Raw genomic sequence first — 54,941 nt, 5'->3', positions numbered from 1 at the left:
GCGGGTTTACCTTTGTGGGGGTGGATGCGTATATCCAGGACATCATCAAGGGCTTGATCATCGTGATTGCGGTGGTGATCGACCAGTACCGCAACAAGCGCAAGCTCAAGCGCTGATACCGAGTTACGGGCAACACCTATCCAATGTGGGAGCTGGCTTGTTGTGGCGAGCAAGCTTGCCCTGCGTTGGGCTGCGCAGCAGCCCCACTGGATCTTCAGTGAACCTGATGGGTGTATTCCCACTTACCACCATCAGTTCTAACCGTTTGTCTTCTATATAGCTCCACAGCACTGAATTTCTTGCTATAAACGCACTCCGATGACCGTTCGCCAAGCCCGTCCTGGTGCCTTTGGGGGTTAATTGGGAAAAATTGCCTGTCTTTTCAGTTGCTGAGCCCTCAAGTCGGCCTTAGACTGCCGCCCCTCGTAAATTGAGTGCCGGGTGGCGCTTGAAATGGACGGCGCCTTTCCGAGGCCTGCGAAGGTCTGCCGGAACGCTCCCTTATTCGCCTTAATGCACGTATTTTTTATAGAGAAATCAATGACAAAGGAAAAGTTGCTGGCCATGCCGGCGGATGACTACATGAATGCCGAACAGCACGCTTTTTTCGAGAAGTTGCTGCAAGACATGAAAGTGGAACACCACGAGCGCATTGAGCAGAACCGCATCGCCATCGAAAGCCTGGACACCCCGGCGGATCCGGCTGACGCTGCCTCTGTGGAAGAAGAGCGCACCTGGCTGGTAAACGCCATCGACCGCGACCAGCGCATGCTGCCGCAGCTTGAGCGTGCCCTGGAACGCATCAAGGAAGATTCTTTTGGCTGGTGCGATGACAGCGGCGAGCCTATCGGCCTCAAGCGCTTGCTGATCAGCCCGACCACCAAGTACTGCATCGAAGCGCAAGAGCGCCACGAGCAGATCGATAAGCACCAGCGCCAGGCCTGATCCGCTGAAGTCGGGCATCGCAGCTGTGATGCCCGAAGAAACACCCGTTACGCCCCTGTCTATTGATCTGCTGCAAGCCCCCCACGAAAGGCCCATGGATAATGGCTCTATAGTGGCGTTTAATGCAGCAACAATAACGACAAACAGTGGGGTGACGACGATGGCTGGAGACGGATCTCTGATGGGCGCAGCAGCGCCACCGCAAACGGTGGTGCGTGTGCTGCCCGGCTGGCTGACGCCGCTTATGCAGAGCACCGCGCTGGTGCTGGTTTTGCTGGGCTTGTCGTTTGCCGGTTTGCCGCTGTACCTGTGCCTGCCACTGGCTTTGCTGGTGATCTGGCTGCCTGCGCTCAAAGCCCGAGTGCCGCGTGTCGCGCCGCCCCTGGCGATTGATACGCTGGGTGAGCTGACTCGCGATCTTTCCTACACCACCAGTCATAACGCGCTTTCCGCTGCCGGCGTGGCCTATTCGGTCAAGCAACTGGCCGCGCGCGTGCAATCGCAATTAGGCGCCGCCAAGCAAATTGTCAGCAGCGCCGAAGTGATGATCGGCACCGAGCAAGTCACCTCTCAACTCAGCCGGCAGGCCTTGGGCGCGGCCAGCCAGGCGCACCAGCGCAGCACTGAAGGGCGCGAAGTGTTGGCCCAATCGATCACCCGCATGCACCAACTGCGCCTGCGCGCCAATGCCAGCCGAGAGTTGATCGAAGCGCTGAGCCAGCGCAGTGAAGAGATCCAGCGTGTGACCCTGGTGATTCAGTCCATTGCCAGCCAGACCAACCTGCTCGCGCTGAACGCCGCCATTGAAGCGGCGCGCGCCGGTGAGCACGGGCGCGGCTTTGCCGTAGTGGCCGATGAAGTGCGTGGCCTGGCCGGGCGTACGGCCACGGCGACGGATGAGGTCGGCGTGATGGTCGCCGATATTCAACAACGCACCACCCAGGTCGTGGAGCAGATTCGTCAACTGTCCGCCGACTTGCACATCGGCGTCGAGCAGGTAGAGCAGGCGGGTGAGCAACTGGAAAATATCGCCAGCCTGGCCGCCGACGTAGAAGGGCAGGTCAACGAGATCGCCCAAGGCACCGACACCAACCGCGCGCAACTCGACAGCCTGTTTCACGCGGTAGAGCAGATGCGCAGCGATCTATCGGTGAGCGACCAGCAGACGCGGCAACTGGCCGAGGTCGCGGTGCAGATGGAAGGGCAGGCAGAAACCATCAGTGAACGCCTGGCTGAAGTCGGGCTGGATGACTATCACCAGCGCATCTACGACCTGGCCCGTGAAGGGGCGAGCCGTATTGGTGCGCAGTTCGAGGCTGACATCCTGCAAAACCGCATCAGCCTGGAAGACCTGTTCGACCGCAGCTACACCCCCATCCCTAATACCCAACCGAGCAAATACCACACACGCTTTGATGGCTACACCGACCAAGTGCTGCCGGCGATCCAGGAAGCATTGCTGCCGCGTCATGAGGGGCTGGTGTTTGCGATCGCCTGCACACCGCAGGGTTATGTGCCCACGCATAATAAGGCGTTCTCCCACGCCCTCACCGGCGATGCACAGGTTGACGCCGTGCAGAACCGTACCAAACGCAAGTTCGACGACCGTACCGGCATTCGTTGCGGCAGCCATCAGCAAGCGGTGCTGTTGCAGACCTATACCCGCGACACGGGCGAACTGATGCACGATTTGTCGGTGCCGATCATGGTCAAGGGGCGGCATTGGGGTGGCTTGCGCCTAGGCTATAAACCGGAAGGGGCCAGGGCTGGGCATTAGGATTGTTACTGTTTATGCAATGGAGCTATTCCGGGGATAGCTTTTTCCAACTGGAATAAAACCGTAGCATGGCCAACATTGTTAGGTAGCTAACTAATGTGGCGGAGAAGCTCCATGCAAAACAAGGTCGATGTCGCCGTAATGATCGGCAGCGGTGTTCCCGAAACCCTGCGTGCGCTGGGCCAGAAAGCCTGTTGGGTCGTGTTGCTCAATGGCGAGCAACGCGGCACGGCATTCGCCAGCCGCAGTGAAGCCGAGGAGTGCAGGGCTGCCTGGCAGGCGCTGATGCACCTGGAACAGTCAGACAGCCTGCATTGAAGCGTTTTATTGGGACTGGTGCAGGCGCTGGTTCAGCTCATCCACCGGTATTGCCCATTCGGCGTCGTCGCGCAGTTCTTCCTTGAGAAATGCCGCTTGTTGCGCAGACCAGAAGGGTGCGTCGATCAGCTTCACGTCATCGGTCAGCGGATGCGCGATGATAAACGCGTCGATGGCTTCGGGTGTTGAATCCAGGCCGAGTTGAGCAAACAGGGTTTCAAGCGTTGGAATTGGCGCGTCCATGGTGGGTTCTCCATGCAAGGTGAGGGATGTTGTGCATGTGAGGCCACGGACGCGGCAGAGTTCAGGATTTGAACAGCTCAGGAATTAAGTGCACCTGAATCCACGGCGGACTTCAGCGCCTTGGCGGCATCTTTGCCGGCAATGGCCGCAGCGTCGACGGTTTTGAACCAACGATCTTTTTCGACCTGATGCGTGGTAACCGTGGTCAGCGGTGGTTTGGCCCGCATAATGATCACCGCTTGAAATTCACCGTCTACTTCCCGCGCATCGCCATGGATGAAAAATTCGCCAATATCAAATTCCGTCACGTATCGCCTTCCCTTCAAGTTAACTGCATCAAGGTCACTGCACTGCTGAATACTGACCCGCAAGGGACACATTTCAATGGGCGGGTCAGTATGGCAGTAGTTGAAGGGCGGCGGCGCAGTAAAGTCACGCGGGGGACGAAACCATCGCGCCGTGAATTGCATTCAGGCTGGCTTCGAGCTGTTTGGCCAATTCACAGGCCTTCGAGTGCGTGCTGCGAAAGCCTTTGATCCTGCCGCTGGTCACTTCCAGGATATGAAAGAAATTGCGCCCGGCCGGTACCACTTGGTAAAGAACGCAATTGGAGTACCCGCTGGGGTTATGTAAGCAGTAGTATTGGCGCTCGTCGGGACATGATGAACGAGTGCGGGACGACATAACGGCGTGTTGACGTGGTTGCATGCTCAGCTCCTGTCGATCGATCTTGTGGACTTACCAGCAGCGTTTCGAGTGGTTTTGAACCGGGTTGCTGTTTTAGTATTGTCGTTACCAGCCGATGCCTGGTTCCATTCCGGGTGTTATGTAATGTGTAGGCTGTCGGAAATCGCGTTTTTAACCGGGTTATTCTCTGAAGTGGGTTCGGTCCGAGTTCTCGGGCGGCTGAACCTGTGATTTGCTGTGCTGGCTGATGACCTTGCATAAGGTCCATCGTGTATCGCTGTACTAGTCTTATGGCGTGGCAGCAGGTTTCTTCAGTTTTTTACGAATGTGTGATCGAGCCGTAACGGCCGTTTTTTTGTGCTGCCCGCTCCGGCGGTCAGCGCCTTTTTTGATGTGGGGGCGTTTCCTTGGCAGTCAGTAATCTGGATATGCACGCGTTATTCGTGCTGGGTGATTTGCGCGCAAAGTTGGTCAAGCAGTTTCAATCCCGTTTCGTTTACATCACTGAACAGACGCCGGAAGGCATTTACATCGCCGAGATCGATACTGAATCGGCGCTGGTGGTGGATGACAAACCGCGCCTGGAACTCAAGGTCGGTGACCATTTTCGTGCCGCCGTATTGCCGAGCCGCGAAGGCGGCAAGTTCGAATTGAAGTTTCGCGACATCAAGTTGACGGTGTATGGCTTGGGCGATTACGCCTTTGTTTCGTCGACCGAAGGCCAGGGCATCGTGTTCAAGGAAGGCCACAGCGTGATGCTGGTGTTCGCCGCCAATGAACAGTTGCAGGAAGGCTTGACCAAAACCCTCAAGGCCGTGACCGGCAAGGCCGCCAAGTGGCGCAAGGGTGAACTGGTGACGTTCAAGGCCAGTGAATAACTGCTAAACGCCACGTGTATTCTTGCGCCTCCGGAACCTCTACTACAGTTGAGTTGACTTAACTATTCAGAGGCTTCGCGCATCCGCAGCAAAGCCGCCCGCTATGGCTGTGAAAATGCGAGGTGCAAAGGCATGAAAGGATTGAGAACCCGGGTGGTCGCGGCTGCAGCTGCGGCGCTGACGACCGTGAGTCTGTCGTTGCCGGTATCGGCTGCGCAAACGCCGGTGCACTTTGCCGACCTGAATTGGGAAAGCGGCAGCCTGATCACCGAAGTGCTGCGCTTTATCGTCGAAAAGGGTTATGACCTGCCCACCGATACGTTGCCCGGTACCACCATCACCCTGGAAACCGCGCTGGCAAAAAATGACATCCAGGTGATCGGCGAAGAATGGGCCGGCCGCAGCCCCGTGTGGATCAAGGCCGAAGCCGAAGGCAAAGTCATCGGCCTGGGTGATACGGTCAAAGGCGCCACCGAAGGTTGGTGGGTGCCGGAATACGTGGTCAAGGGCGACCCTGCCAAGGGCCTCAAGCCGCTGGCGCCGGACCTCAAAACCGTGCAGGACCTGGCGCGTTACAAGGACGTGTTCAAAGACCCGGAGTCACCCGGCAAAGGGCGCTTTCTCAACAGCCCGATCGGCTGGACCTCGGAAGTGGTCAATGCGCAGAAGCTCAAGGCTTATGGCTTGAACGACAGTTATGTGAACTTCCGCAGTGGCTCGGGTGCGGCGCTGGATGCGGAGATTGCGTCGTCGATTCGCCGGGGCAAGCCGGTGCTGTTCTACTACTGGTCGCCAACACCCTTGATGGGCCGCTACAAGTTGATCCAGCTGGAAGAACCGCCATTTGACGCCGATGCCTGGAAGACCCTGACCGATGCAGACAACCCCAACCCACGGCCGACACGTTCGTTGGCGTCCAAGCTGAGCATCGGTGTGTCGACGCCGTTCCAGCAGGCGCAGCCGCAGATTGCCGAGTTCTTTACCAAGGTGCAGTTTCCGATTGAGCCGTTGAATAAAGCCTTGGCGGCGATGAGCGAAAATCACACGGCCCCGCGTGAAGTGGCGCAGGTGTTCCTCAAGGAACATCCTGAAGTGTGGAAGGCGTGGTTGACGCCGGAGGTGGCGCAGAAGGTTGAGGCGAGTCTGAAGTAACCGACGCTCGGCTATTCAATGAATGTCCACTGTGGGAGTTGGCTTGCCTGCGATGGCGGTTTGTCGGTGTACATATCCATTTCTGCGGTAACGGCTGCTATTGGTTCCGCTCTTACAGCGGGTCACTTTTGCAAGGACGCAAAAGTAACCATGGACTTGCTCCCTCAAAACGTACGCCATAAAGCGAGCGTTAAGCAGTTTGCTTCAGTTGCTTTGCGTAGTCATTAGGTGAGCTGTATCCCAGCGCCGAGTGCAGCCGTGTCGGGTTGTAAAAACCATGGATGTAGCTCGCGATAGATGCGTGAGCCTGTGCTTTGCTGGGATACACACCGGTAGCTTCTTCCTTCTTGAGTGTGGCAAAAAAGCTCTCTGCTACAGCGTTATCCCAGCAGTTGCCCTTACGGCTCATGCTTTGCACAAAACCCCTGTCCAAGATCATGCTGCGAAAACCGCTGCCCGTGTATTGCCGACCTCTATCAGAGTGAAAAATTACACCCTGATCAACTGGTGTATTCGTCCAGGCGTTCAAAAAAGCCTGCTGCACTAGACCCTCAGGCATCCGTTCCGACAGGCTGTAACCGAGTACCTGGCGTGTTTGGATGCTCAGCACTACGGCCAAATATAGCCACCCCTGACGCGTCGAAATATAGGTGATATCGCCCACCCACGCGGGAGTTGGGCTTGTCACAGAAAAACGTCGTTTCAACACGTTGTCGGAAATTGGCTGGATATACCGATTATCCATCGAGTGTTTGAACCGAGCCTTGATTTTCCCTCGCAACATTTCTTCTCGCATCAACCGGGCCACTCGCTTATGCCCAACTGAAAAAGACCGGTTATGAAGTGCCTTGACCATCCGCGGGCGCCCATAAGTGCCGCGACTGGCATGATGAATCGCACGAATTTCCAGGCGAATCTCAGCGTCTGGATCAGGACGTTGCCGGCGTTTCAAATAGCCGTGAAAGCCCGACACCGAGACTTCCATCACTCGACATAACAACCTGACTGGAAAGCGAATCCGTTCACGGGCGACAAAGGCGTATCTCAGTTGGACTCTCTGGCAAAGAACGCCGTCGCTTTTTTTAGGATTTCCCGTTCCATTTTAAGCGTGGCATTTTCAGCTCGAAGCCGGGCCAGCTCGCTTTCCAGGTCAGAAACCGGATGCCGGGCGGGAGAACTGAGAGGACGCCCGTTGCGTGCGGCGTCCAGCCAATTACCTAGGGTTTTGACCGAGATATCCAACTGTCGGGCTGCTTCTCCTCGACCAATGCTTTCAGCGAGTGTCACTGCCTGAGCTTTGAAATCATCGGTGTAACTGCGGCGGGGTTGTTGTGACATAGGTGCCTCCAAGGTTGCGATTAAAATATCGCTTCTTGGCGTCCGCTGCGAGGGAACAAGTCCACCAAAAGGTCCTCGCCCCACCACTCGGTGCCTCGCCTAGGCTCGGCATGCCCTCACTCCGGCTTGAATCCGTGGGCCGCCGCGATGGGCCATCCTTGGCCCAGCGCGGCTAACCCGGCGTCCTGCCGGGTTACCCACGGATTCAAGCCTGCGTTCGGCCATCGTGGTTGACGGGGCGCCTCAGATCAAATGCAAGATCAAAAGCAGAGCACGGCGGCCTGAAAGCCGACCTGAGTGGTTGAAGCAAAAGCCAGATCAAGTGCAAAGCAAAAGTTTATCTACCTGATGCAACATAGTCTAAATGTGGGAGCGGGCTTGCTCGCGAAGGCGGTGGGTCAGTCAATTTATCTGTCACTGGCCCACCGCATTCGCGAGCAAGCCCGCTCCCACAATTGAACTCATGCAGTTTTGAATATGAGGTCGGCTGCGGATTTGCATGCACTGAAGAGCTGCTTTTCTGTGGGAGCTGGCTTGTCGAATCGTCGCACCGCTGCGATGCAGGCACCTCGGTACATCAGGCACACAGAGTTGATGCCATCGCGGGCAAGCCCGGCTCCCACATTTTGATCTTTATTCCAGGTTTAGAATCGGGTTTGTACGGCCAACTCAAACGTCCTCGGCGAGCCCAAATAGTAAGCCGGCGACACATGCGCAAACTCGGCATACACCTCATTCGTCAGGTTACGCACCCGCCCAGTCACCGAGGTATGTGCATCGACTTTGTAACGCAGGAACGCGCCGTACAGCGTATAGGCCGGCACTGTCTGGGTATTGGCGTTATCGGCATACACCTGGGCCACATACCGCGCATCCACACCGCCTTGCCAGTCCTCGGCAAAATCATACGTCAGCCACAGGTTGCCCACACGCTTGGGCACGTTGGTGGGCGTATTGCCTTTGCGCGAGACCACCGCGCCGCTGGCGATTTTCTCGTTGAAGTCATCGTACTCGGCGTCCACCCAGGCAACGTTGCCTTCGGCCAGCAGGCGTGGCGTGATGCGTAACGAGCTGGCCAGCTCGATGCCCTTGGAGGTCTGCGCACCCACCGGGATGCTGTTGTTCGGGTCGAGCGGGTCGGTGACGGCAAAGTCTTTGCGCTCGATCTTGTAGGCAGCGACGGTGGCCGAACCGCGACCGTCGAGGTAGTCGAACTTGCTGCCGACTTCCCATTGTTTGCCGGTCGACACGTCGAACACTTGAGTGGTGGTGGAAGGCTGCTCGGCCGCGGTGCTGTATTGCACATACACATTGGCCGATGGAATGAACTGATACGTCAGGCCCACGCGGCCGGTGACCGGTTCCCAGCTGCGCTTGAAGTGCCGTGGGTTGGCGGCGGTGACTACGCGATGGTTAGTCACATCCAGGTCGATGGCGTCGTAACGCAGGCCCGTGAGCAGCGAGAGTTTATCGGTGAGGCCCAGGCGGTTTTCCACAAACAGGGCTTTGGTGGTGACCTCGTTGGTCTTGTCTTTGATAAAACCTGGCTTGGTGCCCGGAATGTCGTAGAAGTGCCCGGGGTCGTAGGCGTTCGGGTCCACCGTGCTGTTGCCCGGCACATTCAACGGGTTATTGGTGGTGCTGTTGACCTTGTACTCGAAACCACCGGACCAGGTGGTCGACAGGCCGAACATGCTGTCGTCATGGCGCAGCTCGAACTGGTTGCCGTGCTGCTCGCCCTGATGGCGCACCTGGTAGGCGGTCGAGCGGTTCACCGCGCTGTTGTCGGCGTTGTACTGGTAGGTTTCCAGGTTGCGGTAGTCGCGCTGGCTGTCCAGGTGATACAGGGTGTTTTTCAGCGTGGTGCTGTCGTTGATCCGGTAGTCGATGATCGAGCGCATCCAGATCGTGCGTTGCTCGTAACGACCGTCGGCGACGTTGTAGTTGTTGAAGCGGTTGTGCTTGTCGATTTTCAACTCACCCGCCTTGGGGTTGAGCACCGGCGTGCCCCAATACGGGCTGTCTTCATGCTCATCCTGGTATTCCAGGGCCAGGGTGTGGGACAGGTTGGGGGTGAGGTCACTGAGCAAGGAAAACGCCAGGCTCCAGGCATCCCGCTGGTCGCGGTCGATGTAACTGTGGTTGGTGTTGCGGCTCACATCCAGGCGGGCGTAGTGCTGCACCTCGGCGCCCGGTTCGGTCAGGGCGTGGTTAAGGCCAAAGGCTATGCCGGCAGTGTCGTAGCTGCCATAGCTGAGCTGGCCTTCGGCGGCTTGTTCCTCACGGGTGGCCAGCTTGGTCACGTAGTTGAGCGAGCCGCCCACGGAGCCGGCGCCGTTGATCAGGGAGGAGGGGCCACCGACCAGCTCCACCCGGTCATAGATCCACGCATCCACCGGCCGCGCCAGGCCGGTGGCGACGTTGATGCCGTTGAACATCTGGGTGATCTGGCTGCTGGTAAAACCGCGATAGGACACAAACCCGCCAAACCCCGGCGGCGCACTGGCGTTGACGCCGGGCAAGGTGTTGGCCGCATCGCGGAAGGTCTTGGCGCCATGGCGCTCAATGTCGTTGCGGTTGGCAATGGCCACCGATGCCGGGGTTTCGCGCACGCTTAACCCCAGGCGTGACGCGGTGCCGCTGGATTGGTCCAGGGCCAGGCCCGGTTCGCTGGTTTGTTCGCCATCAATGGTGGTGGGGGCCAGCTCAAGCGCCCAGGCACAGACAGGCAGGCAGCCGAACAGGCCCGCCAACAAGGGTAAATGTTTCATGGTTGAATCCTGAAAATCTTGGCTTGAAAACAATGCACAGCGCTCCGTAGTCCCAAAGGGAACGGTGGCTGGTGCAGATCGAAAAGCGCAGGGATCAGGCGAAAGCGGGAGGCGCGCGTGGGTTGGCCGTCGGCCAGGTGAAGCGGGCAGGAATATCAGCAGCAAGCACCACCGCCGGCGGTGGCGCGTGGGGTTGCGGCAACACCGCCACATTGAGGCTGGAACTGAGTGCCGGGCCCATGCCGCCGGTCGAACACAGTGGGCAGCCGAACGCTTTGGACAGCGTCGGCAGGTTCTCGTCGGTGGAGTTGTTCTGCGCAGGCGCCTGGGTGCGCGGGTCGACTGTACAAAACTGGCCGCCGATGCCGTTGAGCTGCATGCCCAGCATCTGCCCATGACCAATACTGCACGCGAACACATTGAACAGGACGCAGCAATACAGCATCCAGGCAATGAGTGAGCGGTCGGCACGGGCGATTTTCATGGGGCGGCACTTTACCATCAGCCGCCGACGAAATGCCTACAAAAAATCTCAGGCCGACTATCCTCATTCGCACCTTTGAGGGAGCGCCTGCCATGAGCTTTTTCGTCGCACGCTGGATCGTCGCGATTTTTACCTGCATCAGCATGGTGCATCTGTACTGGGCCGCCGGCGGCAAGCTCGGCAGCCTGGCCGCCATCCCCGAATTGCCCGGCGAGTTCGCCCAGGGGCCACGGCCGGCGTTCAAACCGTCGGCATTGGGCACCTTTCTGGTGGCGATGGGCTTGGTGGCGATTGCGTTGCTGGTGTGCCTGCGGGCCGGGTTGTATTTTTCGCCGGTGTCCCACGGCGCACTGCAATGGGGCATCAGTGCGATCGCCTTGGTGATGTTCGCCAGGGCGATAGGCGATTCGGAACTGGTGGGTTTTTTCAAGAAGGTGAGCGGCTCGCGATTTGCCCGTTTGGACACCTACTTCTACTCACCCCTGTGCCTGCTATTGGGTGCGGGTTTGTTGATCGTGGCGTGGAACTGATAACAAATCACACAAAAACCACATACTCAACAAAACCCACTTGACACGCCCCCAGGCGCGGGCGTTTATTGACGTACCCACCGGACTCATGTGCAGACGGCCCAGGATACTCAATGAACACAGACCTCTTGATGCCCACTGTGATCGACGCTGCCGAGGCCATTCGCGCGGGCACGCTGTCTGCGGTACACCTGGTCGAGCAAAGCCTGCACGCAATCGAAACCCACAATCCCACACTCAATGCGTTTGGCGATGTATACGCTGACTCGGCATTGGCGCAAGCACAGGTGCTGACCGAAGAGGCCAGGGCAGGGCAGTTGCGTGGCCCGCTGCACGGGGTGCCTTTTGGTATCAAAGACCTGTTTTCCACCGCCGGCCTGCGCACCACCCGAGGCTCGTTGACCGGCCTTGAGCATGTGCCCGGCCAGGATGCGCCGATCATTCGCCGCCTCAAGGACGCCGGTGCAATCATCCTCGGCAAAACCGCCACCACCGAATTCGGTTGGACTGGCGCCAGTACCTCGCGTGTGTTCGGCAACGGCCGCAATCCCTGGAACCCACAGCTCACCAGCGGTGGTTCCAGCTCCGGCTCGGCGATTGCTGTGGCGGCACGCATGGTGCCGGGCACGCTGGGCTCCGATGGCGGTGGGTCGGTGCGCATTCCTGCCGCGTTCTGCGGAGCGTTCGCGATGAAGGGCTCCCTGGGCCGCATTCCGACCTGGCCATGGTCGGCCACCGAAATGCTCAGCCATGCCGGGCCGATCACGCGCACGGTGCGCGACAGCGCCTTATTATTCGATATTCTTTCCGGGCCTGACCCGCTGGATCACCAGGCCTTGCCGGCCCTGACCGAATCCTGCCTGGCACGCTGCGACCAGCCACTGGGGCCGCTGCGGGTGGCGTATTGCCCGACATTATTCAACACCCCGGTCGACCCGGTCATTGCCGCTAGCGTCGAGGCCGCCGTGTACAACCTGGCGGAGCGTTTGCCGGTCACCGTGACCACCCTGGAAATGGACTGGCAGGACCCGCTTGCCACGTTCGAAACCTTGTGGGTCGGCGGGCGCGGTATTGCTTACGGCAACGCCCTGGCCGATCGCCTCGACCAACTGGACCCAGGCTTTGCCGCGTTGATTCAGCGCGCGGGCGAGTACGACCTCGGTGACTACCTCAAGGCCGTGCAGCAGCGGGCGCAGTTCGCCAACCAGGTGCACGCGTTATTCAATGATTACGACGTGTTGCTACTGCCGACGCTGCCAACCCTGCCGTTCGCCGCCGACCAGGTGGCGCCCGACGGCTGGCCGGGCGCAGACGGCGCGGTGCCCTGGGCACGTTGGACGCCTTTTACCTACCCGTTCAATATCACCGGCAACCCCGCCGCCAGCCTGCCTTGCGGCTTCAGCCCGAGCGGCTTGCCGATTGGTCTGCAAGTGGTCGGCCCGCGCTTTGCCGACGCCCAGGTATTGCAGTTCTGCGCTGCAGTGGAAGCCATTGCGCCTTGGGATCAGCACCTGCCTCCTTTGTTGTCCTGACCTGATTACCCGTGGAGCCGGCTCGATAGAGGCCTGCCCTGGACAGATCCTTTTGTAGTGTTTCTGCCCTTTCACACCTTGATGAGTGAGAGGTACCCGTGACCCGATCAACCGCCGTCAATCGTCCTTTGCCCCCCGCCGGACCGGTGCATACCGCGTACCGTGGTGGGCGCAAAGCGCGCAATACTGGCGGCTCGAATTCGCCTTGGAATGCACCCTTTATGCTCAATCAGCCACGTCTCGACGAAATCATGCTCATGCTCACCCAACATCAGCGCGTCAAGGCGTCGGACCTGGCGCAAGCGCTGTTTGTCAGCGAAGAAACCATTCGGCGCGACTTCAAATACCTGGAGGAGGCCGGCAAGTTGCGCCGCATCCATGGCGGCGCGATCTTGCCCAGGCTCAACGAAGAACAACCGCTGCAAGTGCGCACCCGCATCAAGGCCCAGGCCAAGACGCGCATGGCTGTCTGTGCTGCCAAACTGGTCAGCGAGGGCATGGTGCTGTTTCTCGATACCGGCACCTCGACCTTGGCCCTGGCCCAGCAATTGATTGGTTTCAGCCAGCTGCGCATCATCACCAACTCGCTGGACATCGCGCAGTTGATCACCCAGCAAAGCAGTAACCAGGTGCTGGTGGTGCCCGGCGATGTGCGCCGTAATGACAACGCGCTGACCGGCGCCCACACCCTGGAATTTGTCCGCCAGTTTCACTACGACATCGCCTTCATGGGCATCGGCGCGGTGGACCTGCAGCTGGGCTTCATGGACTACCAGGAGCCCGAGGCGCTGCTGCGCCGCACCCTGACCCAACACTGCCTGCGCAGCGTCATCCTCGCGGACGACGCCAAGTTCGGTCATCGCACGTTCATCAACACTCTGCCGTTCAGCGCCATCACCACTTTGGTCACCAATCGCCCTCCATCCACGGAGTTTGCGAGCTGCCTGGAGCACGCCCATGTCGACATCCTTTACCCCTGAGTGGTTGTCTCCCAGTGAGGCGGACATCGAGGCGTTCGAGACGCTGTTTCGCGACAGCTCGGCCATCGGCGCGACACCCGCAGGTGGCTTGCACCGCCTGGCCGCGTCGGCCGAAGACGGCGCGGTGCGTGACCTGTTCAGTGCGTGGCTGCGCGAACGCGGTTTCGAAGTGCGAGTAGACGCCATCGGCAATCTGTTCGGGCTGATCACCTTCAACCCGGACGCTCCCTATGTGCTGTGTGGCTCACACTTGGACAGCCAGCCCAGCGCAGGGCGTTTCGATGGTATCTATGGGGTCTTGGCCGGCGCAGTTGCCGTCGCCAGCCTGGCGCGCCAACTGCACGCGCGCGGCGAAACCCCGGCGTGCAACCTGGCGGTGGTCAACTGGACCAACGAAGAAGGTGCGCGCTTTCAACCCAGCCTGATCGGCAGCAGTGTGTTTACCGGCGACCTGGCACTGCACGACGCCTGGGAATGCCGCGACGGCGACGGCATTCGCCTCAAGGATGCGCTGCAAGCGATCGGCTATCTGGGCGACGGCCTGGTTGAATTGAATGTGGCCGGTTACGTGGAAATCCACGTTGAACAGAGCGATGGCCTCGAAAGCCAAGGCCTGGACATCGGGGTAGTGCGTGAAACCTGGGCGGCGCTCAAGCAGCGTATCCGTTTCGACGGCGAACAGAACCACACCGGCCCGACCCCGATGGCCGCCCGCAAAGATGCCTTGCTCGCGGCGGCCCATGCGATTACCACCGTGCGCGCCGAAGCGGACGTGCACGGGCTGCAGTTTCACAGCTCGGTAGGGCGCCTGGAAATTTACCCCAACTCGCCCAACGTAGTGCCGTCGCGCGTCACCTTGCATGTGGAATACCGCTCGCCGGACACGGCGTTGCTGGCGGTTGCCGGTTATCGGCTGGATGCCAGCCTCAAGGCCGTCGCCGCCTCGACCGCAACCACTTACGAAGTCGAAAGCCGCGCCCTGCGTGCGCCGATCACGTTGCACCCTGGGTTTGCCGAATTGGCCTACGGTGTCGGTCAACAGCTGGGGCTGGCAGTCGGCAACAGCGTCACGGTCTCCGGCCACGACGCCATCAGCCTCGGCCGGCATTACCCGGCGTGCCTGTTGTTCATTCCGAGCAGCAACGGCGTATCCCATAACGAGGCGGAGTTCACCCACGACCGCGACATGCGCACCGGCCTGCAGATGCTGACCGCGCTGCTGCATTGCGCCTGTACTTGCCCCAACGCTTACCGGTGAGGGACACCATGTCGAACCGTACTGATGCACTGTCGCGCCTGATGGGCGCCCTGGAGTCCGCCGGCCTGTCCGCCCATGTCGAGGTCACGGACGGCACGGCCGGTATCGCCTCGCCGATACGCCTGGCCACCGAGTGGACCGGCTTTCACCTCACGGCGCCCTGGGGCCGGTGTTACGCCAAAGTGCTGCACGACGACATGCGTGCGCTGATCGACATCGAGCGCACCGGCCGCGCCACCCAACTGGCGGCGGACTGTGACGTAACCCCCGGCGTGCGCCTGGTGGACGTAGCCGCGGGGGTGTTGCTGCTGGATGCCTTACCGGCCCACGAGTGGCGTTGGGCACGGCTCGATGAGTTGCTGCAACCCCAGCGCCTGCAAGCGCTGTGGGCCTTGAAGCGGCAGTTGCACGTCGGCACTTCACCGGGCTTCAACCGCTCGCCGCTGCAGGATATCCAGCACCTGCGTGAGCTGTGCAGCCGCGATGGTGTGGGCTTGCCCGCTGATCATGGGTGGATTGAAACCTGCATCGATCTGGCCTGGACCGCGCTGCAATTGAGCCCTGGCACCTGCGTGCCCTTGCACGGCGATGGGCTGGCGAGCAATGTGATGATCGGCCCCGGCGGCGCGCTGCAATTGATCGACTTCGATTACGCGGGCTGCTTTGACCCGTGGTACGACGTGGCCCTCAGCCTCAACGAGTTGTATGCCTTCGAAAGTCAGTGGCGTGACGGCATCAAGGCGTGGGCCGGTGAGTGTCGCGAGTGCGATTACGCCCGCTGCCGCCTCTATGCGCTGATCAATGATTGGTACTGGACGCTGTGGGGCTTGTGGGTCGGCGCGACTTCGACGCGGCCTTTGGAGTTTTCCAAGGTGGGGCAGTGGACCTTGCTGCGTTGCCGGCAAAGCTTGCAAGACCCGCGATTTGAAAGTTGGTTACGGCAGGTACAGGAGGGGCAGGCATGAAAGCAATGGGTGAGGCCTGTACGCCTCAGGAATGCCAATTGGAGGCCGCAGTGCGCGGCGTGCGCGATTGGGGCGGTTCGGGCATTCGTTACGAACCGGTCAGCGGCGGGATCTCCAACAGCAACTGGCGGGTCGAGGTCAGCGGGCTCGACACCGCCTACTTCTTCAAAGTACCCGGTGCCGGCACCGAGATGTTTATCGACCGGCGCACCGCCCATGACGCCAGCGTCAAGGCCGCGCAAACCGGCTATGGCGCGCCGGTGTTTGCCTTCCTCGAGGAGTTCGGCGTTGAGGTCTTCGAGTTCATGGAAGGCTGGCGAGCCTCATCGAATCAGGACTTTCTCGACCGCGATGTGCGCCATAACGCCTTGCATGCGCTCAAGGCGTTCAACGACCAGTCGCCGCTGTGCCAGACCAAAACCGTGTTCGACATGATTGCCGAGCATCAGCGCCAGGTCGAAGAACTGCACGGCTGCACGCCCAGTGATGACGCCTGGCTGCGCCGCCAGTGCGACCGCGCGCGTGGCGCGTTGCAAGCGTCGGGCATCGACCTGGCACCGTGCATGAACGACACGCTGGCGGGCAATTTCATGCTCAATGACCGCCGCCAGATTCGCCTGGTGGACTTTGAATACGCTTCCAACAACGACCGTCATTACGAACTGGCGCTGTGGTTTGGCGAGATGTTCTTCACCGACGAGATGGAACTGGCGCTGATCGAAGACTATTTCGGCCAGGTTACCCCGCAATGCCTGGCGCGGATCAAATTGCACAAGGCCCTGGCCGACATCAAATGGTCGACCTGGGCGATGGTCCAGCACGCGGTGTCGCAGTTGGATTTCGACTTCTATAAATACGGTGCCTGGAAGCATATGCGCGCCCGAAGCGTGATCAATGATTCGCAATGGGAAGCCTGGCTAAGACAGGCCTGAGCCTGCGCCAGCACAATAACGACGCGTCACCCTGTAGTTCTTTTGGCGCTGGTTTGCGCTGACGTTTCACTGCTTGATTTTTTGATTGATCACACAACAAACCGATCCAGAAATTCAAGGAGCACCCTCCATCATGAAACCTGCAAGCGCGTCACCTGCACGCCTGAGGAACCAGATCTTCGGCGGCTACTTTTTCCTGTTGTTGATGCTGGCGTTATTCCCGCCGTTTTACTTGAGCGTGAGTGGCAGCCGCGCCTTGGTGGTGGGCGTCCCACTGCCGATCTTCTATTGGATCGCCATTGCCGTACTCGCAGCCCTTGGGGTGTGGGCGTTGTATCTGGCCGAACTCAAGGCCGGTGACATTCCTGACGAGGAGGGCGTGTGATGATCAGCACCAGCAGCGATGCCCACTTGTTCATTACCTTCGGTGTGATCGGCCTGTTCCTGGCCGGGATGATCGCCGTGCTCTATGCCACCAACCGCGAAAGCACCAGTTTTTCCGATTACGCCGTTGGCGGGCGCTCCTATGGGCCGTGGTATATCGCCATGTGCTACACCAACTCCTGGTGGCCGGGCTCGACCTTCACCGCGTTTTTTGCCCTGAGCGTCGGCGGCGCCCTGGGTTTCTACGGCATGGTCTATGCGACCCTGGGCGTGACCGCGATGTACCTGATGGCCAGCCGCGCCTGGACCTGGGGCAAACGCTTCAACCTGCGCACCCAGCCGGACCTGCTGGGCATGCGCTTCGGCAGCCCGGCGGTAAAACGGGTGGCTTCGATTATCGGCATCATCTCGGTGTTTCCATGGGTGGTGATGGGCATCCAGGCCCTGGCGATGCTGTTCCAGTTCGCCAGCTTTGGCCGCTGGGGTGTCACCACCTGCCTGTTCGCAGGCGTGGCGGTGGTACTGATCCGCCAATACTGGACCGTGAGCATGGGCATGCGCGGGTTGATCATGACCGACATGTTCCAGGGCCTGATCGCCTACGTGGTGTGCGCCGGCGTCTGCGTGTTCCTGCTGTTCGGCGATCAGGCAGCGTTTTCCAACCTCGCGCAATTGCCGGAAAAAATGCTGCAAATCCCCGGCGCCACCGGCACCGGCTATGGCCCGATGTACATGTTCAGCCTGATCTTCACCGGCGTGATCGGCTCGATGTGCTGGCCGATGAGCTTCCAGCGCATCTACACCGCCAGCGGCGTGCGCGCGGTGAAAAAGGGCACGCTGTACACCATGCTGCTGGTGGGCGGCTTCTACGGCATCCTTATGCTGTTCGCCGCCGCGATCAGCCAGGACCCCAACGTGCTGGCCCACCCGCAACAAGGCTGGTTCCTCTCGCTGTTCGACATTGGCGGGCCCTGGTTGCTGGCGCTGGCCATCGTCATCGTACTGGCCGCCAGCATCGGCCACGTCGACGGCTGCGTACAAGTCTGCGGCACCCAGTTCGCCAACGACCTGGCCACCTGGAACACCCCACGCACCGACCGCCAACTCACCGTACTGGCCAAGGCCGGCATGGTGGTGTTTATCGTCGCCGCCTCGGTGCTCGCCTACCTGACCTTCGATTATTCGCGCCTGCAATTACTCGCGCAGATCTCCTACCAAGGCATCATTCAACTGGCCGTGCCACTGTTCTTCGGCATCTTCAGCCGCAGGGGCAACAAACAAGGCGCGATTGCCGGCATGTTGGCGGGGATCGTGGTGGCGATTGTGCTGACCACCCTGTACCCGGATGACATCCCGGCGCTGGGGTCGTTAACCAGTGGGATTGTGGGGCTGGTGGTGAATGCTGCGATTTTTGTGGTGTGTGCGCTGGTGATCAAGCCAAGCGCGGTGGAGAAAGCGCGGGTGGAGGGGTTGTTTGAGATGGCGGCTGGTGGGCGTGGGGTGCAGGTGGGGGCTGCGCCGGTTATGAGTTGAGAATGGATTGGGGCTGCGGGTTGTGGCCCCCGTTTGTGCGTTTGATTTAGGTGGACTCAAATATGTGTTGGGTAAAGCTGAATTGCGGTAGCGCTGAGCTCAACAAATCCTGATTTCTGAGGTATGGGACCATCCAACTCAATTAGGATTATTGAATCACCGAGTTTTAATGCTGCACATCCATCTTCGTCAGCTTGGACCAGCTCGGCGGTTATTCGGATGAGGCTGTCTTCCATTTTGATTTTCGACGATTTTTCTGAGGTTGGCTTCACGTTTATATTCCATGAGAAAACTTCTTCAAAATCAAACTCAACGTCGATAATTTCACCGATTTTTGGCGCAGTATCGCTCCATAGTGCAGTGCCATCTCCGAAGGGTGAATGGAATTTTACGTGCAATACGTTCAGATAGGAAAATGTATCGATCACTACAATTTTCATATTTTTTCCGAGTGGGAGATTGCCGGTTTTCGTGTGAGTGTTTTGGTAATGAGTCGATTTTCTTGCATTCGGCATCAAGCCTATCTGTTTAGTACTGTAGTCGTTTGCAATTACGATAAAAATGGGTTCGTCACAAAAATAAAGCTGTTACTAGCGCTGTTTGCAGCTTGGCTGTGCTACTGCCTGTGCCAATACATTTGATGGTTTAAAAAAAGAAATACAGCCCGGTGTTGTTGTCAATTGCCAGCTTGTTGAGTTTGATTATTTTTCGTGCCAACTCTTGGTTTTCGGGTATTGAATGATTTTCTAGTATATATAGTGATTTTTTGAGATCTTCATGGGTGTTAATGCTTTCGTCTTCATAGTCGTCGATCATTTTTTCTAGTTCAGCGTTAATCTTATCTATAAGTTCTGATTCCCAAAGCTGCTGGTATTCTCCGTTCGTCAATGAAATGCTTTCCAATAATGAGTTCGGGTAATCACCCGTGTCTAAAAGATTCATCGTTTCCAGAGTCAACGGTGTGCAAATGAGCTTCATTATATTCACTTTATGTTCTGCCCACGTGCTCTACAGAAGAAGGCTTGCTAATTGTCCTAGGCCGAGGCAGTGTCTGAAGCCCAGGAACGAAGGAAGATGTGAATCGCCGCGCACTTCGTAATCAAATTTTAGCTTAGATAGCCAGTTTTTTATTTCTCTTAGTTTGCTGAATGGGGGGCGGTGATCGTGATTGTGATCGTGCCGTGCGGATATTTTACCAAGATTTGTAGTCTTCTTTAGGTTTTTCCTTCGAATCTTATATTTAGCTATTTCTGAAAGGAGAAGCGTGTAGAGCAAAAAACGAACATATTTTTTCTCTACAATTTACCTGTGGATGTATGCGTATATATCTTTTTTTTGGATTTCTTCTAGGATAATTTTATTAATGCTTTCGTTTAGAAATGGCAAGTGTTTCGAGTGGCAAATCAGCTGCGCAACACCATGTGTTTCTGCTTCGTAGAATCTGAAGGAAATAGATTCCTCGTCAGTAAGTAATATTTTGAAATCATCAGCTTTAGAGATTTCACTGAGGTTGTTTAGTTTATACCATAATGGTTCAAGGTCGTTATTGTTGTTGTTTTGCATAAGTATTATAGATGTTCGAAGGGATGACATACTGTTAGGGGTTGCTCGAAGCGAGTCAAGATCTAAGCTGATTATCTGCGAGTAGATTCTGGTGGATTCATTTTTTCTTAAGATATCACCTGGCTTCGAGTTTTTGTGAAAGTTTTTTTGTGAAATATATTCTTGGGTTTTGCTATGGAAAGGTAAAAGTTTCGTGTGCCATTGTACGATTTTTGGCCACTTTAGTGTAAGTAGTGAGGCGAGCTCGCACCAGGTTCGCCAGACATCAGTATACTCTTGGTTAAGCAGTGTAATAGTTATATAGTTTTTATCATGACTAGGCTGCAGTTGGTCCCAAGGATGTATGCCTAATTCTCTTATGTATACTGATTTCATTTTTTACCTTTAAAGTATGAGTGATTGTCTATGTGGTTTTTTAAGGGTGTTGACTTTCCATCGATACTAGCCTCTGTATTGAAGTGCGGGCCAAGGTTGCCTTTTTTATGGCCAAGCGAGTGCTCCCTGATTTCTATTTGGCGTTCCTGTAGTTCAAATATATACACTCTGCCCTCTGTGTGTTGGTATTGGTCTGTAATCTTAACTTTACGTACTAGTGTGGGGTGTTGGGTTTGTGGAACGCCCCCTATTGCCTTCGCCCTTTTAAATGCGCCATTTCTAGATAGTTCACTGTTGGCTCCCTTCGGGAGTTCCGCATCTCCTTCGCGTACCTTGGCATATTTACCGGGATCATCAGCATCGTGTGTCGGTTTACATCCATCCCCACCAGGGCACGTGATTAAGCCCAGCGGATCCACCCAACCTGTAGGATTGGGCACATACCGGTACGCATTAATCCCACCCGCCAGCTTCACCGGATCCGGCGTCAGGTAGCGACCAATATCTGGATTGTAGTAGCGATGGCGGTTGTAGTGCAGCCCGCTTTCCGCATCAAAATATTGGCCCTGAAAACGCAGCGGGTTGTCGATTTTTCTGACGTCTAGGCGGGCGATTTCTCCGTAGGCGCGGTAGTGCGCGGACCAGACGATTTCGCCTTCGGGGTTTGTGAGTTCCTGCGGTGTGCCGAGGTGGTCGAGTTGATAGTGGAAGGGCTTTGTTTCTTGAGGGCCAAAACCTTCCAGCAGTACCAATGGCCGAAAACTGTCTGGCTCGTAGATATAGCTGCGATGCCGATCCGCGTGGTGTTCAGCTACCAGCTTGTCGCCTTGCCAGAAAAACTCCGTGGTTTTCCCATCCACCGTCTTGCTGATTCGCCGCCCAAACGGGTCGTAACGGTAGCTGGCGGTTTGCCCGTTCGGTTGTGTGATCCCTATCAACCGATGCTGGCAGTCGTAGCGGTACTCGGTGACGAGCTGATGCCCCTTGCCACGTCGCTGGCGGATCAGATTGCCGAAGGCGTCGTAGTCGTAATGATGATCGCCCTGAATCATCAACCGATTCCCCGCCACGATGTCCGGGCCGGGGCGGTCTTGCATGAGCAGGTTGCCGGCCGGGTCGTGGCCGAAGCGTTCCTGTACGTCTTGCGAGTGGTCGGCGCGGGTCAGGCGGGCGAGGGGGTCGTAGTGGTAGTGGTGTTCGCCTTTGCGGGTGTCGAGCAGGCGGGTGAGGTTGCCGCTTTTGTCGTAGTCGTATTGGCGTTGGTAGAGCGTGTGTTGCTGTTGGCTGACGGCGTGGGCGTGCAGGCGGTTCTGGTCGTCGTAGTGGTAGTGGCTGAGGAGCTGGCCCTGCTGGCGTTGGTGTTCGCGGCCGGTTTTGAACAGGTGGGAGGTGAGGGTTTCGCCATTCAGTTCGACGGTGGAAAGGTGGCCGCCTTTGTCGTGGTTGAAGGTAACGCGGTTGTTGTCCGGCAGGCGCAGGTGGTGCAGTTGGCCGCAGGCATCGTAGCCATAGCGCAATGTGCCCCAGCCTTGGTGTTCGGCGGTGAGGCGGTTTTGTGGATCGTATTCGTAGGCCAGCGCCCAGTGGCCGTCGTCGACGCTGAGGAGATTGCCTTGGCGGTCGTAGGCATAGTCGACAACATTGCCGTCTGGCAGAGTTTTTCTTACGAGGCGGCCGGCGTGGTCTCGCTTGTAGCGGGTAACGAGCTGACTGCCGTCGTCGCCGTGCTCGGTTTTCTCCGCTAGGTTGCCGTTGAGGTCATACACATAGGTCGTGCGCTGGCCGTCAAAACCGATTTCCTGCTGGATCAGGCCGTTGGGGTGGTAGTCGAGCCGGTAGGTTTCGCCTGCCTCGTTCTCGATCGAGGTCAGCAGCAGGCGCGGATTGTCGTAGCGGTACTTAACGTGGCTGCCATCGGCGTTGATTCGGCGGCTGATCAGGTGCAGGCCGTCGGCGTATTCGTAGCGGGTGACGTGGCCGAGTTCGTCGTGTTCGGCGGTGATTTTTCCGTAGGCGTTGTAGCTGTATTCGCGTGTTGCGCCGCCCGGAAGTACGATGCGAATCAACCGACCCACGCTGTCCCACTGATACTGGGTCAGCGCTCCCTGTTCATCCTCGCGGGCAACCTGCCGACCAAGATCGTCATAACGATAACGCTTGATACCGCCATTGGGCAGCAGCTCCTCAAGCAACTGCCCACGCTCATTCCAGACCAGCCGATGGCAACTGTTATCGGGAAACCAAACCCCCGTCAGTTGCCCATATTTGTTGTAGCTGTAGTCCGTGATAGTGCCGTCAGGATCGGTCTTGCGAATGACGTCGCCCTGGTCGTTATGCTCATACTTCCAGGCGGCGAGCCCACGCCTTACGACCCGCACGAAACCGTTGTCATGCTCGTAGGACGTCGGCTCATCGTCCCCCGGAAACAGCGCCACCAAACGTCCGGCGTCGTCGTATTGATACGCCGTCACCGCTCCAAGCGGGTTCTGCTCGACCGTCAGCCGGCCCTTGTCGTCATAGGATTTGAAGTGTTCAGCGCCGTCCGGATCATTGCGCTGCACCAGCCGTGCGCGGTCATCGTGAACATAGACTTCCCGGCTGCCATCAGCGTTATGCACCGTGACACGGCCGTCATCGCCCCAGGTATACCGCGTATCCATCTGCGAAAAGCTGGCCCAGTGCCGAACACACCGCGCCGCCTTGCCAGCCCGTTCCCACTCCCAAAAGAAACTCGCGCCACCGGCCAACCCACGTTCAAGAATGACGTGCTGCTCGTCGTAGCGATAAACCTCGCTTTCGCCTACAGCATTGGTTGCAGAAACCAGTCGGCCAAGGTCGTCATAGGCGTAGGAAACAACGCTTTGCTCGGTCACCCATTCAAACGGCTCATGCCCTTTGGCGCGATGAACCTGATAGTCCACCGCCATAATGCGGCCCAATTCATATCGCAACAGCAGCGAGCGGCCTACGCCATTGTCCAGCCGTTCAACCCGCCCCAAACGATCACGAAAAACCCGCAGCCGGTTGTCATACGCATCGCTGATGGCGGTCAGCACACCGTCGCGAAAGTGATAAAACCGCGACGCCTGAGCCAGCACCAACTCATCGGGCAAGTCACCCAAATAAATCGCCGCTTCAGCCAAGCTATTGGTAATCGCCGGTCGAGCAGCGGAGGGCAGCACAAACTCAGTGCGGCGATTTTCATGATCGGTCCACACCACCGACTCACCGGAAACACAAAGCCTGTGCGCCAGCGAATGACTCCAGCCAAACCCCAACCCGCCATCCACTTCCACCGCGCTGGTGCGATACAGCCGCGTCCACTCAAACGGCAAAATCCCGTCCAGCGTGCCATCGGTGAGGGTCAGCAATTCCTCGCCGGTGACCATCGAAACGGGGCAACCGTGGGTGACGGTTTTGTCCGCAGGTGCCGCCGCATCGCCATTCAGGTTTTTGCCCGAAGCTGGCACGTCATCAACACGCTCTTTCTGCTTCAGTACCGCGTTCTGCCGCGCCCGCCAGCGCATTTGCAGCGTGCCTTGCTTCAACCCGCCAACCACACCGCGAACCGCCACCGCCTTGTAGCGATCCACCGCCTGCATGAATTTGGTCAGCATCCCGAGCAGGCTGCTGACAAAACCCACAGCGGCCTCCAGCACCCGCGCGCCGTATTTGGCCAGCCGCAAGCCGAGATAAGCCACGCCCGCCGCCGGCAACGCGATGGTCAGTACTGCGCCGATCACCAGATCGATCAGCAGCGACACTACAAACCCTGCCGCTGTTTCCGCGATTTCGCCGGGTGGCAGTGCGTCCAGCCAGAGCATCGCGGTGCGCAGCATCAGGTACAGCGCGGCCTCATCGCTGGCCAGTAACATGGCCTGTTCCATGACCTTGGGCGCATCGGTAGCCAACTGCGCCAACTTGGCGGCCTGGGCGCCGAGTTGCTCAGCGAATTTCAGCGGGTCTTCAAGAATCGCCTGCACCTGCTTGATGCTGTCCCACACGTCGCGGATTGCTGCCCAACTGCCTGCCAGCAAGCCGCTGCCAATCGCGCTGGCGGTCGATTGCTGCCAATAGGGTTTGAACTCTTTCCACTGCTCGCGCAGCCAGTGCTCCAGGTCGGCCGTCAGCCCTGCGTAAGAGGCAAACAGCGCGTCCACTTGCTGCGCAGAAACGCCGCCCTGTACCCGCACCTGATAGCGCCCGCCAGCGGCGCAAAAATGCGAGCCCTTACCGTGCTCATCGAGCATGACAAGCGTGGAGCTGCCGTCATCCAGCCCGATAACCTCAACGGGGATATCGCCGATCGGCACGTCATACACCGATTCGAACAGGCTCTGGATTTTCAGCTCGCCGCCTGCCGGGCACTGGGCCACGGTGGAAAAGCCCATGTCAGTAATACTCACGGACTGCTGCGCATCGCCAACCCGCAGCACGCGGTCCATCCCCAGCAGCGACGGCATGTCCGCCGCATGGCTGAGCGTATCCAGTGCCCGCGCATACCAGGCGCCCATCTGCTGGCGGTACTCCGCCAGGCTCTGATGAAAGCCATTGAGTTCATGTTCGATAAAGGCGATGTGGGCGGCGTTGGTCATCCGTGACGTCTCGGCAAAAAGGGCAAGGCGTCGGAGTCTGCTGCAGGAAAAAGCCGCTGGACGAATGGTTGGAAAAATCAGAATGGGATGACGCGGGACGGGTAAAAACCGCGAAAAACTATCCCGAAGGACTACGCAAAAAAGCGACCCGGCTCATTGCAACAAAGTCATGCAAATAAAAATGACTCTCATCCTTGCCCGATTTGGCGACATGGCCGTCATGGTTAATAGAACCTCCATTACGCAGGATTTCCCATGTCGCGCCTTGCTCGTCCCTTGCACCCACTGGCCCTGTCAGTGGCGATGGCTTTTGCCGCTGTGCCGTTGTTCGTCGTTCAGCCATCCTTTGCCGAAGAAACCGGCAGTGCGTTGCGCCGGTTCTCGATTCCCGCCGGTGACTTGAGCCAATCCCTCAATAGCCTTGCCGAGCAGGCCGGGCTGGTACTGGCGTTTGACGCAGGCTTGACGCGCGGCAAGCACAGCAACGGTGTGAGCGGGCAATACGACACCGACGTGGCACTCGCGCAATTGCTCGCGGGCAGTGGCTTGCAGGCCGTGGAGATCTCCGCCGACCGTTACCGCCTCGAAGCGATCCCGGACGATGGCGGCGCCATGCAATTGCAGGCCACCACCATCAGCGGCGCCTACCAGAGCGAAAGCCCCACCGGGCCGGTGGCGGGTTATGTCGCCACCCGCAGCCTGTCGGGCACCAAGACCGATACCGCGCTGATCGAGACGCCGCAGTCGATTTCGGTGGTCACCAAGGACCAGATGCGCGCGCAAAACGCCGAAAGCCTCAACCAGATCCTGCGCTACAGCGCTGCCGTGGTGCCGGAGACCCGTGGCGCCACGGCGTCGCGTCTTGATCAGTTGACCATTCGTGGTTTCGCCCCGGCTACCTACCTCGATGGCTTGCGCATGCCGTCAAGCCGGGATGCCTTGCCGCAGAAAGACGCCTTCGACCTGGAGCGCGTCGAAGTGTTGCGCGGCCCGGCCTCTGTGTTGTACGGGCAGGGCACGCCAAGCGGGGTGATCAACATGGTCACCAAACGCCCGCTGGACACACCCTTTCATGAAGTCGGCGTGGAATACGGCACCTTCAACAAGAAGCGCACCACCTTCGATCTGAGCGGCCCGATTGACGATCAGGGTGTGTATGCCTACCGCGTCGCGGGGTTGTTCGATGACGCCGATGGCCAGGTCGAACACACCGAAACCCGCCGCCAGTCGCTGTCCAGTGCCTTCACTTGGCGCCCGGACGATGCCACCTCGCTGACCTTGCTCGGGCATTTCCAGAAAGACCCGAAAGGCGCGTCCTATGGGTCGGTGCCGGCCTGGGGCTCGGTGCTGCGCAGCCCTACCGGACGCAAGATCGATGTGGACTTCTATGACGGTGAAAAGAACTTCGAAAAAAGCGACCGCGAGCATTACTCCCTCGGCTATGCCTTCGAACATCACTTCAACGACGTGTGGACGGTGCGTCAGAATGCTCGTTACCTGCGCGCCGAAGGCGTGTATCGCAGCATCTACAACAGCTACCTGATGGGCGACTACCACACCTCCAAGCGCTCGACTATCGCTGCCGATGTGGACATGGACGCTTACACCCTCGATAACCAGGTGCAGGCCAAGTTCGACACCGGGCCGTTGCAGCACACGCTGTTGATGGGGCTCGATTACCAGAACATTCGCACCGACACCAAGACTGGCTATGGCAGTGGCCCGGACCTGGATATCTTCGACCCGGTCTACGGCGCGCCGGTCACCACGCCCGCGTTCACCACCGACGCCACCGCGCGCAGCGAGCAGACGGGTGTTTACCTGCAAGAGCAAATGAAGTGGGACCAATGGGTGCTGTTGCTCGGTGGCCGCTATGACTGGGCCAGCACCGACAGCACCACCAAAACCATTAGCTCCGGCGCCAAGAGCAAGTCGTCGCTGGATAGCAAGGCGTTTACCGGACGGGTCGGCCTGGTCTACCTGTTCGATAACGGCCTGGCGCCGTATGCCAGCTATGCGGAGTCGTTCAACCCGCAATCGGGCACGGGTTACGGCGGTTCGGTGTTCAAGCCCACCGAAGGCAAGCAGTATGAAATCGGCATCAAGTACCAGCCGCCGGGCAGCAACAGCTTTATCACCGCAGCGATTTTCGACCTGCGCCAATCCAACGTGCCGACCATGGACCCGGACCCAACCCACCTGTGCGGCAGTGGCCGCTGCCAGATCCAGGACGGCGAGCAACAGTCCCGTGGCTTTGAACTGGAAGGCAAGGCCAGCCTGAACGACAACCTGGACATTACTGCGGCTTATGCTTACCTGGATAACCGCGCGAGCAAATCCAACAGCACCGTTCGCTACGCGCCGATCAGCGATGTCGGCACCGGGCCGGCGATTGCGGTGGAGGGCACCACCACTTACGGCGTGCCACGCCATACCGCCTCTGCGTGGGCCGACTACACCTTCCACGACGGCCGGCTCAAGGGCTTCGGCGTAGGTGCCGGCGCGCGGTATGTGGGGTCGTCCTGGGGCGATACCGCCAACACCCTGAAAGTGCCGGGCTACACCTTGATGGATGCGGCGGTGCACTATGACATCCCGAATATCGCCAACCCCAAGGACAACCTGCGCCTGGCGCTGAACGCCACCAACCTGGCGAACAAGGAATACGTGGCCTCGTGCTATTCCTATTCGTGGTGCTGGTATGGCTCGCAGCGTACCGTGCAGGCGAGTGCCACCTACCAGTGGTAATCGGCACCCTCTACGGTCATCAGTTTTTTTGTGGCGAACGAGCTTTTGTGGCAAGCGAGCTGTTGTGGCGAGCGAGCTTGCTCGCGCTGGGCTGCGCAGCAGCCCCAAAACCTGACACTTGAGTACACCTGAAGTACACGGTCATCCTGTCGAGGGGCCGCTGCGCGCCCCAGCGCGAGCAAGCTCGCTCGCCACAGTCGCTCGCCACAGGGTTTTTACCAACACCTATTAAGTAAATGTTTACCCAGGAAGGCAATTTAATGGCCCCTTTGTAACAAAATCCCCGCCAAAATAACTTTTATTTTCAGGTGGTTAGGTGGGGATGCAAATGCGCACTGTTGGGATGATGCTGATCGCCTGTTCCCTGGCTGGCGGCGCGGCGAGCGTGCAGGCACGGGAGTTGCGCGAGGGCGACAAGTACATGTGCAGTTGGGGCGCCGGCACCGCCGCCAGGGCGCAGGAACTCAAGCTGTCGGGCGTGTCGCTGTATGCCGCGCGCCAGAAGATCCAGACCATCAAGTTCAGCAAATCGTGGATGCGCATGATGGCCATGGGCATTACCGAGCAGACCTACGACAGCCGCTCACGGCTCAAGCCCGAAGTCATCCGCCATAGTTTTTACCAGGATTGCCTGCGCTACAAAGTGGCGCGTAAATGATCCAAGGTAGTTTTGCACCGGCCAGTGCAAAATCTGCGTAAGCCTGTCCAACTTTGCCCTGGCGCTGCTGGCCATACTGGCGCCAGGTAAACCAAGAGGCACAGGCCATGACTGATTACGTATTCACCCCCGCGCCAACCCCATCCCTGGCCGTACAGGGCAGCGACGCACGTTTCCCGCTGCGTCGCGTGTTCTGCGTGGGCCGCAACTACAGTGAACACGCCCGCGAAATGGGGCATGACCCGGATCGCGAAGCGCCATTTTTCTTTATGAAACCGGCGGATGCGGTGGTGCCGGCCGAAGGCGTGATCGCCTACCCGCCGCTGACTGCCGACCTGCACCATGAGGTGGAACTGGTGGTGGCCATCGGCAAGGGTGGGGTGGATATCAGTCCTGAAGAGGCTTTGTCTCACGTATGGGGGTATGGCGTCGGCATCGACTTGACCCGTCGCGACCTGCAGGCCGAGGCGAAAAAGCTCGCGCGCCCGTGGGAGTGGGGCAAGTCGTTCGATGAATCGGCGCCCAGCACCGCCTTGCAACCGGCGAGCGTTATCGGGCACCCGGCCAGCGGCAAGATCTGGCTCAAGGTCAATGGTGAGCAGCGCCAGGCCGGCGACCTGGCTGACCTGATCTGGTCGGTGAGTGAAATCATCAGCTACGCCTCAACATCCGTGGCGCTCAAGGCCGGTGACCTGATCTTTACCGGCACCCCGGCAGGCGTCGGCGCGTTGCAGCGTGGAGACGTGGTGACCGCCGGCATCGACGGTATCGGCGAGTTGAGTTTCACCCTCAGCCAGGGTTGAGGCTAAAGTGGTGCCCAGGCCATTCGAGAGACCGTTATGCCAGGCACCCGCGTCACCACCTATGGCATGGAGCAGCGCAGCGACCGCCCCGATTTTTATATCCGCGACAAACGCGGGCGGGCGGCGCTGACCAGCCCGCATCGGCACGAATACTTCCAGATCCAGATCAACCTGGGCGGCGACACCGTGCAACATATCGGCGGTGCGGTGCGTCCGTTCCCGCACAAAGCCCTGGCGTTTATCCTGCCCTATCGCCTGCATGTGATTCCCCACCCGCAAGACGGCGAGTTCATGCTGATCAACTTCAGCCAGGCGTTCTTCCTGCCGCAGTTGACCTGCGACCCCCTGGACCTGGAAGACATCCCCATCAGCCAGGCGCCGGAGCTGTCACCGTTTCGTTTTCAGGAGCATCTGGACTTCATCCTTGACGACGCGGACTTTGAGCAAGTGCACACCTGGCTCGGCCATATGCGCACGCTGGACGCCCAGCGCACCTTCGGCGCCCGTGAGCGCTTGAAGGGGTATCTGTTCCAACTGGTCGGGTTGGTTTGCCAGCAGTACGCCGAACCCTTGCAGGCGTTTGCCGCCAATAACGCCACTCGGCGCGGACGCAAAGACGCCCTGGCACGGGTACACGGCTACATTCGCGAGCATCTGCACGAGCCGGGCCTCAATCTTACTGACGCGGCAGCCGCTGCGTTCCTGTCACCCAACTACCTCACCCATTTGCTGCGCAAAGAAACCGGCAAACCCTTCTCCCAGTGGGTGCTCGACCGCCGCATGCAATTGGCGCGCACCTTATTGCTCAACACGGCGCAGATGATCGGTGCAGTTGCCCTGCGTTGCGGGTTTACCGACGAGGCGTACTTCTCCCGCTGTTTTCGCAAGGCCCATGGCCTGGCGCCAGGGCAGTTTCGGCGACAACAACAGGCAAAACCCCTGTAGTCGAGCGCCTTCTCTTACAAATCCACGACAATCTATGTGTTTCTATTTACATACAATTGCGTGCATCCACGGAGGAGGCATCTATGCAAACCCTTATTCGGCTGGCGACGCTGGCAGATATTGATACGTTGTTCGCCATTCGCACCGCGGTGGTGCAGAACCACTTGAGCCGTGAGCAGATGGCGGATCTGGGCATTACCCCACAGGTGCTGGCCGACAGCATCCGTGAAGCGCCGTGCGTGTGGCTGGCAGAAGTGGCGGGCGAGCCGGCTGCTTTTTCGATGGTCAATTTTGACAGCGGCGAGGTATTTGCGATGTTCGTACTGCCCGCCCATGAAGGCCGGGGCCTGGGCCGCCAACTGATGGCGGTGGCTGAAGCCGCGCTGTTTGAGCATCACCCGACGCTGTACCTGATCACCGATGGGCGCGATGAGATCCGCGCCAACGGGTTCTATCAGCGGCTGGGCTGGACGCAGGTGGGCCGGGTCGAGGGCGACGATGTGCGGTATGAAAAGAGCAGGGCACCTTAACTCATGAACCCGGCGCAATCCCCGTCCTCCAACGGCCTTCGCTATGCGGCGATGGGAGTTGTGTGCGCCGCGGTGCTGCTGGGCGTCTTGTTTATGCGTTTCAATGCTCGGGTCGACCTGGAACGGGAAGAGGCGGCCGAACGCTTGGTGCTGTGCCAACATCTTGAAAGTGTGGCCCGAGCCACTTCGACGTCCGGCCTTGAATTGCTTGAAGCCTGTAAGCAACTCAAAAAGCGTTATAGCGAGAGTGACGCGCCGTTATGAGTAATAACCCCATTTGGATAATGGATATATAGCCACGAAGTGATCAGGGTTATACCGGTTTGTTGCACCAAAAAGTGGCACTTGTTTGCTTGGCTACCTTAAAAATCATGTGGTTATTGAATGACTTACGCGGCTTTTAATCCGACGAAAGGAATAAAATAATCTTGTTACAGGTTTTTACAGTCGTTACTATAGCCGGGCGTTCACCTCCCACGGTTTATGCATTTTTAAATCCCAAGTTTCCATCAGCTACTTGGGATTTTTTTTGCCCGCAATTTGACCTCGCGTCACACTTCACTGTCGGCAAACTCTGCGCGCATGCGTCCATTGCGTTTGGCCTGATACAGCAACTTGTCGACCGACTCGACGAACGCCAGCAGGTCGCTGTTGGGTGTCACGGTATGTGTGCCCACCCCCAGGCTCAGGCTCAGCAACTTGGAAACCGGCGAAACGGCATGTTCAATCTGCTGCTGGCCAATCAAGTGCAGGCAGCGTTGCGCCACTTGCCTGGCTGAGGCTGCGTCGGTTTCGGGCAGCAGCCACACAAATTCCTCGCCGCCGATACGCGCAATGAAATCCCGCGGTCGGTTAGCCGCCAACGACAAGGTGCGCGCCACCTGGCGCAAGGCTTCATCGCCCTTGATATGGCCGTAATGGTCGTTGTACTGCTTGAAAAAATCGATATCCAGAATGATCAACGACAGCGGCAATTGGCTGCGCAGGGCGCTGGCCCATTCGCGTTCAAGCACGGTGTCGAACATGCGGCGGTTGGCGATTCCGGTCAGGCCGTCCTGGAAGGAGTATTCCTCCAGTTGTTTTTGCAGGCGAATCAAGTGCTCTTCGGTCTTCTTGCGCTCGCTGATATCGAACATAAAGCCGATCAAGGCTTGGACTTCGTCGTCCTTGCGCACCACGTGCACCACATCGCGGATCCACACATAGTCGCCGTTGACCGTCAGTGCGCGGTAGTCGGCCTCGTGGTCCACGCCGGCGCGTGATTGCGACACGCAAAAGTTCACCACGTATTCACGGTCGTCCGGGTGCATGCGTTCGACCCAGTCATCCACACTCACCCAGCTTTGCGGGCTCCAGCCCAGCAGCGCTTCGATCTGCGGGCCGATGTAGCTGAACGTCATGCTCTGCCAATCGATGCGCCAGGGGATGGCATTGGTCGACTCCAGCAGGGTTTTGTACACGTCGCTGTCGGGCTGGCTCGGAGGAACGATGCTCATGGCGGTCGGCTCGGGATGATGGCGAAAAGCCAAGAGCGTCTTTTGATACAGATCGTGAGTCAAGCCCTTGCCAAAGCAGTAGACGAGAGGTCGTGTGCTGGGTTTCTGGCGCCAGTGCTCCAGCGTTTACAGGGCGAAATGCGGCACAGGTACCACTTAGGCCGGGCGCCGAGGGTTTGCGGCGGTAGGCTAGCTGTTCACGGTGCTGGTTGAGGTGTCGACTGCGCCGTAGTAGCGCCAGCAGCAATGCCGGTGTTCAGGCAGGATCACGCAGCCGCTCAGGCTGACAATCAGCAGGGCGGCAACCAGCATAGAGAGTCGACGGGTCATGATATTTCCTCATTGTGTGTTCTGCGTTACGTCTTGAACGCAACCACCGGCGCAAATCCGTCGCGATACTTTCAAACATTTCATCCAGCGTATTTACCCTCTGAGCAATACTTCCAGCGTCGAGAAAAAACTTGGGTTTCTCGCGACGGATTTCCCTGTGCCCAGCGTTCAAGCCATCAGCAGCGGACATTTACGTCCGCCGTATGAAGGAGTTGCCATGAACCCACTGGCCAAATTTCGCTACGCCTTGCTGGTCCCGCTGGCCTTCGCCGCACTTGTCAGCACCCCGACCTTTGCCCAGACCGAAGTGATCATTCGCCAGGCCCCACCGGCGGAGCGCGTCGAAGTGATCCCGGCTGAACGTCCAGGTTTCGTCTGGGACCGTGGCCACTGGCAATGGGAACGTGGCGCCTATGCCTGGGTGCCGGGCCACTGGCAGGAAGTGGTGCGCAACGCGCGCTGGGAGCCTGGGCACTGGGAATCCCGTGGCCCCAACTGGTATTGGCGCGAAGGACACTGGATCCGCTGAAACCTCTTAGCCCCCGGACCGAGTATTACCTGATTGAAAGACACTGATCCGGACGTTGAGCTACTGGCGCGTATCGGCAACAACGAACCTGCGGCCGTCAACGAAATGGTGACGCGCAAGCTGCCGCGCCTGCTTGCGCTCGCCGGTCGGCTGCTGGGGGATGCCGACGAAGCCAAGGACGTGGCCCAGGAGAGCTTCCTGCGCATCTGGCGCCAGGCGGCCAACTGGCGCCCCGGCGAAGCGCGTTTTGACACCTGGCTGCACCGCGTGGCGCTCAACCTGTGCCATGACCGCTTGCGCCGGCGCAAGGAACGCCCGTTGAATGAGGACGAGGCGCTGGAACTGGCGGACAGCGCACCCTCGCCGGATGAACAGTTGGAAACGGCGGACCGCAGTGCAAGGATGGCCGCCGCCCTGGCGAGCTTGCCCGAGCGCCAGCGCGAAGCCATTGTGCTGCAGTACTACCAGGAGCTGTCGAACATCGACGCCGCGGCCCTGATGAACATCAGCGTCGAGGCACTGGAGAGCCTGCTGTCGCGGGCCCGACGCCAGTTGCGCAGTCAACTTGCCGACACACCCGGGCTCGCCCGCCCAGGAAGGGGAAAACCATGACACCTGAACGCTTTGCGCACTTGGCTGACGCCTACGGCGCCAGCCTGCATCGCTGGCCCAGCGCCGAACAAGCCGCTGCCCAGGCACTGCTCGACAGCGGCAACCCTCAAGCCCGCGAGGCATTGCGCGAGGTCGGTTGGCTCGATGCCCAGTTGGACAGCCACCGGCTTGTGTTCAACGAACCGGCCCTTGCGCGACAGATTTGCGAGTCTGCGCCGCGACGGCCGTCGTTCTGGTCGCGCTATGCCAACTGGCTGTCGCCCGCAGGTTTGGTGGGCGTGGGCATTGCCGGCATCGCCGCCGGAGTACTGGTGGCGTCACTGAGTGTGCCGTTGCCGATGCTGTCATCCGACGTGCTGCCCAGCGTCTTCGATCAGGGCGACGCCGATGTCGTCTTCACCGTCAACGCCGAGGAAACCGAGCAATGACCCCAACATCCCTTAAACCCTGGTTGGTCTTTTCGGTATTGCTCAACGTGTTTTTGATCGGCGGTGTGGGCGGCGGCCTCTATCACTGGATGGTCACGGCCAAGCCCGCCGAAGCGGTGGTTAACCAGCATGGTTTGCGCCAGGCGATGATCAAGTTGCCGATGGAGCGGCGCAAGGAATTGCGTCAGTTGCTGCGCCACAACCGCGCCGACAGCCAGCCGCTGATCATGGCCGGTCGCGAAGCACGCCTGGGGGTGATCAAGCAGCTCGAAGCGCCGACGCTGGATCGTGAGGCACTGGTGACTGAACTGGCCAAGGCCCGCGAGGCGGATGCGGCGCTCAGAGCCTTGGTGGACGCGACGCTGGCACAGTTCGCGAGCAATTTGCCCCAGGATGAGCGGCAGAAACTGGTCGAGGCGCTGTACCAGCGCGGGCAGGCCAAAAACCGCGTTCTTGAGCGGTTGCCCACATCTAGCTGATGCAATGCCATCCAGGTGTGGGAGCTGGCTTGCCTGCGATGCAGACACTTCGGTACATCAGGTACACCGAGTTGATGCTATCGCAGGCAAGCCAGCTCCCACATTTTTAACCGAGTGAGGCTTCAATAGCTTTACCGGTCCGCTCTTCTGTGGGAGCTGGCTTGTCGAATCGTCGCACCGCTGCGATGCAGGCGCCTCGGTCTATCGGGCTTTAAGCGGCAGCAGGGGAGAGCGTGATCCAGTACGCGTTGGGTGGGGCGGGATTTGCAGCCGCTGCCGCGTTCGTCAAATCCTTTGTCGAACGGCAGAGCAGGGAGTCAGAGGCGGCGCACGAAAGACTTCACGATGTGGCGGGTGGCGTCGGTGGTGTCCAACTCGTCGATGGCCCCATAGGCGTGCCAGCGGCAGTCAATGATCTCATTGCAAGGGCGCGCCTCGCTGATGTTCACCACTGAGGCCTCGAACACGTGATGTAGGGTGTCGCGGGCCTTCAGCTCCTGCAAGTACAACAAACCATCCACATTCAACCCGGTTTCTTCTTCCAGCTCGCGTGCGGCGGCGCCGACCGGGCGCTCGTCACGCTCGACCTTGCCACCCGGCAATGCCCATTTGGAGCGGGCCTTGCGCACGAAGAGGATATGCCCCTCGTGTTCACAAATAACGGTTGCACGGATTTTCAATGTTTACACCTGCCTGGCTCAGTGACTGTCATGAAAGTGTAATGCAATTGTCATGCTGATTGAGGCTGGCATGCACCAGCGGTGATGTGGATACTGCCCCCTTGATGAAAACGGACGAGGACAACTGATGAATACCGTACGTTGGGGCATGATTGGCTGTGGCAGCGTCACTGAACTCAAGAGTGGACCCGCTTTCTACAAAGCGCCAGGTTCGGCGCTGGTGGCCGTGATGGGGCGCCGTGAAGAAGCGGTGCGTGATTATGCGGCACGCCACGGCATTGCCCGCTTCTATACCGACGCCCAGGCCTTGATCGACGACCCCGAAGTAGATGCGGTGTACATCGCCACACCGCCCGACAGCCACCTCGAATACAGCTTGATGGTGGCGGCAGCCGGCAAGCATTGCTGCGTCGAAAAGCCCATGTCGCTGAATGCCGAGCAGAGTGCCTTGATGCAGCGCACTTTCGAGCGGGCGGGGCTGCATCTGTTTGTTTCCTATTACCGCCGTTCGTTGCCGCGCTTCCAGCAAATACGCGACTGGCTGCAGGCCGGGCGCATCGGCGAGTTGCGCCAGGTGACCTGGAGCTTGTGCAAGCCGCCGGCCGCCGCCGATGCGAGCGCTGCCAATTGGCGCACCGACCCGACCATTGCCGGTGGCGGCTACTTTGCCGACCTGGCCAGCCATGGGTTTGATTTGTTCCAGTACCTGGCCGGCGATATCGTCGAGGTCACCGGGTTTACCGCACGACAGGCCGGCAATTACGCGGCGGAAGATGCGGTAACGGCCTGCTGGACCTTCGCAAACGGCGCACTGGGCATGGGCTGCTGGAACTTTGTCGCAGACCGGCGCGAAGACCGCGTGGAGCTGATCGGTAGCCGTGGCCGCATCACCTTTGCCGTGTTTGAAGACCAGCCGTTACGCCTGGAGGGTGAAGTGGATGAGGTGCTGGAAATAGCCTGCCATGAACATATCCAGTGGCATCACGTACTGGCCATGAATGCACATATTCGTGGCGAGTCCGAGCACCCTTCGCTGGCGATCGAGGCGCTGAAGACAGATCGGATCCTCGATAAGGTGTTACTCCGTAACCCTAATTTGCCGGGTTAATCGGGATATACCTGTTTTTTTCTCAGGAATAGGCAAATGAAATATTGGATGCTGTTGTGGCTGTTACTGGCCACCAATGTGCTGGCGGCCCCCCGTAGTCAGGGGGTGCCTGGGGCGTTTGATTTTTATGTGCTGTCGTTGTCATGGTCGCCGACGTTCTGCCTGACGCACCCTGGCAACGAGCAATGCACGGGCAAAGGCTATGGGTTTGTGCTGCATGGGCTTTGGCCGCAATACGCCAAGGGCGGCTGGCCGGCGTCGTGCGATACGCAATCGCGGTTGTCGGCGGCCGACCTGGCCAAAGGTGCGCTGATTTTCCCCACGCAGGCTTTGCTCAAGCACGAGTGGGCCAAACACGGCACCTGCAGCGGGCTGGACGCTTCGCGTTACCTGGAGGCCACCGATACGGCCTTGGCCAACGTGCAGATTCCGCAGCAGTTGCAGCCGTTCAATGTGCCCAATTACATGGAGGCACGGGAGATCGAGCATTTGTTCCGAGAGAGCAACCCAGCCATGGGTGACCATGGCATGGCAGTCATTTGCAAAGGCCGGGTGCTGTCCGAAGTGCGCGTGTGTCTGAGCAAAGAGCTGCGTTTTGCTGGCTGCCCCCGCAGTGTTAAAAGCCAATGCAGGGGCGGCGATATCCGCATTCCGACTCAGCGCTGATTGAGTGGTGGCTTGGGTGCAACGCGATGTCGGCTAAAGCTGGTGCACTCCGGCCATCCTTCGCCTGCGATTGAGGCGCCTGGGAGCGATCGGATCCTGGATAAGGTGGTACAACGTTACTCCAATTTGCCAAGTTAATCGGGATATACCTGTTCCTTTCTAAGGAGTGGGCAAATGAAATATTGGATGCTGTTGTGGCTGTTGCTGACCATCAATGTGTTGGCGGCTTCGCGTAGTCAAGGGACGCCTGGAGCGTTTGATTTTTATGTGTTGTCGCTGTCATGGTCGCCTACCTATTGCCTGATAAATCCAGGCAAAACAAAATGCACGGAAGACTACGGTTTTTTGCTGCATGGCCTTTGGCCGCAATACACCAAAGGCGGTTGGCCGGAATCGTGTGATGCGCAATCGCGCCTGTCGCCAACTGAATTGGCCAAAGGTGCGTTGGTCTTCTCCTCACAGGCCTTGCTCAAGCACATGTGGGCCAAACACGGTACGTGCAGTGGGTTGGGTGCCTCGGGTTATCTGGATGCGACCGATACGGCACTGGCGGCCGTGAAGATTCCGCAGCAATTGGAGCCGTTCAATGCGCCCAATTACCTGCATGCACAAGAGATCGAGAGCCTGTTCAGCCAGAGCAACCCGACCATGGGCAACCCTGGTATGGCGGTCATTTGCAAAGGCAGGGTGCTGTCCGAAGTGCGGGTGTGCATGAGCAAGGAGCTACGTTTTACCAACTGCCCCGATAGCGTGAAAACAACGTGCAGGGCTGGCGATATCCGCATTCCGACTCAGCGCTGATTAGCTGATCAACTGTCCGGGTGCAACGCGATGGCGCCAACCGCCGTTGCACTCGACGCGCCGGTGCGATCGGCCAGGTAACGCGCCGGCGGTTTGCCCACCGCCTTACGGAACATGGTGATAAAGCCGCTGGCGTTCTCATACCCCAGGTCCAGCGCCACCCGTTGCACGCTTTCCCCCTTGGCCAGGCGTTGCAGTGACAAGATTACATGCAACTGCCGGCGCCAGCGGCCGAAACTCAAACCCAACTCCTCCAGCAGCAGGCGCGTCATGCTGCGCTCACTCATGCCGATGCGCTGTGCCCATTGTTCGAGCGTGGACTTGTCAGTGGGGTTGGCCAGCAAGCTGTCGGCCAGGCGCCGTAGCCGCAGGTCCTGGGGCATGGGCAGGTGCAGGTCTTCAATGGGCGCCTGGGCCAGTTCATCCAACAGTGTGCTGATCAGGCGCCCCTGTGCGCCGTTTTCTTCGTACAAGTGGGGAAACGTTACCGCCTTGCTGATCAACTCATGCACCAGGCCCGACACTGCCAAGGTACAGCCTTGGGTGGGCAGGGCGCCGGCGGCGTCCGGGTCGATCAGCAGGCAATACACTTCAGCCTCGCCGGCGCCCCGTGCGGCATGGGCCAGGCCACCGGGAATCCACAGCGCGCACTGGGGCGGCACGATCCAGATTCCGGCCTCGATCTGGCAATGAATCACCCCGCGCAGGGTGTACATCAACTGGCCCTTGCGGTGCGAGTGCGGCGTGTGTTCCCAACGCTCGGACGTGCTGGTGGCGCCCACGGCCACCACTGCGCGCGGGATGACGTCGGCGTCCCTGGACCGGGAAAGGTCGTGCTCTTCGAGGCGGTGGCGTTGCATGGCGGGTTCGCTTTTTGGCCGAATTGCGAAACATTCTGGCTATTCTGTGCAATGTCGTCCAGTCGCGAGATCACTATAGTGAGAGCCACTCTCATTCAGGAGCTTTGCCATGCGACTCGACAGTACAACCTTCCCCGTGGTGAAAATCGTGTTTGACGCGCCGAACGAAGGCGGCCCCGAAGATGCTTTTTTGGTGTTCGAAAGCCTGCTGGCTCGCCAGCAAGCCTTTGTGCTGCTGCACGAAAAATCCGTCGACGAAAATAACCACGAGCACTCTCACGAGGAGCGCAAACACGCATCGATCTGGATGAAAAAAAACAAACAGGCGCTGCGTGCCTACGTCAAAGGCATGATCCAGGTGGAGCCCAGCGCCGCGCAACGCCTGGCCCTCAAGCCGTTTGCGGTGATGTTCGGCAAAGCCTGGGGCTATCCGCTGCTGGTGGTGGAATCCAGGGATCGCGCCTGGGCGCTGGCGCGGGATGTGCTCGATGAGCAGGTATCGGATGTGGCGCATTTTTGAGCGGCTATGCGAGACAAAATGTATGCGGGCTGACAGTGGCGAGCAAGCTTGCTTGCGCTGGGGTGCGAAGCGCCCCTAAAAAGCCGGAGACTGCTTCGCAGTCAGCGGGAGCAAGCTCCCTCGCCACAGCAAGCCCCCACATTGGTTGAATGGTGTGCTTGCGGACGCATTAAAGTATCCTGCGCGCCCCGCTTATCACTGATTCAACAAGAATGACCGGACAAGACATGCAGGCACTGCTGGAATCGATCCTGGGTGAAGTTCGCCCCCTGATCGGCCAGGGCAAAGTCGCCGACTACATCCCCGCACTCGCCGATGTACCCGCCAACCAGCTCGGCATTGCCGTGTACGGCAACGACGGCTCGGCCTATTGCGCAGGCGACGCCGACACGCTGTTTTCGGTACAGAGCATTTCCAAAGTGTTCAGCCTGGTGCAGGCCATCGACCATGGCGGCGAAACCATTTGGGAGCGCCTGGGTCACGAGCCTTCGGGGCAACCGTTCAACTCCATGGTGCAGCTGGAGTTCGAACGCGGCCGCCCGCGCAACCCCTTCATCAATGCCGGCGCCCTGGTGATCTGCGATATCAACCAGTCGCGCTTTGCCGTGCCGATTCTGTCGATGCGCGACTTCGTGCGGCGCCTGTCGGGTAACCCGCAAATCCTGGTCAACAGCGTCGTCGCCGAGTCCGAAGCGCAACATGGCGCGCGCAACGCGGCCATGGCCTACCTGATGAAGGCCTTCGGCAACTTCCACAACGACGTCGACGCGGTGCTGCACAGCTACTTCAATTACTGCGCGCTGCAAATGAGCTGTCTGGATCTGGCCAGGGCATTCAGCTTCCTGGCCAACGAGGGCGTAAGTGCCCACAGTGGCGAGCAGATTTTGACCGCGCGCCAGACCAAGCAAGTCAACTCGATCATGGCCACCAGCGGGCTGTATGACGAGGCGGGCAACTTTGCCTACCGCGTGGGTTTGCCGGGTAAAAGCGGGGTTGGCGGCGGAATTGTCGCGGTGGTGCCGGGGCAATTTACGGTATGCGTGTGGTCGCCGGAATTGAATGCGGCGGGGAACTCGCTGGCGGGGATGAAGGCGTTGGAGTTGCTCAGTGAGCGGATTGGGTGGTCGGTGTTTTGAGTGCCTGGGGATTCACGCTGATGCACGAATCCCCTTGCTGATCAGGATTTGTGGGGTTTCACAATCAGATCAAGCATCAAAAATAATGCCCCGGCTGTAATTGCAATATCAGCAATATTGAACACGCCGGTATGTGTGGGCCCCACGTTCAGCACCATGTAATCCACGACATGCCCGTCGCGAAACACACGGTCGATCAAGTTGGCGATACCGCCCAAGGCAATTGCGTAAAGCGGCAAGACTTTACGCAGCGGCTGGCTCCAGTTGGAAAGCGACCACCCCATGGCCCACGCCACCACGACGGCTACGCCAACGATAAAGATCAGCTGTTTGACCTGCGGCGGCAATGCGGCGCCCAGGCTGAGGAAGGCGCCTGGGTTGAGGCTCAGTTCCAGCGCAAGGTTGAGAGGGTTGGAGCCGATTTTGAAACTGCTGGCTTGCAGCGAAACCAGGGCCAGCAGTTTGACTAGCTGGTCCACGGCAATAAAGGCAATGCCGGCGAGGAGGGCGAAGGTGCGGCTTCGCAGAAGGGGCGATTTACTCAAGCGGTAACTTCCTGTTCCGGTCTGTCGATAGAGCGCCCGAAGATAGCTCAGGCGCTCTATCTCGTCCATCTTCAGGCGGCTGGGTGGGCCAGTAGGTCACTTCGTGCAGGGTGCTGGTGTCGTAATCTTGTGGGCCTGGGGGATTTGGGCTGTCTTTGATCATGGTGAGGCTCCTTTATAAATGGAGCTGCCACGATTCGCGGTCAAACGAACCAGGGTTGCAGCAATACGCGGGTTGACCGACCGGCTAAAGAGTTAGTTGCTTGCAATGCTGGGGAAATCAGTAGCTATTCGTGTTTGATAGTGATTGGCGATGCGACTATTCAGCTGTCACCCTTTGCGGTGTGTTGGACTCTAAATTAAAAGACGTTTCAAATTTTTTACCAGCGTTCGGGGTGAATACGGAAAACCAGGTTTTAAAGGAAGGGGAACCCTTCAGGTGATCGGCTTCCCATCGCCATGCACCGGCTTGGGTATTAAACGTAAGGACCGTTTCATCACGGCCATCCCAGAAAAATTCATAATTCCCACTGACGGGTTCCCACTTGTTGGTGCCCGTGTCATGGAATTTGCCGCTAAAGGAACCCTTAGACTCATCGTTTTTTTCTATGACTAAGCGATAAATGTTATTAGGGCCGCCATCGTAGTTGCCAATGAGAGTATATGCCATTTCAAGTACTCCTTCGTGGTAGGGGAGTTATACGGAGTAATGATGGCAACTAAAAAAGGGGCACACACCTGTGAATACTGACAGTTTTTTATAATTTTTCGCGATACTGTGTGGTCTTAATACGTAAAGGGGGTGTGCTAATAGGCCTCGTCATTTGCTTTATAAGAAATAGCTTATTGATAGTTCTCACGCTCTGCGTGGTAACGCTCTTCAGGCGGCTGGGTGGGCTATGTTCAGCGCTTTGTCCACCAGCAACTGCACACCTTCGAGCATGCGGCAGATGCCCAGCACGACATTGTGTTGGGAGCCGTCGATTTCAAATGCCAGGTGGTTGGCGATATCACTGATGGACGCCAGATCCTGGGAGGCGTTGACCAGCAGGGTTTCCGTGCCCAGGTCGGCGCGCACGGTGAAGATGCCTTCACTGGGTTCGGGAATGGGTTTGCCGGGGTTGAGGTAGTGGGCGATCGCACGGTAGGCCACTTCGTGCAGGGTGCTGGTGTCGTAGTCTTGATGGCCTGGGGGATTTGGGCTGTCTTTGATCATGGTGAAGCTCCTTTATAAATGGAGCTGCCACGATTCGCGGTCAAACGAATTAGGGTGGACCGACCGGCTAAAGAAGCAAATCCGGCATACCCGAAGGTATCCCGCGTACAGCTGCCGCGACACGATACATCAGGCGTAAAAAAAACGCCCAGGATCGATGCGGGTGCAGTTGCTCTTCTAAGTCGGACGGTCAAATCCGGCCGCTGAATTGGCAGCGACGGCACAGAGATTAGTCAGCCCACTTCCGACCGACAACCTGAAACCGCTGTGGGAAATATCTGAACGCACGCGATCTCCTGTGGGAGCTGGCTTGCCTGCGATAGCAGTGTGTCAGTCAACCCATGCGGTACTTGAAGATCGCTATCGCAGGCAAGCCAGCTCCCACAGGTTGATCTTCATCGCTCGTTGATGGCGAGGGTCATACCTGCGAGCTGTGAACCAGGCGCAATCCAGCGTATTCAACCCGCCCATAACAGCATGAGCATGCCGACGCACAGCAGCACGGCGTACACCGGCAGTACGCGGCGGACGCGGTCTTGCAGTGCGCCAAGGGTGCAAAGTGCGATGATTAGCGCGAACACCCGGCGGGGCAGGAGGGCGGTGATGCCTAAACGGTTTCGTGCCCGTGGCTTGATCGGCGAAGTGTTGCGATTTGCGGGCTCTGGCCGGTTCATGGACGAGTCCTTTCGCTCATGATGAATGGGTGAGCGCAATCGATGATTACGCTCTCGACTGGCTAAGCTCGCGCAATTTTTGGGGGCGTAACCTGTGGGGTTTGACAGGTTTTTAGTTATTTTTGCTTCAGATTTATGACGGTCGTGGCCCTTCACATTTTTCAGGTGTTGCTCGACAATGCGTGCTCTGTTCCGGAGTAGTTCAGCGGTAGAACACTCGGCTCTTAACCGGGTGGGCGCTGGTTCGAATCCAGCCTCCGGACCCATTACATACACAGCAATCTGGGCACACCTCCAGATCACAAGGAGTGACTAGCATGGACGCAGGTTATGCAGTCTTCCAACTGTCGAAAGCGCTGCTCGCGCACGATTTGGATTGCGGCCCAGTCGCTGGCTTTAACTCCCGCAGGCGTATCTCACGCTGGCAGCAGGTCATTGAGAACCTGCTGCAAGGCAACGTCGAGTATGGCTCGCGTACACCGATTGCTGAGATTCCAGCCTGGGTTACGCTAGAAGTCGTCACGGGCGGCTTTGCTACCGGCAATCTGTTGGCAGGTGGCGAACTGACGGACTATGAGCGTGAACTGGCCGCCTCTATTCCAGGTATTCGTCCAGGTTTTGAACGGCTCGATATCAATGCCTGGCATCTCACGGATGACGGCCTTGAGGCCCTGCACTCACGTTTGGCCTGCTGTGATTATGCGGTTGATGTGCCGGAAGAGGCCGCGTTACTGACAGTAGCTTGGCTAGTCGGGCAGCAGCGAACCGAGCAGGCTCGGGCGCTGATAGGCGTGATTGGACCGTTCTTTGACCGGTTGCGTTTCTTCCCGTCGATCTCTACGCAGCTGCCGTTTTCAGCCGCGCAGGTGCACATTGTGGACACAGGCGAGATCAAGCAGTTGCTTTCAACCTTGCCTTCCCAGGCTCAGATCATTGTGCAGAAACAGACAATCAAAACGCGTTTACCGCTTTATGATTCAGCTGTTTCGCATTTCCTTCTTACCTATGATGCAGGCTGGCCGTGCCGTCATTACCCGAGTGGATGGTGTGAGCGGGCGGCCGAGCTAGCGCTGGATTTTAAACGGCTCGGTATCGACGGGCGCTCTTCGGATCGCGTGGGGGAACTGTTTTCTTTACTTGGGCAATGCGCCCGCGACGCGCAATCGCTCAGCGGGCGTCAAGTCGGTCGCGTAAGGCAAATAGTCGATGATTTTGTGCGCAAGCATGGCGATCCGGGTTCAGTCTCTCACCGTGCGTTGCGTGCGAATCAACTTCGTCAGGTGGCGGGGCCGGGGCATCAGCTCATTGCTCGTGTTGTGGCGAATCGCCTCTCAGCGTATCCCGCGCAGGGTGGTCTCTCGGATTTTGCTGATTTGGCCGCGCCGATCACCGCTGAGGAGGCTTTGACGTTTGGGCAGGGCGAGGGCGTTGACATTCCACCAGCGATCCAGCGCCGCCTTCAGCGATGCAGGAGTGGCACGATCAGCGAATTGATCGAGCATGGGCTGATTACTTCAGGGGATACCGTCGCGCGGGTGTTGCCCGCGATGACCGCGCAACTGAGCAGTTCGGGGTTGCGCGATAAAGCGCTGAGAATGGTATACGCCGCTACCTATCGCGCGTTCCGCCGACGGCGTTCGTTATTACTGCTGAACCTTCAGCGCCAGGTTGGCCTTAGTGAGTTGCCTTGGGTTGCCGTCATTGAAGGCGATCGCCAGTCCGGTGCCGTGGTGGCAGGAGCTGCCCAGCAGGCACTGGTTGAGTCATCGGCGTTGACGCTGTCTGCTTTCCCTTACGCCATCCTGCCTAACAAGCTTCTTCAGGAATTCTCAACACTGGCGGACACTGCGGAACTGGACCTGCCCTTTGTGGAAGAGGTCGCCGCAGATATCTTCATGGGTAAGTTTTCCGATAAATTTACCGATGCTGCCAGTCGAGCAGGCCGGATGCTGGCAGGCTCCCTCTACGCCCGTTATTACGACATTGATACCGATGAGCTGGCGAGCCTTGTTACCCAAGGGCGACGACGTGCGCGAGCGGCAAACAATGCTTTCGCGACGTTGTGCGCAAAGCGTGCAGGGGCTGAGTTGGGTACGTGGCACCCGGCGACCAACGGCACCATTGTTGAGCAACAACAGATTTTAACTACGCAGAACCTCGCGTTACTGTTTGAAGAGCTTGGGTTGAAGGTTTTGCTGCAGCCGAGGTTAGGCAGCATGGTGCAGGCGTGTTTTGAGTGGGTCTGCAAAAGGCATCGGATGCGGATTGAGCATTATCATGCTCGGTTGAGCATGCTCAAAAATACCGCCTATGCCTGGCGTCAGATGGTGTTCTATCTGGCGATGCTTGATGAGGGTGAGCGCAGGGATGCCATGGCGTCAGTCGAGGCTTGTTTCGCCACACAGCCAGTGGCTTTTCGAGAGACATTCCTGCCGGTGATGAGTGGCTTGCGCAAGGTTTGCGCCGGCGAAGTGTTGCCTCAGCACGCTGCAACCGAAGACGGCGCGAGAGTCTTTCTGGGATGGACTGTTACACGGCACTGGTTGCTGGCGCCGCAGGACGTTATTTCAAGCCGGACGGTTGAGAAGTAGTCATGCCAGAGCGCCAAATGTGGCGGCAGGCTTGCTTGCGAATGCAGGGTGTCAGTCAACCTGTTCGTCACTGATACACCGCTTTCGCGAGCAAGCCCGCTCCCACATTTGGTTCTTCATTATTCTGACAAGTCTGTTATGGCCCAACAAAAAATGCGCCCCTGAGGGCGCATTTTTTTGTTCGGTCAGCAATCACCTGATCAGGCCATCGCATCCCAAGCCCGATCACCATTCTCGTCTTTAATCCGAGTCGGCAAGCCCATCACGTCCAGCGCCTTCAGGAACGGCTCAGCCGGCAGTTCCTCAACGTTAGCCATGTGTTTCACGTCCCACTCGCCACGCGCTACCAGCAGCGCAGCGGCCACCGGTGGTACGCCTGCGGTGTAGGAAATGCCTTGGCTGTCGGTCTCGGCAAAGGCTTCTTCATGGCAGGCCACGTTGTAGATGAACATCTCACGTGGCTGGCCGCCTTTGGTGCCTTTGACCAGGTCACCGATGCAGGTTTTGCCGGTGTAGCCCGGGGCGAGCGAAGACGGGTCGGGCAGCACGGCCTTGACCAGTTTAAGCGGCACGACTTCCAGGCCTTCGGCGGTGGTGACCGGCTTTTCGGAGAGCAGGCCGAGGTTTTTCAATACGGTGAACACGTTGATGTAGTGTTCGCCGAAGCTCATCCAGAAACGCACGTTGGGCACGTCGAGGTTTTTCGACAGCGAGTGCACTTCATCGTGGCCGGTAAGGTAGAGGTTCTGCGAACCGACGACCGGCAGGTCGTCGGTGCGTTTGACTTCGAACATGGTGTTGCTGGTCCACTGGCTGTTCTGCCAGCTCCACACCTGCCCGGTGAACTCGCGGAAGTTGATTTCCGGGTCGAAGTTGGTGGCAAAGTATTTGCCATGGCTGCCGGCATTGACATCGAGAATGTCGATCGAATCAATGCGGTCGAAATGCTGTTGCTGCGCCAGCGCGGCATACGCGTTGACGACACCCGGGTCGAAGCCCACGCCAAGAATGGCAGTGATGTTCTTCTGTTTGCACTCTTCCAGGTGGTTCCATTCATAGTTGCCGTACCACGGCGGGGTCTCGCAGACCTTGCCCGGCTCTTCGTGAATGGCGGTGTCCAGGTACGCAACGCCCGTGTCGATGCAGGCACGCAGTACCGACATGTTGAGGAACGAGGAACCTACGTTGATGACGATCTGCGACTCTGTCTCGCGGATCAGGGCCTTGGTCGCTTCCACGTCCATGGCGTTCAGCGCAAAGGCTTTAATATCCGCAGGCACCTTGAGGCTACCCTTGGCCTTGACGCTGTCGATGATGGCCTGGCATTTGGAGATGTTGCGCGACGCGATAGCAATACGACCGAGTTCGTCGTTGTGCTGCGCGCACTTGTGGGCCACCACCTTGGCGACACCTCCTGCACCAATGATAAGAACGTTCTTTTTCAATTGCTTTATCTCTCCTTTATCCGCCAGCTTACGAAAGGCTGGACAGGTAGTCGTCGTAACCAAATTCACGAACCACCTCGACTGTACCGTCGAGTTGTTTCACTACGATGGACGGCATTTTCAGGCCGTTGAACCAGTTTTTCTTGACCATGGTGTAGCCTGCGGTGTCGATGAACGACAGCCGATCGCCGATGGCCAGCGGACGATCAAATTGATACTCGCCGAAGATGTCCCCGGCCAGGCAGGATTTGCCGCACACCATATAGGTGTGTTCACCCTCGCTCGGCGCCAGCTTGGCGTTGAGGCGGTAGATCAGCAGGTCCAGCAGGTGGGCTTCGATGGAGCTGTCCACTACAGCAAGGTTCTTGCCGTTGTAGAGGGTGTCGAGCACGGTGACTTCCAGGGAAGCGCTGTTGGTGATCGCCGCTTCGCCGGGTTCCAGGTACACCTGCACGTCGTACTTCTGCGAGAACGCCTTGAGGCGCTGGCAGAAGGCGTCGATGGCATAGCCTTCACCGGTAAAGTGGATGCCGCCGCCGAGGCTCACCCAGTTGACCTTGTGCAGCAGCGCACCGAAGCGTTCTTCGATGGTGTTCAGCATCTGGTCGAACAGGTTGAAGTCACCGTTCTCGCAGTTGTTGTGGAACATGAAGCCCGAGATCTGCTCGATCACGCCTTCGATCTTCACCGGGTCCCACTCGCCCAGGCGGCTGAATGGGCGCGCCGGGTCGGCGAGCAAATAGTCGGAGCTGCTGACCTGCGGGTTGACGCGCAGGCCGCGGGTCTTGCCTTCGCTGCGTTCGGCAAAACGTTGCAATTGGCTGATGGAGTTGAAGATGATCTTGTCGCAGTTCTCCAGCATCTCTTCGATTTCGTCGTCAGCCCACGCCACGCTGTAGGCGTGCGCTTCACCTTCGAACTTCTGGCGACCGAGCTTCAATTCATACAGCGACGACGAGGTGGTGCCGTCCATGTATTCCTGCATCAGGTCAAACACCGACCAGGTGGCAAAGCACTTGAGCGCCAGCAGCGCCTTGGCGCCGGACTGCTCGCGCACGTAAGCAATCTTCTGCATGTTGACCAGAAGCTTCTGTTTATCGATGAGGTAGTACGGCGTTTTGATCATTTTTGAGAGCCTGCGGCGGTGCCTGCCAAAAAAGGACACGCATTGTGCCCGCACTTGGATCAGATCGAAAGGTTAGCGGGCGGATTTTGCGCGCCAGGTTTCCAAGGGTAGCGTCTGAGTATGACTGTTTATGGCTACAACGCCGGTCTGCGGTAGCTGCAGGTGAGCCAAATCACTTCACGGACTTGGCGTGAGTGGCGGTGTCATCAGTCACCGTGTGAAACCCGCACTGTCGATAAAACGCTGCGCCCTGCGCTGTGTCTGTCGTCAGGCGCACCGTTTGAAAGTGCAGGGCGGCGAATGCCAGCAACTGTTGTACCAGCGCTTTTCCAATATGTTGCCCACGCATTGATGGAGCGACGTAGACGCGGCGTATTCGTCCGTTGTCGGGAGTGGAATACGGATCGCGTGAAACGCCCCCGATTGCGACCAACTGGTCGTGGCGGAACACACCCAAAAGGCACTCGCCGGGTTGATCAAACCGAGTGGTGCGGTTGTCCCATTCGGTGACAAGCCGCGTGAGGATCCTGAACCCTTCGGCGACGGCCTGCGCGTGCAGCGTGTGGATCTGCTCGGGCAGATCTTCCAGGCGTTTTATCGAAAAGTCTTGGCAGAGAACCATCACGCCACCCGATGGCGACCCGCGCCCCTGGCCTGATACAGCTGCCTATCCGCACGCTTGAGCAGCGCCGAGGAATCCCGGTCGGCTGAGGCCTGCTTCATTTGTTCGGTGGCGATATGGCCCACGTAGATCCCGACGCTCAGCAGCGTGAGCAGTGACAAACCGGCAAACCATAAGGTCAGGTGAGTGCGCAGGCTGGCGTTGATCATGGGTACTCATTTGAGTGGGTATTTTAAACATGATAGTCGTTGCGCAGAGGTGATGAACAACCACAAACGTTCAAGAATGCGCACCAACCCCCTCAGTAGACTCGCCTGACTTCTTCTACTGCAGGTTCCCCATGGACATTTTTCTCTACGCGTTCAGCGTCATGTACAGCCCCGGCCCCGTCAACCTGATGGGCCTGAACGCCGGCCTCACGGGCAAGTTCCGTCGCTCCACCGGCTTCTACATCGGCGTGGGGTGCGCGATGCTGTTGATGTTCGTGCTGTTCGGCTACACCGGCGAAGCGATCATCTCCCAGGCGGCGTTGCCGTATATTTCTTTGATTGGCGGCGTATACACGCTGTACCTCGCGTACCAGGTGTTCACCGCGCGTACCGAGGTGGATGATTCTTCAGGTTCGCCGGCCAAGACCCTGACCTTCTGGAATGGCCTGGTGATTCAGCTGCTCAACCCCAAGGGCATCGTCGCGGTGTTGCCGATTACCAGCGTGATGTTGCCGGCGGCGCATATTACCGGCGCCTCGATCTTTGGCGTGTCGGCCTTGCTGGGGCTGGGGGCGGTCGGCGCGCCGTGGGTGTACGCCTTGCTGGGCGCGCTGCTGGGGCGGCGGATCAACGGGGCGGCGGCGTTTATCTGGTTCAACCGCTGCATGGGGCTGGCGCTGACCGGGTGTGCGTATTTCATGTTTCACGCGTTCTACCTGCACGTCTTTACACCTTAAGCCGTGGGCCAGCCTCGGTGGCGCGCAGTGTCAGGCTCCGACGTCAAGGGCGATCAATACCCCATAGGTGCGAACGCGCACGAGCTTGCACGGCGCTTGTGGGAAACTTGATGGATATCGCCGACATCGATGATGAAATCTACCGGGCTTTTTTGCGTTAAAGAGTGGAGAGAACAATGACGAGCATGAACGAACAATCCGCCGAGGCAGTGATCGCGTTCTGGAAGCAGGCCGGGCCCAAGCGCTGGTTCGCCAAGGATGAGGCGTTTGACGCAGCCTTTCGCGAGACCTTTCACGCCACGCATATGCAAGCCGCCCGGCGTGAGTTGGAGGGTTGGCTGGATTCGGCGCCGGGCGCTTTGGCCTTGTTGATTCTGTTGGACCAATACCCACGCAATGCCTTTCGCGGTACAGCACATATGTTTGCTACCGACCCGCTGGCGCGTTTATACGCCTACCGGATGGTGGACGCCGGGTTGGATCAACAGATCGAGCCGCAACTGCGCGCCTTCTGTTACCTGCCGTTTGAACATTCCGAAGACCCGGCGGACCAGCAGCATTCGCTGGCGTTGAACCAGCATTTGGACGCCAGCACCTACCATTGGGCCAAGGAGCACGCCGATATCATTGAACGGTTTGGACGGTTTCCCCATCGCAACGCGGTGTTGGCCAGGGCAACCACCGAACTCGAACACGAGTTTCTCAAGGCCGGCGGCTTCGCCGGCTAGGCCGCGGTCGCGTGATCGTGCGTGGTCCTAGGCCTCGGTGGGCGCCAGGGTTGCCTTGGTAGCCACTGGACGAAAGCGCCGCAGTCCCTTTAGGTCGACCGCCCAGCGCAGTGCTTCGGTGGCCGAGGGGCGCGGGCCATGGGTAATCGCGTTTTCATCCTGGGTGAGCGTGCCGAGGTAGCCCTGTGCACCGCCGCGCTCGCTCCAGTAGCGGGTGTGGCTGAGCCAGGAGCGGGCGAGCCAGCCTTTCCAGGTGCCCACGGTGACGGGTAAATCCAGCACGCCTGCACCCATCACCGGCTTGACCGGGCCGCCGACGATATCGCCAAACAAGCCGTAGGGCGCCGGGAAGTACAGGTTGGTCCAGCGCGTTACGGCAAACGCCGCGGCGTGATGCAGGTACTGCGGGGTGAACGGTTTTTGCCCGAGCATCACCGGCTGGCGGGCGTTGTAGCCGTAGCCCTTGGTGTCTTCGGTAGGCGGGCAGGCCGGCGCTTCGCGGCGCTCGATGCGTTTTTTAAAGTCACTTACGCTGCGGCCCAGCAACAGGCTGGCGTGGGCCATGGGGCTACCCACCGTGACCAAATCCGTGATGCGCCAGGGGTTGCCCAGGCCGCGTTGTTCGATAAACGCTTGGGCCTGTTGTTCACGAAATCTCAGGACACTGCCCAGGCTACCGTCGAGGGCGGCGCCGGCGTTGGGCAGCGTTTCGTTGATCACCGGTTGCAGCGGTTGGTGCTCGGCATAACGGTCGGCCAGCTCGCGGTTGCTGGGGATCACCTTGGTCAGTTGATCGTGATGTTCATGCCACAGGTAGCCGACGATGTCGTAGGCAATCACACTGCCCAAACTGTGGCCGACGACGATGATGCGGTCGTAGTCGCCCTTGTTGTGCAGGGCGCGCAGCAACGCGACGCCATCGGCGCGGATCTGTTCGCGCACCACCACGTTCTGTGGGTTGGGGCTCAGGTAGCGTGCCGCATCGCCCAGGTAGGACAGCGCGGAATAACGCAGCCCCAGGCCGATGGCTCCAAGCAGCAGCGGCACCAGCGCGAAGGGGTTGTTGTTGTGGTCGAACCGGCCCCAGGCCGTGGCGAGGGTGCCGCTGGCAATCAGCAGCAGGAGCACCAGCACCGTCCAGCGCGTGGTTCGCCAGATCGGCACGATGGCCTCGGGAATGTCACGGCGCGGGCGCTTGAAAATATCCCACAACCAGCCCAGCAGGTGGCCAACCTTGGTGCCCTGCATCTTGTGGGCCCAGTAATACTCGTAGAAATCCGTGCTGGTGCGACCCGACGACTTCAATACACGCAGGTCAAAGTTGCGCGAAAGCCGGTCCGGCTTGCTCCAGTAAAACGGCGTGCCATCGGGCGTGTCCGCCGGGATCATCGCTTCGACGAAGCCGCGCAAAGTGTCCATCGGGCGCTGTTCGCCGATGCCATGGATAACCACAACTGCTTGTTTCATAAGCTTATCTTCCTTGAAAGCTATGGGTGAGTGGTGCGAAGGCCGGAAAGGCATCGCGGGGTGGCAAAGAGCTATGATCTTGCCATTAATGCTGCTATTCCCGCCAGGAATGCCTCCATAAAAACTGCGCATTGTCTTTCTGGGCGCCGATCTCGTAGCGTGGGCCTTCATCCAAGGAGAACCTCTATGCCAGCACCGTCGTTGCGCCTTTATGTCGATGCTCAATTCACCAGCCCCTACGCCCTGTCGGTGTTCGTCACCCTGTTGGAAAAGGGCCTGGCCTTCGAAACCGTCACCCTTGACCTGGACACGGCGCAAAACCGCACGGCGGAATTTGCCCAACTGTCGCTGACCCAGCGCGTGCCCACGTTGGTGCAAGGCGACTTTGCATTGTCGGAATCCTCGGCGATCAGCGAATACCTGGATGAGGCCTACCCCGAGACCACGGTTTACCCGACGGACGCAAAACAGCGGGCGAGGGCGCGTCAGGTCCAGGCGTGGCTGCGCAGCGACTTGCAGGCGATTCGTCAGGAACGCTCGACGCTGGTGGTGTTTTACGGGCAGAAGAGGCCGCCGCTGTCGCCTGCAGGTGAGGCGGCCGCGCGCAAGTTGATCAGCGCGGCGCAGGCGTTATTGGCAGGCCACTCGGAATACCTGTTCGGCGCGTGGTCGATTGCCGATGTTGACCTGGCCGTGATGCTCAACCGTCTGATCCTCAACGGTGACAACGTGCCGTCCGAGCTGGTGGCCTATGCACAACGCCAATGGCAGCGGCCCTCGGTGCAGGCCTGGGTCAACCTGCAACGCCCGGCGCTCTAGGGGTTACAGCCATTCCTGGGCCACACGCCGGTCCAGGTCTTCCCAATCGGCCATGCCCAGCACCCGTGTGGTGTTCAAACCGCGCAGGTAGCCGCGCAGTTGCTGGACAGTGGCGTAACGCAGGTCGGCTTCTGCGGTTTCGTCCTGCAGCACGTTTTCATAATCGACCAGGTAATCGGCGACCCGCTCGCGAAACTCCGGCAATACGGCTTCGCGGATGCGGTCGAAGGTTTTCTGGTGGGGCTTCATGGCGTGGTCCTTATAGGTTTTATGAGAAGAGGCTGCCTGACACTATCGGTTCAAATGATAGTCACCATCAAGGATCACACGTTCTGTTTTTGCGCCAAAAGCGGACAATCGCCCCATCGACACGCAGCTCAAGGAAATGCGCGATGAGGACGATAATTCAGCTGGGCCTGATGATACTGATGCTTGGCACCACGGTGCTGGCCAACCCGGCGATTGCCGATGATCTGCGTACCGGCCATTTGCTGCCCCTCGTCGGTAGCGTAGACTCCCTGCGGCACGCGCAATCGGTGGGGGTGCTGTACAGCGAAAACACCCGCGACAACCTCAGCTACCTTGAACGCTACCACGCCATGGCCATGAACGGCGCCAAGGATGCCCTCGACGGGCGCATCCGTGAGGCATTCGTCAACAGCTCCGACCCGGAACTGGCGATCGATTGGTTAATGAGTTCGTTGCAGGGCACTTTTCTTGCCGTAACGGTCTATAGCAGCCTGGATGAACTGGTGCAGGCGCACCCGGATGTGGTGGTGGTGCTCGATACCCACAACCAACTGTTGACCCAGCGTAACGATCAGGTTGAGGCGCGCTTTGTTGCACGCTTCTATGACGCAAACCTGCAATACATCGCCAAGGCCGAAGGCTCGGTGCACAAGCAAGTGCCGTCGGTGTGGGTGCATGACAAGGCGGCGCCGGAAATTGCCGCACAGATTGAACAGCAGCGTGATGTACAGCTTGATGCGTTGAAGCAGTTCGATGTGTCGCTCAAGGCGTTGGTACGCGCCAGTTGATATGAACTTTTCTTTTTATACTCAGGATTTTATATGCGCGCTTTTTTCATTCCGGCCCTGGCCGCGGCACCTTTGTTGCTGACCGGTTGTATCACCGCTCCCAATGCTCCGAGCTTGACCCTGCAAACCGACAAGACGCCTGAGGGCTATGTGCAGTGCGTATTGCCCAAGCTTGAAAAGCACGGCATCACCTCGACCGTGACCCAGAACTCGCGTCACGCCAAAGTGGTGTTGACCAGCAAGATTGCTGCCGATGATGTGCTGGAAGCCTACAAGTCCCAGGACGGCACCAAGGTGTTCCTGTATGAGCGCAAGCCACTGGCGTCGGCGATCAAGCCTTCGCGGCTGGAGTTGGCGGCGCAGGATTGCAAATAATCCTAGTAGGCGTGCAGATTTAAATGTGGGAGCGGGCTTGCTCGCGAAAGCGGTAGATCAGTCAGTAAAGATGTCGACTGATACTCCGCTTTCGCGAGCAAGCCCGCTCCCACATTGTGCTGTGTGTTCGGCTAAGGTTTGGCTTCGTTGCTGAAGGCGTTCACGGTGTTGACCAACCCCTTGGCCGCCAACGCTACCAATTCACCGCCTTTTTCCACCGTCGCCAACGCCGGGTCCGAACCCATGCGCCCATCCGGGAAACGCGCGCGAAAATCCAGCGCTTCGCGGATCGGCCCGGTGTTGGCGATTTGCGGCGAATACTCGGCCGACTTGATCGATTCCGGGTACGCCCACTGCGTCACCGCAATCTCCGACGGCGTGGCATGGCTGCCGTGGCCCACCGGGAATTGGCGGTGAGCCAACTCATTGACGCCTTCCAGGTCCCACCAGTTCACCAGCTTGAGCGCAAACCCGGCGGGGCGGCGAGCGTAGCTGGCTTCGGCGTACAGCTCGGAAAAAGCCGCTTCGATAGTGGCGATATTGCCGCCGTGACCATTCAAGAACAGGATTTTGTCGAAACCATGCCCGGCCAATGAACGCACCCAGTCGCCAATTGCAGCGATAAAGGTGGAAGGGCGCAACGAAATGGTGCCGGGAAAGCCCAGGTGGTGCTGGGCCATGCCGATATTGAAGGTCGGGCCGATCAGAATGTCGGCGTTCTTCTGCGCCTCATGGGCGATGATTTCCGGGCACATCCAGTCAGTGCCCAGCAGGCCGGTGG

The 54,941-nt window shown here is 58.7% G+C and carries 59 protein-coding genes, 1 tRNA gene and 1 pseudogene (2 of these 61 running past the window's edge); 36 read left to right on the top strand and 25 right to left on the bottom strand.

What is annotated here, in order from left to right; genetic code table 11:
* The 4 genes from QF043_RS15940 to QF043_RS15925 form a co-directional block, all read left to right on the top strand.
* Nucleotides 1-116 carry the 3' end of an ABC transporter permease gene (locus QF043_RS15940; protein WP_026013640.1) on the top strand. The gene continues 907 nt to the left of window position 1, outside the view, so the window shows 116 of its 1,023 coding nt (coding positions 908-1,023); its start codon lies beyond the left edge, outside the window; its stop codon occupies nt 114-116.
* Between the two features lie 424 nt (nt 117-540).
* Nucleotides 541-945, top strand: coding sequence for a TraR/DksA C4-type zinc finger protein (locus tag QF043_RS15935; RefSeq protein WP_003191666.1), 405 nt, complete (start codon nt 541-543; stop codon nt 943-945).
* Nucleotides 946-973: 28 nt separating this feature from the next.
* Nucleotides 974-2,722, top strand: a complete 1,749-nt coding sequence (locus tag QF043_RS15930; RefSeq protein WP_373460699.1) for a methyl-accepting chemotaxis protein — start codon at nt 974-976, stop codon at nt 2,720-2,722.
* 114 nt (nt 2,723-2,836) lie between these two features.
* Nucleotides 2,837-3,040 carry a hypothetical protein gene (locus tag QF043_RS15925; protein ID WP_017136429.1) on the top strand — a complete coding sequence of 68 codons (204 nt, stop codon included), beginning with the start codon at nt 2,837-2,839 and terminating at the stop codon, nt 3,038-3,040.
* A gap of 6 nt (nt 3,041-3,046) precedes the next feature.
* Here the strand turns inward: QF043_RS15925 and QF043_RS15920 are convergent, their stop codons facing one another.
* From QF043_RS15920 to QF043_RS15910, 3 genes are all read right to left on the bottom strand, one after another.
* Nucleotides 3,047-3,283, bottom strand: a complete 237-nt coding sequence (locus QF043_RS15920) for a DUF2789 domain-containing protein (protein WP_307419288.1) — start codon at nt 3,281-3,283, stop codon at nt 3,047-3,049.
* 77 nt (nt 3,284-3,360) lie between these two features.
* Entirely contained in the window at nt 3,361-3,591 is a 231-nt protein-coding gene (locus QF043_RS15915; RefSeq protein WP_056859433.1) for a hypothetical protein, read from the bottom strand.
* 124 nt (nt 3,592-3,715) lie between these two features.
* On the bottom strand, nt 3,716-3,991 hold the full coding sequence (locus QF043_RS15910; RefSeq protein ID WP_307419287.1) for a hypothetical protein: 276 nt from the start codon (nt 3,989-3,991) through the stop codon (nt 3,716-3,718).
* A gap of 407 nt (nt 3,992-4,398) precedes the next feature.
* Between QF043_RS15910 and QF043_RS15905 the strand changes: the two genes are divergently transcribed.
* Both QF043_RS15905 and QF043_RS15900 read left to right on the top strand, forming a co-directional pair.
* A complete protein-coding gene (locus tag QF043_RS15905; protein WP_050547738.1) occupies nt 4,399-4,848 on the top strand; it encodes a hypothetical protein in 450 nt (149 codons plus the stop codon).
* Between the two features lie 132 nt (nt 4,849-4,980).
* Nucleotides 4,981-6,000 carry an ABC transporter substrate-binding protein gene (locus tag QF043_RS15900; protein ID WP_307419286.1) on the top strand — a complete coding sequence of 340 codons (1,020 nt, stop codon included), beginning with the start codon at nt 4,981-4,983 and terminating at the stop codon, nt 5,998-6,000.
* 190 nt (nt 6,001-6,190) lie between these two features.
* Here the strand turns inward: QF043_RS15900 and QF043_RS15895 are convergent, their stop codons facing one another.
* The 4 genes from QF043_RS15895 to QF043_RS15880 form a co-directional block, all read right to left on the bottom strand.
* Nucleotides 6,191-7,048, bottom strand: coding sequence for an IS3 family transposase (locus QF043_RS15895; RefSeq protein WP_307421355.1), 858 nt, complete (start codon nt 7,046-7,048; stop codon nt 6,191-6,193).
* A complete protein-coding gene (locus QF043_RS15890) occupies nt 7,045-7,338 on the bottom strand; it encodes a transposase (RefSeq protein WP_307418407.1) in 294 nt (97 codons plus the stop codon). The genes QF043_RS15895 and QF043_RS15890 overlap by 4 nt, the downstream gene beginning before the upstream one ends.
* A 644-nt stretch (nt 7,339-7,982) precedes the next feature.
* Nucleotides 7,983-10,109, bottom strand: a complete 2,127-nt coding sequence (locus QF043_RS15885) for a TonB-dependent siderophore receptor (protein ID WP_307419285.1) — start codon at nt 10,107-10,109, stop codon at nt 7,983-7,985.
* A gap of 94 nt (nt 10,110-10,203) precedes the next feature.
* Nucleotides 10,204-10,593: a DUF2946 domain-containing protein gene (locus QF043_RS15880; RefSeq protein WP_305459532.1), complete on the bottom strand. Its 390-nt coding sequence runs from the start codon at nt 10,591-10,593 to the stop codon at nt 10,204-10,206.
* Between the two features lie 92 nt (nt 10,594-10,685).
* On the opposite strand from QF043_RS15880, the gene QF043_RS15875 reads away from it, so the two are divergent.
* The 8 genes from QF043_RS15875 to QF043_RS15840 all read left to right on the top strand — a co-directional run bounded on the left by QF043_RS15875 (nt 10,686) and on the right by QF043_RS15840 (nt 18,707).
* A complete protein-coding gene (locus tag QF043_RS15875) occupies nt 10,686-11,123 on the top strand; it encodes a DUF3995 domain-containing protein (protein WP_307419284.1) in 438 nt (145 codons plus the stop codon).
* A gap of 131 nt (nt 11,124-11,254) precedes the next feature.
* Nucleotides 11,255-12,655, top strand: a complete 1,401-nt coding sequence (locus QF043_RS15870; RefSeq protein ID WP_307421410.1) for an amidase — start codon at nt 11,255-11,257, stop codon at nt 12,653-12,655.
* Nucleotides 12,656-12,876: 221 nt separating this feature from the next.
* Nucleotides 12,877-13,635, top strand: coding sequence for a DeoR/GlpR family DNA-binding transcription regulator (locus tag QF043_RS15865; protein WP_307419283.1), 759 nt, complete (start codon nt 12,877-12,879; stop codon nt 13,633-13,635).
* A complete protein-coding gene (locus tag QF043_RS15860) occupies nt 13,613-14,893 on the top strand; it encodes a Zn-dependent hydrolase (RefSeq protein WP_307419282.1) in 1,281 nt (426 codons plus the stop codon). Before QF043_RS15865 ends, QF043_RS15860 begins: the two co-directional genes overlap by 23 nt.
* Before the next feature lie 8 nt (nt 14,894-14,901).
* Complete coding sequence (locus QF043_RS15855; RefSeq protein WP_307419281.1) at nt 14,902-15,858, top strand: aminoglycoside phosphotransferase family protein; 957 nt, start codon at nt 14,902-14,904, stop codon at nt 15,856-15,858.
* On the top strand, nt 15,855-16,790 hold the full coding sequence (locus QF043_RS15850; protein ID WP_307419280.1) for a choline kinase family protein: 936 nt from the start codon (nt 15,855-15,857) through the stop codon (nt 16,788-16,790). Before QF043_RS15855 ends, QF043_RS15850 begins: the two co-directional genes overlap by 4 nt.
* A 133-nt stretch (nt 16,791-16,923) precedes the next feature.
* Nucleotides 16,924-17,175 (top strand): hypothetical protein, encoded by a 252-nt coding sequence (locus QF043_RS15845; RefSeq protein ID WP_305459537.1) that lies wholly within the window; start codon nt 16,924-16,926, stop codon nt 17,173-17,175.
* Nucleotides 17,175-18,707, top strand: coding sequence for a sodium:solute symporter (locus QF043_RS15840; protein ID WP_307419279.1), 1,533 nt, complete (start codon nt 17,175-17,177; stop codon nt 18,705-18,707). Before QF043_RS15845 ends, QF043_RS15840 begins: the two co-directional genes overlap by 1 nt.
* 56 nt (nt 18,708-18,763) lie before the next feature.
* Here the strand turns inward: QF043_RS15840 and QF043_RS15835 are convergent, their stop codons facing one another.
* The 3 genes from QF043_RS15835 to QF043_RS15825 form a co-directional block, all read right to left on the bottom strand.
* Entirely contained in the window at nt 18,764-19,147 is a 384-nt protein-coding gene (locus QF043_RS15835) for a hypothetical protein (RefSeq protein WP_307419278.1), read from the bottom strand.
* Between the two features lie 205 nt (nt 19,148-19,352).
* Entirely contained in the window at nt 19,353-19,685 is a 333-nt protein-coding gene (locus QF043_RS15830) for a hypothetical protein (RefSeq protein ID WP_307419276.1), read from the bottom strand.
* Nucleotides 19,686-20,641: 956 nt separating this feature from the next.
* Nucleotides 20,642-25,240 carry an RHS repeat-associated core domain-containing protein gene (locus tag QF043_RS15825; RefSeq protein ID WP_307419275.1) on the bottom strand — a complete coding sequence of 1,533 codons (4,599 nt, stop codon included), beginning with the start codon at nt 25,238-25,240 and terminating at the stop codon, nt 20,642-20,644.
* Nucleotides 25,241-25,495: 255 nt separating this feature from the next.
* Here QF043_RS15825 and QF043_RS15820 point away from each other — a divergent pair, with 255 nt between their 5' ends.
* The 6 genes from QF043_RS15820 to QF043_RS15795 all read left to right on the top strand — a co-directional run bounded on the left by QF043_RS15820 (nt 25,496) and on the right by QF043_RS15795 (nt 31,188).
* Nucleotides 25,496-27,988 carry a TonB-dependent siderophore receptor gene (locus QF043_RS15820; protein WP_307419274.1) on the top strand — a complete coding sequence of 831 codons (2,493 nt, stop codon included), beginning with the start codon at nt 25,496-25,498 and terminating at the stop codon, nt 27,986-27,988.
* A gap of 328 nt (nt 27,989-28,316) precedes the next feature.
* Complete coding sequence (locus QF043_RS15815) at nt 28,317-28,646, top strand: hypothetical protein (protein ID WP_307419273.1); 330 nt, start codon at nt 28,317-28,319, stop codon at nt 28,644-28,646.
* Nucleotides 28,647-28,753: 107 nt separating this feature from the next.
* Nucleotides 28,754-29,449: a fumarylacetoacetate hydrolase family protein gene (locus QF043_RS15810; protein WP_307419272.1), complete on the top strand. Its 696-nt coding sequence runs from the start codon at nt 28,754-28,756 to the stop codon at nt 29,447-29,449.
* Nucleotides 29,450-29,485: 36 nt separating this feature from the next.
* Nucleotides 29,486-30,394, top strand: coding sequence for an AraC family transcriptional regulator (locus QF043_RS15805; RefSeq protein ID WP_307419271.1), 909 nt, complete (start codon nt 29,486-29,488; stop codon nt 30,392-30,394).
* Between the two features lie 83 nt (nt 30,395-30,477).
* Complete coding sequence (locus QF043_RS15800; RefSeq protein WP_305459547.1) at nt 30,478-30,924, top strand: GNAT family N-acetyltransferase; 447 nt, start codon at nt 30,478-30,480, stop codon at nt 30,922-30,924.
* 3 nt (nt 30,925-30,927) lie between these two features.
* Nucleotides 30,928-31,188 (top strand): hypothetical protein, encoded by a 261-nt coding sequence (locus QF043_RS15795; RefSeq protein WP_307419270.1) that lies wholly within the window; start codon nt 30,928-30,930, stop codon nt 31,186-31,188.
* 287 nt (nt 31,189-31,475) lie between these two features.
* Here QF043_RS15795 and QF043_RS15790 read toward each other — a convergent pair whose 3' ends face one another.
* Together QF043_RS15790 and QF043_RS15785 are read right to left on the bottom strand one after the other, a co-directional pair.
* Nucleotides 31,476-32,420 carry a sensor domain-containing diguanylate cyclase gene (locus QF043_RS15790; RefSeq protein ID WP_307419269.1) on the bottom strand — a complete coding sequence of 315 codons (945 nt, stop codon included), beginning with the start codon at nt 32,418-32,420 and terminating at the stop codon, nt 31,476-31,478.
* A 189-nt stretch (nt 32,421-32,609) separates the two neighbouring features.
* On the bottom strand, nt 32,610-32,750 hold the full coding sequence (locus QF043_RS15785) for a hypothetical protein (protein WP_183144480.1): 141 nt from the start codon (nt 32,748-32,750) through the stop codon (nt 32,610-32,612).
* A 217-nt stretch (nt 32,751-32,967) separates the two neighbouring features.
* Between QF043_RS15785 and QF043_RS15780 the strand changes: the two genes are divergently transcribed.
* The 4 genes from QF043_RS15780 to QF043_RS15765 are packed head-to-tail and all read left to right on the top strand — an operon-like array spanning nt 32,968 to nt 34,798.
* A complete protein-coding gene (locus tag QF043_RS15780) occupies nt 32,968-33,279 on the top strand; it encodes a YXWGXW repeat-containing protein (protein WP_307419268.1) in 312 nt (103 codons plus the stop codon).
* A 33-nt stretch (nt 33,280-33,312) separates the two neighbouring features.
* Nucleotides 33,313-33,891 carry an RNA polymerase sigma factor gene (locus QF043_RS15775; RefSeq protein WP_307419267.1) on the top strand — a complete coding sequence of 193 codons (579 nt, stop codon included), beginning with the start codon at nt 33,313-33,315 and terminating at the stop codon, nt 33,889-33,891.
* On the top strand, nt 33,888-34,319 hold the full coding sequence (locus QF043_RS15770; protein WP_307419266.1) for a hypothetical protein: 432 nt from the start codon (nt 33,888-33,890) through the stop codon (nt 34,317-34,319). The genes QF043_RS15775 and QF043_RS15770 overlap by 4 nt, the downstream gene beginning before the upstream one ends.
* Nucleotides 34,316-34,798 (top strand): periplasmic heavy metal sensor, encoded by a 483-nt coding sequence (locus QF043_RS15765; protein WP_307419265.1) that lies wholly within the window; start codon nt 34,316-34,318, stop codon nt 34,796-34,798. The genes QF043_RS15770 and QF043_RS15765 overlap by 4 nt, the downstream gene beginning before the upstream one ends.
* A gap of 317 nt (nt 34,799-35,115) precedes the next feature.
* On the opposite strand, the gene QF043_RS15760 is transcribed toward QF043_RS15765, so the two are convergent.
* Entirely contained in the window at nt 35,116-35,478 is a 363-nt protein-coding gene (locus tag QF043_RS15760; protein ID WP_307419264.1) for an NUDIX hydrolase, read from the bottom strand.
* Nucleotides 35,479-35,605: 127 nt separating this feature from the next.
* On the opposite strand from QF043_RS15760, the gene QF043_RS15755 reads away from it, so the two are divergent.
* From QF043_RS15755 to QF043_RS15745, 3 genes are all read left to right on the top strand, one after another.
* Entirely contained in the window at nt 35,606-36,586 is a 981-nt protein-coding gene (locus QF043_RS15755) for a Gfo/Idh/MocA family protein (protein ID WP_307419263.1), read from the top strand.
* Nucleotides 36,587-36,622: 36 nt separating this feature from the next.
* Nucleotides 36,623-37,252 (top strand): ribonuclease T2, encoded by a 630-nt coding sequence (locus tag QF043_RS15750; protein WP_307419262.1) that lies wholly within the window; start codon nt 36,623-36,625, stop codon nt 37,250-37,252.
* Nucleotides 37,253-37,426: 174 nt separating this feature from the next.
* The gene (locus tag QF043_RS15745) at nt 37,427-38,053 is read left to right on the top strand and encodes a ribonuclease T2 (protein WP_307419261.1); all 627 of its coding nucleotides are present in this window, start codon (nt 37,427-37,429) and stop codon (nt 38,051-38,053) included.
* Nucleotides 38,054-38,061: 8 nt separating this feature from the next.
* Here the strand turns inward: QF043_RS15745 and QF043_RS15740 are convergent, their stop codons facing one another.
* Nucleotides 38,062-38,913, bottom strand: coding sequence for a helix-turn-helix domain-containing protein (locus QF043_RS15740; protein ID WP_307419260.1), 852 nt, complete (start codon nt 38,911-38,913; stop codon nt 38,062-38,064).
* A 109-nt stretch (nt 38,914-39,022) separates the two neighbouring features.
* Between QF043_RS15740 and QF043_RS15735 the strand changes: the two genes are divergently transcribed.
* Both QF043_RS15735 and glsB read left to right on the top strand, forming a co-directional pair.
* Nucleotides 39,023-39,433, top strand: a complete 411-nt coding sequence (locus QF043_RS15735; protein ID WP_307419259.1) for a hypothetical protein — start codon at nt 39,023-39,025, stop codon at nt 39,431-39,433.
* 227 nt (nt 39,434-39,660) lie between these two features.
* Entirely contained in the window at nt 39,661-40,569 is a 909-nt protein-coding gene (gene glsB / locus QF043_RS15730; protein ID WP_058422212.1) for a glutaminase B, read from the top strand.
* Between the two features lie 41 nt (nt 40,570-40,610).
* Here the strand turns inward: glsB and QF043_RS15725 are convergent, their stop codons facing one another.
* The 4 genes from QF043_RS15725 to QF043_RS15710 all read right to left on the bottom strand — a co-directional run bounded on the left by QF043_RS15725 (nt 40,611) and on the right by QF043_RS15710 (nt 43,004).
* On the bottom strand, nt 40,611-41,114 hold the full coding sequence (locus QF043_RS15725; RefSeq protein WP_307419258.1) for a signal peptidase II: 504 nt from the start codon (nt 41,112-41,114) through the stop codon (nt 40,611-40,613).
* A 319-nt stretch (nt 41,115-41,433) separates the two neighbouring features.
* Nucleotides 41,434-41,784 (bottom strand): hypothetical protein, encoded by a 351-nt coding sequence (locus tag QF043_RS15720; protein ID WP_307419256.1) that lies wholly within the window; start codon nt 41,782-41,784, stop codon nt 41,434-41,436.
* Nucleotides 41,785-41,994: 210 nt separating this feature from the next.
* Nucleotides 41,995-42,330, bottom strand: a complete 336-nt coding sequence (locus QF043_RS15715) for a DUF6124 family protein (protein ID WP_307419255.1) — start codon at nt 42,328-42,330, stop codon at nt 41,995-41,997.
* Between the two features lie 458 nt (nt 42,331-42,788).
* Nucleotides 42,789-43,004, bottom strand: coding sequence for a hypothetical protein (locus QF043_RS15710; protein WP_307419254.1), 216 nt, complete (start codon nt 43,002-43,004; stop codon nt 42,789-42,791).
* Nucleotides 43,005-43,195: 191 nt separating this feature from the next.
* On the opposite strand from QF043_RS15710, the gene QF043_RS15705 reads away from it, so the two are divergent.
* Nucleotides 43,196-43,270, top strand: a tRNA-Lys gene (locus QF043_RS15705).
* Nucleotides 43,271-43,321: 51 nt separating this feature from the next.
* Nucleotides 43,322-45,595, top strand: a complete 2,274-nt coding sequence (locus tag QF043_RS15700) for a hypothetical protein (RefSeq protein WP_307419253.1) — start codon at nt 43,322-43,324, stop codon at nt 45,593-45,595.
* Nucleotides 45,596-45,795: 200 nt separating this feature from the next.
* On the opposite strand, the gene QF043_RS15695 is transcribed toward QF043_RS15700, so the two are convergent.
* From QF043_RS15695 to QF043_RS15680, 4 genes and pseudogenes are all read right to left on the bottom strand, one after another.
* Nucleotides 45,796-47,040: a saccharopine dehydrogenase family protein gene (locus QF043_RS15695; RefSeq protein WP_307419252.1), complete on the bottom strand. Its 1,245-nt coding sequence runs from the start codon at nt 47,038-47,040 to the stop codon at nt 45,796-45,798.
* Nucleotides 47,041-47,068: 28 nt separating this feature from the next.
* A complete protein-coding gene (locus QF043_RS15690; RefSeq protein ID WP_065912037.1) occupies nt 47,069-48,166 on the bottom strand; it encodes a carboxynorspermidine decarboxylase in 1,098 nt (365 codons plus the stop codon).
* A 172-nt stretch (nt 48,167-48,338) separates the two neighbouring features.
* Nucleotides 48,339-48,788 carry a GNAT family N-acetyltransferase gene (locus tag QF043_RS15685; RefSeq protein ID WP_307419251.1) on the bottom strand — a complete coding sequence of 150 codons (450 nt, stop codon included), beginning with the start codon at nt 48,786-48,788 and terminating at the stop codon, nt 48,339-48,341.
* Nucleotides 48,789-48,826: 38 nt separating this feature from the next.
* Nucleotides 48,827-48,997: pseudogene (locus QF043_RS15680) on the bottom strand (GGDEF domain-containing protein); the annotation flags it as partial.
* Nucleotides 48,998-49,128: 131 nt separating this feature from the next.
* Between QF043_RS15680 and QF043_RS15675 the strand changes: the two are divergent.
* Entirely contained in the window at nt 49,129-49,734 is a 606-nt protein-coding gene (locus tag QF043_RS15675; RefSeq protein WP_307419250.1) for a LysE family translocator, read from the top strand.
* A 185-nt stretch (nt 49,735-49,919) separates the two neighbouring features.
* Nucleotides 49,920-50,462 carry a DUF924 family protein gene (locus tag QF043_RS15670; RefSeq protein ID WP_307421408.1) on the top strand — a complete coding sequence of 181 codons (543 nt, stop codon included), beginning with the start codon at nt 49,920-49,922 and terminating at the stop codon, nt 50,460-50,462.
* Between the two features lie 27 nt (nt 50,463-50,489).
* Here QF043_RS15670 and QF043_RS15665 read toward each other — a convergent pair whose 3' ends face one another.
* Entirely contained in the window at nt 50,490-51,929 is a 1,440-nt protein-coding gene (locus QF043_RS15665) for a hypothetical protein (RefSeq protein WP_307419249.1), read from the bottom strand.
* Between the two features lie 186 nt (nt 51,930-52,115).
* Here QF043_RS15665 and yfcF point away from each other — a divergent pair, with 186 nt between their 5' ends.
* Nucleotides 52,116-52,748 (top strand): glutathione transferase, encoded by a 633-nt coding sequence (gene yfcF / locus QF043_RS15660; RefSeq protein WP_307419248.1) that lies wholly within the window; start codon nt 52,116-52,118, stop codon nt 52,746-52,748.
* A 3-nt stretch (nt 52,749-52,751) separates the two neighbouring features.
* On the opposite strand, the gene QF043_RS15655 is transcribed toward yfcF, so the two are convergent.
* On the bottom strand, nt 52,752-52,997 hold the full coding sequence (locus tag QF043_RS15655) for a hypothetical protein (RefSeq protein WP_307419247.1): 246 nt from the start codon (nt 52,995-52,997) through the stop codon (nt 52,752-52,754).
* 143 nt (nt 52,998-53,140) lie between these two features.
* Between QF043_RS15655 and QF043_RS15650 the strand changes: the two genes are divergently transcribed.
* Nucleotides 53,141-53,785, top strand: coding sequence for an ATPase (locus tag QF043_RS15650; RefSeq protein WP_307419246.1), 645 nt, complete (start codon nt 53,141-53,143; stop codon nt 53,783-53,785).
* A 33-nt stretch (nt 53,786-53,818) separates the two neighbouring features.
* Entirely contained in the window at nt 53,819-54,160 is a 342-nt protein-coding gene (locus QF043_RS15645) for a hypothetical protein (protein WP_307419245.1), read from the top strand.
* 131 nt (nt 54,161-54,291) lie between these two features.
* Here the strand turns inward: QF043_RS15645 and QF043_RS15640 are convergent, their stop codons facing one another.
* Nucleotides 54,292-54,941: the 3' portion of a creatininase family protein gene (locus tag QF043_RS15640; RefSeq protein WP_305459573.1), read on the bottom strand. It continues 97 nt past the right edge of the window; 650 of the gene's 747 nt are visible here — the last part of the coding sequence; its start codon lies beyond the right edge, outside the window; its stop codon occupies nt 54,292-54,294.

The organism is Pseudomonas sp. W3I7 (genome assembly GCF_030816095.1).
In the GTDB taxonomy this organism is placed as follows: domain Bacteria; phylum Pseudomonadota; class Gammaproteobacteria; order Pseudomonadales; family Pseudomonadaceae; genus Aquipseudomonas; species Aquipseudomonas salomonii.
The sequence above is the reverse complement of the archived record's forward strand: the minus strand, read 5'-3'. Positions and strand labels throughout refer to the sequence as shown.

Excerpts from the sequence above, each read along its gene's own strand:
- QF043_RS15735 (WP_307419259.1), top strand. The coding sequence starts at position 39,023 with ATGCGACTCGACAGTACAACCTTCCCCGTGGTGAAAATCGTGTTTGAC.
- QF043_RS15755 (WP_307419263.1), top strand. The coding sequence starts at position 35,606 with ATGAATACCGTACGTTGGGGCATGATTGGCTGTGGCAGCGTCACTGAA.
- QF043_RS15825 (WP_307419275.1), bottom strand. The coding sequence starts at position 25,240 with ATGACCAACGCCGCCCACATCGCCTTTATCGAACATGAACTCAATGGC.
- QF043_RS15855 (WP_307419281.1), top strand. The coding sequence starts at position 14,902 with ATGTCGAACCGTACTGATGCACTGTCGCGCCTGATGGGCGCCCTGGAG.
- QF043_RS15740 (WP_307419260.1), bottom strand. The coding sequence starts at position 38,913 with ATGCAACGCCACCGCCTCGAAGAGCACGACCTTTCCCGGTCCAGGGAC.
- QF043_RS15900 (WP_307419286.1), top strand. The coding sequence starts at position 4,981 with ATGAAAGGATTGAGAACCCGGGTGGTCGCGGCTGCAGCTGCGGCGCTG.
- QF043_RS15920 (WP_307419288.1), bottom strand. The coding sequence starts at position 3,283 with ATGGACGCGCCAATTCCAACGCTTGAAACCCTGTTTGCTCAACTCGGC.
- glsB (WP_058422212.1), top strand. The coding sequence starts at position 39,661 with ATGCAGGCACTGCTGGAATCGATCCTGGGTGAAGTTCGCCCCCTGATC.
- QF043_RS15785 (WP_183144480.1), bottom strand. The coding sequence starts at position 32,750 with ATGACCCGTCGACTCTCTATGCTGGTTGCCGCCCTGCTGATTGTCAGC.
- QF043_RS15720 (WP_307419256.1), bottom strand. The coding sequence starts at position 41,784 with ATGGCATATACTCTCATTGGCAACTACGATGGCGGCCCTAATAACATT.
- QF043_RS15710 (WP_307419254.1), bottom strand. The coding sequence starts at position 43,004 with ATGAACCGGCCAGAGCCCGCAAATCGCAACACTTCGCCGATCAAGCCA.
- QF043_RS15880 (WP_305459532.1), bottom strand. The coding sequence starts at position 10,593 with ATGAAAATCGCCCGTGCCGACCGCTCACTCATTGCCTGGATGCTGTAT.
- QF043_RS15675 (WP_307419250.1), top strand. The coding sequence starts at position 49,129 with ATGGACATTTTTCTCTACGCGTTCAGCGTCATGTACAGCCCCGGCCCC.
- QF043_RS15770 (WP_307419266.1), top strand. The coding sequence starts at position 33,888 with ATGACACCTGAACGCTTTGCGCACTTGGCTGACGCCTACGGCGCCAGC.
- QF043_RS15875 (WP_307419284.1), top strand. The coding sequence starts at position 10,686 with ATGAGCTTTTTCGTCGCACGCTGGATCGTCGCGATTTTTACCTGCATC.
- QF043_RS15665 (WP_307419249.1), bottom strand. The coding sequence starts at position 51,929 with ATGAAACAAGCAGTTGTGGTTATCCATGGCATCGGCGAACAGCGCCCG.
- QF043_RS15820 (WP_307419274.1), top strand. The coding sequence starts at position 25,496 with ATGTCGCGCCTTGCTCGTCCCTTGCACCCACTGGCCCTGTCAGTGGCG.
- QF043_RS15890 (WP_307418407.1), bottom strand. The coding sequence starts at position 7,338 with ATGTCACAACAACCCCGCCGCAGTTACACCGATGATTTCAAAGCTCAG.
- QF043_RS15815 (WP_307419273.1), top strand. The coding sequence starts at position 28,317 with ATGCGCACTGTTGGGATGATGCTGATCGCCTGTTCCCTGGCTGGCGGC.
- QF043_RS15670 (WP_307421408.1), top strand. The coding sequence starts at position 49,920 with ATGAACGAACAATCCGCCGAGGCAGTGATCGCGTTCTGGAAGCAGGCC.
- QF043_RS15830 (WP_307419276.1), bottom strand. The coding sequence starts at position 19,685 with ATGAAGCTCATTTGCACACCGTTGACTCTGGAAACGATGAATCTTTTA.
- QF043_RS15845 (WP_305459537.1), top strand. The coding sequence starts at position 16,924 with ATGAAACCTGCAAGCGCGTCACCTGCACGCCTGAGGAACCAGATCTTC.
- QF043_RS15685 (WP_307419251.1), bottom strand. The coding sequence starts at position 48,788 with ATGGTTCTCTGCCAAGACTTTTCGATAAAACGCCTGGAAGATCTGCCC.
- QF043_RS15800 (WP_305459547.1), top strand. The coding sequence starts at position 30,478 with ATGCAAACCCTTATTCGGCTGGCGACGCTGGCAGATATTGATACGTTG.
- QF043_RS15805 (WP_307419271.1), top strand. The coding sequence starts at position 29,486 with ATGCCAGGCACCCGCGTCACCACCTATGGCATGGAGCAGCGCAGCGAC.
- QF043_RS15765 (WP_307419265.1), top strand. The coding sequence starts at position 34,316 with ATGACCCCAACATCCCTTAAACCCTGGTTGGTCTTTTCGGTATTGCTC.
- QF043_RS15860 (WP_307419282.1), top strand. The coding sequence starts at position 13,613 with ATGTCGACATCCTTTACCCCTGAGTGGTTGTCTCCCAGTGAGGCGGAC.
- QF043_RS15935 (WP_003191666.1), top strand. The coding sequence starts at position 541 with ATGACAAAGGAAAAGTTGCTGGCCATGCCGGCGGATGACTACATGAAT.
- QF043_RS15905 (WP_050547738.1), top strand. The coding sequence starts at position 4,399 with ATGCACGCGTTATTCGTGCTGGGTGATTTGCGCGCAAAGTTGGTCAAG.
- QF043_RS15690 (WP_065912037.1), bottom strand. The coding sequence starts at position 48,166 with ATGATCAAAACGCCGTACTACCTCATCGATAAACAGAAGCTTCTGGTC.
- QF043_RS15870 (WP_307421410.1), top strand. The coding sequence starts at position 11,255 with ATGCCCACTGTGATCGACGCTGCCGAGGCCATTCGCGCGGGCACGCTG.
- QF043_RS15645 (WP_307419245.1), top strand. The coding sequence starts at position 53,819 with ATGCGCGCTTTTTTCATTCCGGCCCTGGCCGCGGCACCTTTGTTGCTG.
- QF043_RS15745 (WP_307419261.1), top strand. The coding sequence starts at position 37,427 with ATGAAATATTGGATGCTGTTGTGGCTGTTGCTGACCATCAATGTGTTG.
- QF043_RS15780 (WP_307419268.1), top strand. The coding sequence starts at position 32,968 with ATGAACCCACTGGCCAAATTTCGCTACGCCTTGCTGGTCCCGCTGGCC.
- QF043_RS15930 (WP_373460699.1), top strand. The coding sequence starts at position 974 with ATGCCCGAAGAAACACCCGTTACGCCCCTGTCTATTGATCTGCTGCAA.
- QF043_RS15650 (WP_307419246.1), top strand. The coding sequence starts at position 53,141 with ATGAGGACGATAATTCAGCTGGGCCTGATGATACTGATGCTTGGCACC.
- QF043_RS15835 (WP_307419278.1), bottom strand. The coding sequence starts at position 19,147 with ATGAAAATTGTAGTGATCGATACATTTTCCTATCTGAACGTATTGCAC.
- QF043_RS15655 (WP_307419247.1), bottom strand. The coding sequence starts at position 52,997 with ATGAAGCCCCACCAGAAAACCTTCGACCGCATCCGCGAAGCCGTATTG.
- QF043_RS15810 (WP_307419272.1), top strand. The coding sequence starts at position 28,754 with ATGACTGATTACGTATTCACCCCCGCGCCAACCCCATCCCTGGCCGTA.
- QF043_RS15790 (WP_307419269.1), bottom strand. The coding sequence starts at position 32,420 with ATGAGCATCGTTCCTCCGAGCCAGCCCGACAGCGACGTGTACAAAACC.
- QF043_RS15700 (WP_307419253.1), top strand. The coding sequence starts at position 43,322 with ATGGACGCAGGTTATGCAGTCTTCCAACTGTCGAAAGCGCTGCTCGCG.
- yfcF (WP_307419248.1), top strand. The coding sequence starts at position 52,116 with ATGCCAGCACCGTCGTTGCGCCTTTATGTCGATGCTCAATTCACCAGC.
- QF043_RS15850 (WP_307419280.1), top strand. The coding sequence starts at position 15,855 with ATGAAAGCAATGGGTGAGGCCTGTACGCCTCAGGAATGCCAATTGGAG.
- QF043_RS15795 (WP_307419270.1), top strand. The coding sequence starts at position 30,928 with ATGAACCCGGCGCAATCCCCGTCCTCCAACGGCCTTCGCTATGCGGCG.
- QF043_RS15865 (WP_307419283.1), top strand. The coding sequence starts at position 12,877 with ATGCTCAATCAGCCACGTCTCGACGAAATCATGCTCATGCTCACCCAA.
- QF043_RS15885 (WP_307419285.1), bottom strand. The coding sequence starts at position 10,109 with ATGAAACATTTACCCTTGTTGGCGGGCCTGTTCGGCTGCCTGCCTGTC.
- QF043_RS15840 (WP_307419279.1), top strand. The coding sequence starts at position 17,175 with ATGATCAGCACCAGCAGCGATGCCCACTTGTTCATTACCTTCGGTGTG.
- QF043_RS15910 (WP_307419287.1), bottom strand. The coding sequence starts at position 3,991 with ATGCAACCACGTCAACACGCCGTTATGTCGTCCCGCACTCGTTCATCA.
- QF043_RS15750 (WP_307419262.1), top strand. The coding sequence starts at position 36,623 with ATGAAATATTGGATGCTGTTGTGGCTGTTACTGGCCACCAATGTGCTG.
- QF043_RS15715 (WP_307419255.1), bottom strand. The coding sequence starts at position 42,330 with ATGATCAAAGACAGCCCAAATCCCCCAGGCCATCAAGACTACGACACC.
- QF043_RS15925 (WP_017136429.1), top strand. The coding sequence starts at position 2,837 with ATGCAAAACAAGGTCGATGTCGCCGTAATGATCGGCAGCGGTGTTCCC.